At 61.0% G+C, this 57,671-nt stretch carries 47 protein-coding genes, 2 tRNA genes and 1 pseudogene (2 of these 50 only partly in view); 24 read left to right on the forward strand and 26 right to left on the reverse strand.

What is annotated here, in order from left to right; translation table 11 throughout:
* Positions 1-36, reverse strand: partial view of a helix-turn-helix transcriptional regulator gene (locus tag DVU_RS09590; protein WP_014524448.1) — the start only. 807 nt of this gene lie to the left of the window's left edge; only the first 36 of its 843 coding nucleotides appear in the window; its start codon is at positions 34-36; the stop codon falls past the left edge of the window.
* A 480-nt stretch (positions 37-516) separates the two neighbouring features.
* On the opposite strand from DVU_RS09590, the gene DVU_RS09595 reads away from it, so the two are divergent.
* The 3 genes from DVU_RS09595 to DVU_RS09605 all read left to right on the forward strand — a co-directional run bounded on the left by DVU_RS09595 (position 517) and on the right by DVU_RS09605 (position 2,941).
* The gene (locus DVU_RS09595) at positions 517-1,230 is read left to right on the forward strand and encodes an ERF family protein (protein WP_010939312.1); all 714 of its coding nucleotides are present in this window, start codon (positions 517-519) and stop codon (positions 1,228-1,230) included.
* 71 nt (positions 1,231-1,301) lie between these two features.
* Positions 1,302-2,573 carry a hypothetical protein gene (locus tag DVU_RS09600; RefSeq protein WP_010939313.1) on the forward strand — a complete coding sequence of 424 codons (1,272 nt, stop codon included), beginning with the start codon at positions 1,302-1,304 and terminating at the stop codon, positions 2,571-2,573.
* Between the two features lie 2 nt (positions 2,574-2,575).
* Complete coding sequence (locus DVU_RS09605) at positions 2,576-2,941, forward strand: hypothetical protein (protein WP_010939314.1); 366 nt, start codon at positions 2,576-2,578, stop codon at positions 2,939-2,941.
* On the opposite strand, the gene DVU_RS09610 is transcribed toward DVU_RS09605, so the two are convergent.
* On the reverse strand, positions 2,938-3,225 hold the full coding sequence (locus DVU_RS09610; RefSeq protein ID WP_010939315.1) for a type II toxin-antitoxin system RelE/ParE family toxin: 288 nt from the start codon (positions 3,223-3,225) through the stop codon (positions 2,938-2,940). The two genes, DVU_RS09605 and DVU_RS09610, sit on opposite strands and share 4 nt — an antisense overlap.
* Positions 3,215-3,454, reverse strand: coding sequence for a CopG family ribbon-helix-helix protein (locus DVU_RS09615; protein ID WP_010939316.1), 240 nt, complete (start codon positions 3,452-3,454; stop codon positions 3,215-3,217). The genes DVU_RS09610 and DVU_RS09615 overlap by 11 nt, the downstream gene beginning before the upstream one ends.
* 78 nt (positions 3,455-3,532) lie before the next feature.
* Here DVU_RS09615 and DVU_RS09620 point away from each other — a divergent pair, with 78 nt between their 5' ends.
* The 7 genes from DVU_RS09620 to DVU_RS09650 all read left to right on the forward strand — a co-directional run bounded on the left by DVU_RS09620 (position 3,533) and on the right by DVU_RS09650 (position 9,426).
* A complete protein-coding gene (locus DVU_RS09620; RefSeq protein WP_010939317.1) occupies positions 3,533-4,507 on the forward strand; it encodes an AAA family ATPase in 975 nt (324 codons plus the stop codon).
* Between the two features lie 418 nt (positions 4,508-4,925).
* Positions 4,926-5,201 (forward strand): hypothetical protein, encoded by a 276-nt coding sequence (locus DVU_RS09625; RefSeq protein WP_010939319.1) that lies wholly within the window; start codon positions 4,926-4,928, stop codon positions 5,199-5,201.
* A gap of 9 nt (positions 5,202-5,210) precedes the next feature.
* Entirely contained in the window at positions 5,211-5,498 is a 288-nt protein-coding gene (locus tag DVU_RS09630) for a hypothetical protein (protein ID WP_010939320.1), read from the forward strand.
* Between the two features lie 45 nt (positions 5,499-5,543).
* On the forward strand, positions 5,544-6,539 hold the full coding sequence (locus tag DVU_RS09635) for a DUF3150 domain-containing protein (RefSeq protein ID WP_010939321.1): 996 nt from the start codon (positions 5,544-5,546) through the stop codon (positions 6,537-6,539).
* A gap of 61 nt (positions 6,540-6,600) precedes the next feature.
* Complete coding sequence (locus DVU_RS09640) at positions 6,601-7,347, forward strand: Fic family protein (protein ID WP_014524449.1); 747 nt, start codon at positions 6,601-6,603, stop codon at positions 7,345-7,347.
* Between the two features lie 89 nt (positions 7,348-7,436).
* Positions 7,437-9,017 (forward strand): cobaltochelatase CobT-related protein, encoded by a 1,581-nt coding sequence (locus DVU_RS09645; protein WP_223295089.1) that lies wholly within the window; start codon positions 7,437-7,439, stop codon positions 9,015-9,017.
* Positions 9,018-9,243: 226 nt separating this feature from the next.
* Positions 9,244-9,426, forward strand: coding sequence for a hypothetical protein (locus DVU_RS09650; RefSeq protein ID WP_010939325.1), 183 nt, complete (start codon positions 9,244-9,246; stop codon positions 9,424-9,426).
* A 294-nt stretch (positions 9,427-9,720) separates the two neighbouring features.
* On the opposite strand, the gene DVU_RS09655 is transcribed toward DVU_RS09650, so the two are convergent.
* Together DVU_RS09655 and DVU_RS09660 are read right to left on the reverse strand one after the other, a co-directional pair.
* Positions 9,721-11,865, reverse strand: coding sequence for an AAA family ATPase (locus DVU_RS09655; RefSeq protein WP_223295090.1), 2,145 nt, complete (start codon positions 11,863-11,865; stop codon positions 9,721-9,723).
* A 557-nt stretch (positions 11,866-12,422) separates the two neighbouring features.
* Positions 12,423-12,725 (reverse strand): hypothetical protein, encoded by a 303-nt coding sequence (locus tag DVU_RS09660; RefSeq protein ID WP_014524452.1) that lies wholly within the window; start codon positions 12,723-12,725, stop codon positions 12,423-12,425.
* Between the two features lie 243 nt (positions 12,726-12,968).
* Between DVU_RS09660 and DVU_RS09665 the strand changes: the two are divergent.
* Positions 12,969-14,057, forward strand: a pseudogene (locus tag DVU_RS09665) (IS3 family transposase).
* 139 nt (positions 14,058-14,196) lie between these two features.
* Here the strand turns inward: DVU_RS09665 and DVU_RS09670 are convergent.
* Positions 14,197-15,495, reverse strand: a complete 1,299-nt coding sequence (locus DVU_RS09670; protein ID WP_010939329.1) for a hypothetical protein — start codon at positions 15,493-15,495, stop codon at positions 14,197-14,199.
* 220 nt (positions 15,496-15,715) lie between these two features.
* Positions 15,716-15,792 (reverse strand) — tRNA-Met (locus DVU_RS09675).
* Between the two features lie 102 nt (positions 15,793-15,894).
* Here DVU_RS09675 and DVU_RS09680 point away from each other — a divergent pair.
* Positions 15,895-16,617: a glycosyltransferase family 2 protein gene (locus DVU_RS09680; protein WP_010939330.1), complete on the forward strand. Its 723-nt coding sequence runs from the start codon at positions 15,895-15,897 to the stop codon at positions 16,615-16,617.
* Between the two features lie 229 nt (positions 16,618-16,846).
* A complete protein-coding gene (locus DVU_RS09685) occupies positions 16,847-17,527 on the forward strand; it encodes a TVP38/TMEM64 family protein (protein ID WP_010939331.1) in 681 nt (226 codons plus the stop codon).
* 169 nt (positions 17,528-17,696) lie between these two features.
* Here the strand turns inward: DVU_RS09685 and metG are convergent, their stop codons facing one another.
* Together metG and DVU_RS09695 are read right to left on the reverse strand one after the other, a co-directional pair.
* Entirely contained in the window at positions 17,697-19,688 is a 1,992-nt protein-coding gene (gene metG, locus DVU_RS09690; RefSeq protein WP_010939333.1) for a methionine--tRNA ligase, read from the reverse strand.
* 229 nt (positions 19,689-19,917) lie between these two features.
* A complete protein-coding gene (locus DVU_RS09695; protein WP_010939335.1) occupies positions 19,918-21,381 on the reverse strand; it encodes a PSP1 domain-containing protein in 1,464 nt (487 codons plus the stop codon).
* Positions 21,382-21,586: 205 nt separating this feature from the next.
* Here DVU_RS09695 and DVU_RS09700 point away from each other — a divergent pair, with 205 nt between their 5' ends.
* The 6 genes from DVU_RS09700 to DVU_RS09725 all read left to right on the forward strand — a co-directional run bounded on the left by DVU_RS09700 (position 21,587) and on the right by DVU_RS09725 (position 32,432).
* Positions 21,587-22,150, forward strand: coding sequence for an HDIG domain-containing metalloprotein (locus tag DVU_RS09700; protein WP_011792111.1), 564 nt, complete (start codon positions 21,587-21,589; stop codon positions 22,148-22,150).
* Between the two features lie 14 nt (positions 22,151-22,164).
* Positions 22,165-23,157: a glycosyltransferase gene (locus DVU_RS09705; RefSeq protein WP_010939337.1), complete on the forward strand. Its 993-nt coding sequence runs from the start codon at positions 22,165-22,167 to the stop codon at positions 23,155-23,157.
* A 283-nt stretch (positions 23,158-23,440) separates the two neighbouring features.
* Positions 23,441-24,775, forward strand: coding sequence for an ATP-dependent 6-phosphofructokinase (locus DVU_RS09710; protein WP_010939339.1), 1,335 nt, complete (start codon positions 23,441-23,443; stop codon positions 24,773-24,775).
* A 14-nt stretch (positions 24,776-24,789) separates the two neighbouring features.
* Positions 24,790-28,248 (forward strand): UvrD-helicase domain-containing protein, encoded by a 3,459-nt coding sequence (locus DVU_RS09715; RefSeq protein WP_010939340.1) that lies wholly within the window; start codon positions 24,790-24,792, stop codon positions 28,246-28,248.
* Entirely contained in the window at positions 28,245-31,199 is a 2,955-nt protein-coding gene (locus tag DVU_RS09720) for a PD-(D/E)XK nuclease family protein (RefSeq protein WP_010939341.1), read from the forward strand. Before DVU_RS09715 ends, DVU_RS09720 begins: the two co-directional genes overlap by 4 nt.
* A gap of 111 nt (positions 31,200-31,310) precedes the next feature.
* The gene (locus tag DVU_RS09725) at positions 31,311-32,432 is read left to right on the forward strand and encodes an NAD(P)H-dependent flavin oxidoreductase (protein WP_010939342.1); all 1,122 of its coding nucleotides are present in this window, start codon (positions 31,311-31,313) and stop codon (positions 32,430-32,432) included.
* A 313-nt stretch (positions 32,433-32,745) separates the two neighbouring features.
* On the opposite strand, the gene DVU_RS09730 is transcribed toward DVU_RS09725, so the two are convergent.
* The 6 genes from DVU_RS09730 to ybgF are packed head-to-tail and all read right to left on the reverse strand — an operon-like array spanning position 32,746 to position 39,305.
* Positions 32,746-34,170 (reverse strand): tyrosine recombinase XerC, encoded by a 1,425-nt coding sequence (locus DVU_RS09730; RefSeq protein ID WP_010939344.1) that lies wholly within the window; start codon positions 34,168-34,170, stop codon positions 32,746-32,748.
* A complete protein-coding gene (locus DVU_RS09735; RefSeq protein WP_010939345.1) occupies positions 34,163-35,284 on the reverse strand; it encodes a GGDEF domain-containing protein in 1,122 nt (373 codons plus the stop codon). The genes DVU_RS09730 and DVU_RS09735 overlap by 8 nt, the downstream gene beginning before the upstream one ends.
* Complete coding sequence (locus DVU_RS09740) at positions 35,284-36,126, reverse strand: HDOD domain-containing protein (RefSeq protein WP_010939346.1); 843 nt, start codon at positions 36,124-36,126, stop codon at positions 35,284-35,286. Before DVU_RS09740 ends, DVU_RS09735 begins: the two co-directional genes overlap by 1 nt.
* A gap of 53 nt (positions 36,127-36,179) precedes the next feature.
* On the reverse strand, positions 36,180-36,512 hold the full coding sequence (locus tag DVU_RS09745) for a hypothetical protein (RefSeq protein ID WP_010940661.1): 333 nt from the start codon (positions 36,510-36,512) through the stop codon (positions 36,180-36,182).
* A 19-nt stretch (positions 36,513-36,531) separates the two neighbouring features.
* Complete coding sequence (gene dprA, locus DVU_RS09750; RefSeq protein WP_010939347.1) at positions 36,532-38,523, reverse strand: DNA-processing protein DprA; 1,992 nt, start codon at positions 38,521-38,523, stop codon at positions 36,532-36,534.
* Between the two features lie 8 nt (positions 38,524-38,531).
* A complete protein-coding gene (ybgF, locus tag DVU_RS09755) occupies positions 38,532-39,305 on the reverse strand; it encodes a tol-pal system protein YbgF (protein ID WP_010939348.1) in 774 nt (257 codons plus the stop codon).
* Positions 39,306-39,655: 350 nt separating this feature from the next.
* Here ybgF and DVU_RS09760 point away from each other — a divergent pair, with 350 nt between their 5' ends.
* Complete coding sequence (locus DVU_RS09760; protein ID WP_010939349.1) at positions 39,656-40,612, forward strand: hypothetical protein; 957 nt, start codon at positions 39,656-39,658, stop codon at positions 40,610-40,612.
* A gap of 74 nt (positions 40,613-40,686) precedes the next feature.
* Here DVU_RS09760 and DVU_RS09765 read toward each other — a convergent pair whose 3' ends face one another.
* The 7 genes from DVU_RS09765 to DVU_RS09795 form a co-directional block, all read right to left on the reverse strand.
* Positions 40,687-43,956 carry a chemotaxis protein CheA gene (locus tag DVU_RS09765; protein ID WP_010939350.1) on the reverse strand — a complete coding sequence of 1,090 codons (3,270 nt, stop codon included), beginning with the start codon at positions 43,954-43,956 and terminating at the stop codon, positions 40,687-40,689.
* Between the two features lie 95 nt (positions 43,957-44,051).
* Positions 44,052-44,420: a response regulator gene (locus tag DVU_RS09770; RefSeq protein WP_010939351.1), complete on the reverse strand. Its 369-nt coding sequence runs from the start codon at positions 44,418-44,420 to the stop codon at positions 44,052-44,054.
* Between the two features lie 9 nt (positions 44,421-44,429).
* Positions 44,430-45,080 (reverse strand): chemotaxis protein CheW, encoded by a 651-nt coding sequence (locus DVU_RS09775; protein WP_010939352.1) that lies wholly within the window; start codon positions 45,078-45,080, stop codon positions 44,430-44,432.
* Positions 45,074-45,850: a ParA family protein gene (locus DVU_RS09780; RefSeq protein ID WP_010939353.1), complete on the reverse strand. Its 777-nt coding sequence runs from the start codon at positions 45,848-45,850 to the stop codon at positions 45,074-45,076. The genes DVU_RS09775 and DVU_RS09780 overlap by 7 nt, the downstream gene beginning before the upstream one ends.
* 50 nt (positions 45,851-45,900) lie before the next feature.
* A complete protein-coding gene (locus tag DVU_RS09785) occupies positions 45,901-46,776 on the reverse strand; it encodes a CheR family methyltransferase (protein WP_011792101.1) in 876 nt (291 codons plus the stop codon).
* Complete coding sequence (locus DVU_RS09790) at positions 46,776-48,704, reverse strand: HEAT repeat domain-containing protein (protein ID WP_010939355.1); 1,929 nt, start codon at positions 48,702-48,704, stop codon at positions 46,776-46,778. Before DVU_RS09790 ends, DVU_RS09785 begins: the two co-directional genes overlap by 1 nt.
* A 58-nt stretch (positions 48,705-48,762) precedes the next feature.
* The gene (locus DVU_RS09795; protein ID WP_010939356.1) at positions 48,763-49,866 is read right to left on the reverse strand and encodes a protein-glutamate methylesterase/protein-glutamine glutaminase; all 1,104 of its coding nucleotides are present in this window, start codon (positions 49,864-49,866) and stop codon (positions 48,763-48,765) included.
* Positions 49,867-50,050: 184 nt separating this feature from the next.
* On the opposite strand from DVU_RS09795, the gene DVU_RS09800 reads away from it, so the two are divergent.
* Positions 50,051-50,128: transfer RNA gene (locus tag DVU_RS09800), tRNA-Pro, on the forward strand.
* Between the two features lie 74 nt (positions 50,129-50,202).
* Here the strand turns inward: DVU_RS09800 and DVU_RS09805 are convergent.
* On the reverse strand, positions 50,203-52,590 hold the full coding sequence (locus DVU_RS09805; protein ID WP_223295092.1) for an ATP-binding protein: 2,388 nt from the start codon (positions 52,588-52,590) through the stop codon (positions 50,203-50,205).
* A gap of 332 nt (positions 52,591-52,922) precedes the next feature.
* On the opposite strand from DVU_RS09805, the gene DVU_RS09810 reads away from it, so the two are divergent.
* Positions 52,923-53,060: a hypothetical protein gene (locus tag DVU_RS09810; RefSeq protein ID WP_014524456.1), complete on the forward strand. Its 138-nt coding sequence runs from the start codon at positions 52,923-52,925 to the stop codon at positions 53,058-53,060.
* Positions 53,061-53,129: 69 nt separating this feature from the next.
* The gene (locus DVU_RS09815) at positions 53,130-53,468 is read left to right on the forward strand and encodes a hypothetical protein (protein WP_010940668.1); all 339 of its coding nucleotides are present in this window, start codon (positions 53,130-53,132) and stop codon (positions 53,466-53,468) included.
* A 254-nt stretch (positions 53,469-53,722) separates the two neighbouring features.
* Here DVU_RS09815 and DVU_RS09820 read toward each other — a convergent pair whose 3' ends face one another.
* Positions 53,723-53,884: a hypothetical protein gene (locus DVU_RS09820; RefSeq protein ID WP_164928135.1), complete on the reverse strand. Its 162-nt coding sequence runs from the start codon at positions 53,882-53,884 to the stop codon at positions 53,723-53,725.
* 150 nt (positions 53,885-54,034) lie between these two features.
* Here DVU_RS09820 and DVU_RS09825 point away from each other — a divergent pair, with 150 nt between their 5' ends.
* Entirely contained in the window at positions 54,035-54,928 is an 894-nt protein-coding gene (locus DVU_RS09825) for a flagellin N-terminal helical domain-containing protein (RefSeq protein WP_010939359.1), read from the forward strand.
* 198 nt (positions 54,929-55,126) lie between these two features.
* Here DVU_RS09825 and DVU_RS09830 read toward each other — a convergent pair whose 3' ends face one another.
* Together DVU_RS09830 and DVU_RS09835 are read right to left on the reverse strand one after the other, a co-directional pair.
* Positions 55,127-57,280: a RelA/SpoT family protein gene (locus DVU_RS09830; protein ID WP_010939360.1), complete on the reverse strand. Its 2,154-nt coding sequence runs from the start codon at positions 57,278-57,280 to the stop codon at positions 55,127-55,129.
* A gap of 3 nt (positions 57,281-57,283) precedes the next feature.
* Positions 57,284-57,671 carry the 3' end of a peptide-binding protein gene (locus DVU_RS09835; protein ID WP_010939361.1) on the reverse strand. The gene runs 1,310 nt beyond the window's last position, so 388 of the gene's 1,698 nt are visible here — the last part of the coding sequence; its start codon lies beyond the right edge, outside the window; the stop codon is at positions 57,284-57,286.

Raw genomic sequence — 57,671 nt, forward strand, 5'->3', positions numbered from 1 at the left:
CGAAGGGGAGGCCTCTTGGTTGATCTTGCGGGGCATACATGATTCTCCTAGGCGAAAAATCTCATGAGATAATGCCAGATTATGGAATCAATGAGAAGTAATTTTGCGTTTACTGTCTTGGGCGTATCTACCGGATGTGCAACGGGGTGAGGCGGTCAGAGGGAAGTAATGAAAAAGGATTTGTAATTCACGATAGGGTCGATCTGCGTTGAGTAGCCCCTATTTGGCCAGTAGCACATTTTTGGGCACAGCTAACCGCATACTGTGCAGCGACGGCCGCAGGACTTTCAATCCTCTTTGTCATTCCTGTCGCTGCAGCAAGACGGCACGAAGAGTATTGAGCAATGACCACAAGGGACACAGCGCTATAATCAACTGCGAGTCTGTATCCAGCAATAACTATTCGTAATTCATTATTTTTTAGATATATATTACACTTTTGAATCCCCAGCCTTTTACTTAAAAACAGCCCTAATACCCTGTGTATCAGGGCTTTTCTCTTTCCAAGGAGACGCCATGGACAGTCTTCAGTACACCTCCCCAGAGGTCATCGACCTCGCCAAGGCCCTCATTGCCGTTCAGCACACCCTGCAACCGGCCATCAAGGACCGTGAGAATCCGTTCGCCAAATCCCGTTACGCCACACTCAACTCCGTCATGGATTCCTGCCGCGACGCGCTGCTGACCAATGGCATCTGGGTGACCCAGTATCCGGTCCCGGCAGAGGTTGGGCACCTCGGCCTCGTCACCAAACTCACGCACGCGGAATCCGGCCAGTGGCAGTCGTCGCTGCTGGTCATGCCCCTGCCCAGATCCGACCCGCAGGGGTATGGCAGCGCCATGACCTATGCCCGTCGCTACGCGCTTTCGGCCATGCTTGGCATGGTGACGGAGGATGATGACGACGGCGAAGCTGCTTCCAGCGATACGTCTGCCAGACCACGCGCAGCACGTCAGCCCCGGCAAAAGGCGGAAGGGAGCGCCGCAACTGCCCATGTACAGCCAGTTCCCCACACTGAGTCACGCCCCATGCCGCCAGACAAGGCCCTACACCCGGCCTTGGCATCGCTGCCAAAGCTGGATGGGGTAACCTACACGACGGCCACCACGCAGGATGGCCGTCTTTGCGTTATGGCGTCCGGCAACACGTCTGCCAGAAAGCAACTTCTTGGGGCAGCTGGCTTTCGCTGGAACCCGGAGCGAAAGGTCTGGTGGCGTTATGCCGACTGAACACGGTACCAACAGACATGAAGCGGGGAGGGCCATACGGCTCTCCCCGCTTCATTCGTATGGAGCAATGCATGCATACCAAGAGCACGCAACCTCATGATGGGGAACTAACTCCAGCCTCCCCACTCACCCACAACAACCCGCCCTCTGAGGCCCCTCTCGACGTGCTGCATACAGCACTTTACGCGCATAGCCTTCAGGCGACACAAAGCCAGCTGGGCAATCGGAGTGCCTACATCGGCATGTCGGATGTAGGGCATGCGGTCGAGTGTTTGCGATCAGCTGTCGCACGCAAGCTGAGCACTTCCGGCCCCACGACTACGCCTGCGCTCAAACGTCTGCTGACCCTGCAACGTGGCCACTGGCAGGAGCAGGGCATCATGGAGGCACTTTCCGCCACTGGGCATACCTTCATTCCGCAACTGGAGATTGCAGCTGCCTTCCATGGCGTCCCGATCAGAGCGCATCTCGACCTCACGCTTATACGATCGAACCCACACCCCTGCATTCAGGTCTGGGAGCTCAAGAGCAACCAGCGCCTGCCTGAAACCCTCTATACAGCCAACGAGGTACAGCTATACGGCCAGATAGGCTTGTTGCATGCCTGTTGGAATCGACCGTGCTTCAGCGTTCGGGACGCATCCGGCCATCTCGTCCTCAATCGCAAGACCTTTCCGGAAGCTGCATACCAGCTGTTTCAGATTGATCTGCCAGACTCGCCCGAGCAAACTGCCGTCGAAGGCTACGTGCTTTCCGTTGCCATGTCGGATGCCAAGGCCTTCGGGCCTTATCCACCTGATCGGAACATGCTTGGAGTCTGCCTGCGCACAGCCGCTACCCTTTGGCAAACCATGCAGACCGTGGCCACGGGCAGTTTGTCACTTGATGACGTGCCGACATGCCAAGGCTTTCACCCTCTATGCGACTGGTGCGATGCCAACGGCGATTGCCCCAAGTTCAAGCCCGTCTGCCAAGACGGCGAACCTATCACCCTAGACGATGAATACGCCGAGTATCTTGCCCAACTGACACAGCTGAAGGAACGGAAGCGATCTCTGGAAGGGGACATCGCAGAGATGGAGGACACCCTGCGCAGCGCATGGCACTGCCTGACAAGCGCTGCGTCCTCTCAATCACCGGGCTGGATAGTAGCGGGCAACTACCGGTTCAAGACAGCAGCCGTACCGGGCAGAAGTACGCTGGACCAGACGATGCTCAAAGAGGAGGTCACAAAGCTCACACATGACGAGCAGGCGACTGAGGCACTCCTCTCGCATTGCCGCAAGACAGGCGCCCAGCATGAACGGCTGACCATCAGCCCCATCAACACCAAAGGAGCATGACCATGGGATACGTAAGCGATGTGGCGCTGTGCCTCTCAGGAGCAGCGGCCACCAGACTGAATGAAGCTCTCGTAGCGGCCAGACAGACCATGCCAACCACAAGCTATGAGGATATTGAACGCTTTCTGAAGTCGGCTCTGCAAGGCACGGACACGGATAGCGGCTGTGTCCTCTACTTCTGGGAAACCATCAAGTGGTACGATGAGTTCACCGAGGTGGGTTTTCTCAACAGGTTCGTCACCTCTTTAGACGGAGAGGAGTACCTGTTTCTCCGCATCGGAGAAGATCACGACGACAACGTCAGCACGGGCTGGATGTACGACAACCCGTTCGACGTGCGCATCGTGCGGGAAATCCAGTTTGCTTAGGAGGATCGTTGCATACGGTGGTGCAAGACGCGAAGGATGTGAACCTCATCACGCACCACCCGGTAGGCGACGATATACGGAAGAGCAACCATCACAAGTTCCCGCGTACCGGGCACTCGCCCAGCTCGACCTCGTTCAGATGAATGGGAAAGAGTGTTGCACGCCTGCAAGATACGGCTAGCAACCTCATGAGCAGTCGCCGCATCGTCCTTGGCAATGTGCTCCATAATGGCATCCATATCCCTAAGTGCCAGACGGAGCCAGCGCACTCTCCTATTCGACATTTACGCCCCACTTCGCAAAAGAACTGGCGACTTCCTCATCGGAAGCAAAGTCTCCGGCATCAGCCTGGCGCAATCCTTCAGCAATTGCCGCGACCTGCCAGCTCTCCTCTTCAACATACCGCCTGACAGCATCGGCAATAAGCCAAGACCGAGTACGGTCGGTGGCCTTAGCCAACGCCTCCAGTTGAAGCTGAGTTTCAGGATCCAGCCGTGTTGTTACAGCGCTCATAAGCACCTCCGCATGTGTACTCTGTATACATTGCAAACATAGAGGTCAAGTTTCCAACCTATCGCACAAGGAGCCACCATGTCCGAAGTACACACGACCATCATTGACCTCGACGCCGGAGCCGTTTTCAGCGGCACCCCATCAGGGCGTATCATCAAGGGCTTCGACAAGCCCTGTGCCCACACCCCTAACATCGACCCGGACTATGTATTCCATGAGTGCAGCCGGGACATCGTCGTATGGCTCATGGACAGCTCAGACCCGCTGTATGTGTTTGGTCCCACGGGAAGTGGCAAGACCAGCGCCATCAAGCAACTGGCAGCCCGCCTCAACTACCCGGTGTTCGATGTGACCGGGCATGGCAGGCTGGAGTTCCCCGACCTCGTGGGGCACCTGTCGGTCCGGGACGGAAGCATGGAGTTCCAGTACGGCCCTCTGGCTCTGGCTATGCGGCATGGCGGGATTCTGCTCCTCAACGAGATAGACCTGCTGGAACCGGCTACCGCCACGGGTTTCAACGGTATCCTCGACGGAGAACCCCTCTGCATTCCCGAGAATGGTGGAGAGATCATCACCCCCCACCCCATGTTCAGGTTCGCAGCCACTGCCAACACCAATGGCGGCTCCGACGACACGGGACTCTATCAGGGCACCTTACGCCAGAATCTTGCGTTCCTTGATCGATTCTGGCTGTGCGAAATGCCGTACCCAGCCCCGGAAGCCGAGAAGGCGTTGCTGGAACGAAGGGCACCGATGCTGCCGGATGACATCAGGACGAGGATGGTGGACTACGCCAATGAGGTCAGGCGTCTTTTCATGGGGGAAAGCGGAACAACCTATGGTCACAGCATCGAGGTCACCTTCTCGACCAGAACGCTGTTACGCTGGGCTGATCTTACCGTTCGCTTTCAACCTCTCGCTCGCCAAGGCATCCAGCCGCTTACCTATGCCCTTGATCGAGCTTTGGGCTTCAAGGCCAGCAAGGACACCCGGACCACCCTGCACGAGTTGGCGCAGCGTCTCTTTCCGCAGCATGCCGCAACGGGGGAGTAGACGGGAGCGGCCCTACCGCACCACTGGATGCGACCGCTCCCCTTGCGGATTTCTTGGATAACCTGCTGGCAACAGCACGCAAAGACCCAAGCCTTCTTCTTCGACACCCCATCTACGTCCATCTCGACAAGCCGACATCCCATGGGTGGAAGTTCTGGAGCGCTGCCACGACTCAGGACGGCATCACCCTTCGCTGGGCTCGCTATGGTCAAAAGGCACAGGAGCACGTCCTCACAACCGGACGCTGCCGCTGCGCAAGCCCTTTTGAGGAGCTTCGCTATCGGGTTCTGGACAAGCTCCGCAAAGGCTACCAGCCCGACATGAGCAAGTCCAAGCTCCCCTCTGTCTAATTCTATCCGCACAACTCTGAAATCTGGAACGATCGTGTGCCAAAAAGGATCCACGCGAGGAGTTACTCATGACACCACAGACCTTCCCCTTCTCCCACTCCATCGAACTCGTCAGGCCAACACCCCGTGGCAACGACTACCTCTACTGGCGGGCTGAAGCCTGCAAGGACGCTCTCAGAATCTGCACATGGTGCGCTGATGCCTCTGGAGTCCCCGTCGAAGGGCGGGTCATCCAGACCATCGCCTGCGCTCAGTGCCGCTCCGAAGACCCCGTGCTGGAGATGTGGTTCCGGGCGTCCCACAAGATCGACCGCATGGCATTCCACATCACACAAGGCTGTTAGGAGGCAGACATGGACCCTCTGAAGGAGTTACGCATCTACAGCTGTGAGCACGAAATCCACCTAGTCCACCGGGACAGGTTCGACGTGCTCGCCGCCCACTGGAGAGCGCGAGCTGAAACACACCAGTTGGTCATCATGGAATGGAAAGGCTTTCCCGATGACCCCACACCGAGGGGTGAAATACGCACGCAGCACATTGAAGCTCGAGAATGCACCGACTGCGACCCCGTGCAGGAACTCTGGCGACAGGCTGGAGACAGGATACAGCGACACTACCGTTTCAAGGACGGAGAGTAACGAGCCCCTCAAATGAGGGGCTTCTTCATTTGCATGGAGGACATCATGACCACAGACATCACTGTTCTGGAAAGTCTCATGGCCATTCACCTCGACGTGAACATCTGGACGGCCAGAAAGAAACTGAGCCCTGCCGACTTCGGCGGGGCCGAGCTTCCCCCCGAGGATCTGGCATCTCTGGGAAGCAAGAGGGTTTGTGATCCTGAAGACCTGAAGGTCTTTGGCACATTGAAGGCCCGTGCTGTGAGCCTTCTCGACCGTCATGGCATACGTTTTCTGGGCGGATGGGCCATCCCCCACGACCGGGCGGAAGAGATCGGTGCAGAGCTCGCAACGATACGTGACGCGTTCATGGAGGCCAAAGAGACCTTTCTTGCCCGGTATGACGAAGCCGTGCAGGAGTGGATCACCCGCCATACGGGATGGGAGCAGATCATTGCCAGTTCCACCGTTGGCGCGGATTACGTTCGAAGCCGTATGGGCTTCCGCTGGCAGGTGTACCGCATCATGCCGCCTGCACTACCACAGAGCGTAGAAGAGGGGCTGTGCGAAGAGGTTGTCGGTCTGGGGTCACGCCTTTTCGGGGAGGTGGCCAAGGCCGCCACAGAAGCGTGGCACAAATGCTATGCAGGCAAGACAGAGATCACCCGCAAAGCGCTCTCGCCTCTGCGCACCATACACCAGAAGCTATCGGGGTTGACCTTCGTCGAGCCGCGTGTGGCTCCCATCGCCGACCTGTTGCAGGTAGCGTTTGAAAGCCTGCCCAAGCGGGGCAAGATCGAAGGAGCTTCCCTGCTCATGCTACAGGGAATCGTGGCTCTCTTGCGGGATACCGGTGCGCTTGTGGAGCACGGCCAGAAGATCCTTGAAGGAGCATCTCCCCAAGGGCTTCTGGCCATCCTTGGTGGCCCTGCCGCTGCATCTGACAGTGTGGCTGATGACCTCGCTGTCGAGATTGATGATGTGGTTGATGACCTCGCCCCGGCACCTGTATTCCCTGGCACCCCGCAGCCTACGCTACCAAGCTACGGGCTCTGGTGATTCGCTGGACAGCATGCTGGAAGGCGTTTACCTAGCAACAAGATACGCGAGGATAGCTTACATGACTCACGATGCATTCCAGACAGTCGATGCGCTGAAGGCCAAGCTAGATTCGCATCGTCCTTTGCCTGCAGAGGCCGTCCGCCAACTCCGGGCGGACATGGTCTTGCGGTACACCTTTCATTCCAACGCCATTGAGGGGAACACGCTTTCGCTCATGGAGACCAAGGTTGTACTGGAAGATGGCATGACCATAGGTGGCAAGTCTGTTCGTGAGCATCTTGAAGCCATCAACCATGCCGAGGCCATCAGCTTCCTTGAAACCCTCGTTGATGCGGGAGCACCGCTTGACGAGCGCAGCCTCAAGGAGCTGCACCAGTTGGTGTTTCGCGGCATATCCGACAGTGCAGGGCGTTATCGTACAGGGAACGTTATCATTTCCGGTGCCGGGCATACACCGCCAGATCATCTGCATGTGCAGCACCGGATGGACGCCTTCTTTGATTGGTATGGTCAGGAAGAGATGCAACTCCATCCCGTGGAGCGAGCAGCCCGAATGCATGCCGATCTGGTGGTCATCCATCCGTTTACGGACGGTAACGGGCGTACATCGCGCCTTGCCATGAATCTGGAACTGATGCGAGCAGGCTTCCCCACTGTCGTCATTCCCGTCGAGCAGCGAGCTGCCTACTACGAGAACCTTGATGCCGTAGGGACCCGGCAGGATTACGAGCCATTCATCCGGCAGGTTGTCGCCCTTGTCGAGCACAGCTTTGCCCCCTACTGGCCGCTACTTGGCCTAGCCTGAGAACCACAGCCATACGCCAGCAAAGCCCCGGAGCATCCGCTTCGGGGCTTTTGCATGTTGGAGGAACTATGCACGATTCACGAGCTGTCATGCGCTCGCTGCCCCTGGTCGCAAGTATCCTGGGGCGCAGATATGGCATTCAGGTGCAAATCGGCGGAACCGAAGCCTACACCGACGGCAAGACCATTCATCTTCCGTCGCTTCCCGTTGAAGACAACAATCTGCTTCCCCTCGTTCGTGGCTATCTCGACCACGAAGCGGGGCATGTCCGGGAAACGGACTTCGACGTGTTGCGGGAAGCCACGCTTACCCCGCTTGAAATGCACATATGGAACATCATTGAAGACTGGCGCATCGAAAACAAGCTGGCGTCGATCTTTCCCGGGTGTCGTCAGAACTTCGACTGGCTCATCACCCATCTCTTCGGCTCAGCTACCCCCGACGTATCCGCGACTGGGGATGCGTCCTGCATTCTCAACTGGATGCTCCTGACGGTGCGATGCTGGGATGTCCCCGCGCTCAGCACCGAGCGCGATACCATCGCATCCATGGTGGATGCGGGATTCCCCGGCGTCCGACAGCGGATTGCCCCACTGCTGAACAAGGTACGGACGGATTGCGACGCAACAGCTGATGCCATTCGCCATGCACGGATAATCGTTCAAGCGCTTCGAAAGCAGGTGGCTCACTCAAGCCCTTCGGCGAATACCCAGCGCAAAACGACGAAAAAGACCATTGTGCGAGAGCCATCTGATGGCCCAGCAGCGGTGGAAGAGGGCTCTGGGCACTACACCCCGGAGCGCATCCGGGCCATGGAAAGCCTGCTGGAGGCCAACGAAGACACACTCCCCAAAACAATGGGCGCAGTCTTGGCTGAGGCCCTGCAACAAGCACACGGCACATCATGGTCCACAGCTGTTGCCGTAGAGCAGCCACGGCTGGCCTACCCGCTGGATGCGGATGCCATAGCGCAGGCTCGCGCCGCCTCCATGGCCCTTAAAACACGGCTGCATGGGCTGGTACAAAGTGCCGTCGTAACGCGGTGCGCCACGGGTAGGCGTGGAAGGCTGGACCCCAGCCGTCTTCACCGGCTTTCCGTGTCAGATGGGCGTTTGTTCCGCCAACGTGGAGAACGCCACGGCATCAACACGGCGGCACACATCCTGTTGGACAGCTCCGGCTCCATGTCCGGTTGCATGACGCTGGCATCGACTGCGTGTCATGCCACGGCCAGTGCTCTGGCAGCCTGCGGCGTCAACGTGGGGCTGACGGCCTTTCCGGGGCACTATCTCACGGCTCAGGCCAACTGGGCGAGTGTGTCTCCACTCATACGCCATGGGCAACGAGTGCATCCCAAGGTCAACGTGACCTCTGGCGGAGGAACTCCCCTTGCGGAGTCACTCTGGTGGACCATGCAGACCATGTTGCCCCTTCCAGAGTCCCGTAAGCTCATCCTGATCATCACCGATGGCGACCCCGACTCGGGAGTGCAAGCGGAAGAAGCACTCGTCGGTGCAGCACGTGCCGGATTCGAAGTCTACGGAATCGGCATCATCAGCACCGCCATTCTCTCCCTCCTGCCAGGCAATAGCTTGGTCATTTCCAGCATGGGGGAACTGGCTCCTGCCATGTTTACGCTTCTGCAAAAGGCAATGCTGCGCTGCGCCTGACGCCCCTTGAATGGCTCAAGCCTTACACCCTGAACCCGGAGGAGCCATGTTTTGGAGCAAGCCTTGCTCTTACTGGCGTTGCCACTTCTGTTTCCTGATGCCCCCTGAGTGCTTTCTGCTCAGGGCTTGCCCCCGTCAAACCCGCTTGATGAAGGAGGATCTATGAGTTGGGGACCTTTTATCGCGATCGCCATCGCCGTACTGAATGTCGTCAAGGAGAGCATCGATGACTGACCTCGAATCCAAGGACAAGGGGCTGAGCAAGGTGTGGGTGTTTCTTGGTGGCTGCCTGACAGGTGTCGCAGGTGTATTCGTGGCAGCTATGCTTTCGGAGGAAAGCGATACGGAGATGCCTCGCTCTGAAGATGAACTGTTGGCATTGCCAGAAGGACACCCCTTCGAGGAGTAGTCTATGGTGAGGGGGGGAGCATGCCCCTCCTCACGCTTACAATCTCTGTGTCAAAGCGACACGATGCGCCAAAAAGAAGCTAGCACAAGATACTGATATACATATTTTTTTACTTTTTGGACTCATTTTTTTCACCGTAATGCGACGCATACCCACCGAATCACCGGTGCATTTCGCGGCACAACCCCGGCGCATCGCGGTAAAAGCACCGCGCATGGCCGGGCATTTCAGAAAAAGGAAGGGTGCCCCGTATGCTGAGGCACCCGTTCAAGACGGAATCGCTTGCAAGCAGATCTACGCACAACGGTAGTAGGTGGACTTGCCGCGGCCTTCCCTTATGATGATCTCTCGGTCCGAAAGATTTCGGAGTATGCCACCAAGCTTGTCCGCCTTGAGGCCGGTCCGTGTTTCCAATTCAGACCTGGATCTCTTCTTCTCTTTCAGCGCACTGAACACCTTTTCCTCGTCTGGCGACAGGGAGTCCATGTCGACATCCCGGGTGGGAACAACGGGGGGCTCCACGGCCCTCGGCTCGCTGCTCAACCCTTCAGACATAGGCGATTGCCCGACATCTGCGAGAGAGCCCTCGATATGGCGCCACCCACTACCTACCGGAAGGTGGTAGGTACAGGATTTCCTTTCAAGTTGGGGCGCGGCCTTGCACTTGGCAACGGTCATTCGCACGACCGGACCGTCGGCTTGACAAATCTTCTCCAACTGAGGGCTCTTGTCCTCTAGGCTTGCCAACTGCTCGCGCCCATCCAGGCGGATGACGTTCTGGGACAAACTAGCAAGATCACTAGACCCTTTGAAGCTTGTTCCATCCTTGCCGGAGTGATGCACAATGATGACCGCGATCCCGGCTTGTTCTACTTGTCGAACGAAGTTGAACAGCCCATCGGCGTTACTCTTGGCCGCGCTAGGAGCTAGCGACAACAAGTTGTCGATGACAAGCACATCCGCCTTCGCTTGGCGGAGTAGCTCGATGACCTCTCGCGAGCATCCCCCATCCAGAATGTTCAAGCCGGATTGGGGCACGATACTCAAATTCTGATTCACGAGTACTTGGGCATCCGGGTTGTCTTGAAGGAGTTGGTCACAGCGCGCCTTGAAGTCTTCCTTGCCAACCTCGCCATCAAGGTAGCAGACGCGGCGAGGGGCCATCGCAGGCAGTCCGAATGCGTTAAAACCACCAGCCATAGCCAGGGCCAGTTGGATAGCGACCCAGCTTTTGCCTGCATTGGAGCACCCCCAAATCAGTGTCGTGTACCGAGACGTGATCACACCATCCCAGCTCAGCTCAAGCTGAGAGCCATGTTCTCGTCCCCGGATGTCATCCAGACGAATAAGCTCTAACGTGCTCTCGTTTGTGCGTATTTCCTCCGCAGGCTCAGGCACAAGCTCCATGGATCTCATCCATGCCCGATACTCCCCCACCGGGATAGCTTTGCGCAACACATCGCGAGCAAGCTTTGAGGGCAATTCAACACGATCAAGGTACACCGCCCTCCCCCACAGCTCCTTTTGCCACGGTCCATGGGGGCAAGAGGCATCAAGGACCGGCATACTAGGGGCAATAACAGGCCATGGGTAGATACTCACTCTTGCCGCGCCTTCCTTTGCGCAACGCTTCGCCCATTCTTCGGCTCCCTTCAACTTCTCGCGAGTGGAGCCGGGGACGATCACGACAGGATGCCCCGCAAGATCTTTATAGTGCAGGGCGTCAAAAGCCTCCGCCCCTCCAAAGCATCCGGAGACAATGACCCCCACGCGTTCAAAGACTTTGGCTTCCCGTGCCATTTTGCGAAAATGCATGGCTACACGCATATCAAGGCAGAGCAGCACGGGAGCCTCCCGATCGTCTGCCATCCTCGTACGAGAATACAGCCAAGCAGAGGCTGGAGTCGCACCGATACGGAGCACAGGACGCCCTTCGAAATCCGTTCGGCCAGCGACCAGAAAGAACTCCTTGCTCCCGTGCCGATAGCAACACACAGCCTGCTCAATGGCTCCCGCGAAGTCATGGATGTAGTCCTCGTCGGCAAGCGTGTAGGGAGAGTCTTTTACGAAGAGCTGCTTCGGAATCTTCTTCGCAACGCTACTGATGCGCGGCGACAGGGGAGGCCGTGCATTGGCCCCAACCGGAAACGTTCGAAAGCAGTACTCCGGTTTCAAGCCGAGCAGCTCTCCCACGACTAGAGTCGCCTGAAGAGGACTTCGATTCAGGCTTGAAGACGCCAGGGAGATTAAGGACTCTTCCCTCTTGTCAGTCTTGGAGACCCGGCTGCTAGCGACGTCAATGCCCAAATCCATCAATACCTGCTGGCGCCCTCCGGCATCGAGCATTGAGCATTCCCACTCGACCAGCGAGCGAAATACGTCTGTATAGAAAGTCGCCATGAATGCGGACGGAAGATTTGACTTGTCAATCTTGTCCACTATCTGCTCCACCTGCGTGGATCTTCTCGGGGCTCCTTGAGATAGCTCCGCAGGATACAGGCTACATGCACGAAGAGACGCTCCTGCGGGTCGACCTCTCTCCCATGAGGCGCTCCGTTTCATCCTAACCTGCGCATCTGGCTGGGGGAACGAAGTGGTTCTTGTAGGAGTGATGTCAATGACAGCAGGCTCACCAAGCAAAGATTCCTTCCTGAGCGTGCAGGAACTGGTTACCGGTTGCCCGGTTGTGCTAGCACGTTCTATCATGTCTTCAATGCGCGGCTCTTCCATACAAACTCCTTTGCATAGGCTGGAGTGGTGTCCCCAAGCCTATGACATCTATCGCTTTGGGATAATTGTGACGTCCAAACGTGTCAGCGAAATATGGACCTCTTCGACCTTCGCAAGAGACTCTGGCGATGTCTCGACGACTTCCTTGATGCGCGCTGCAAGGGCATTGAGATCGTCCGGCGGGAATATGGGATCGCAAACATCTTTCTTCTGATGCACAACTACCTCTCATGCGTTAGAGATTGCTCAATAATAGCCCTGAGTAGCTAATGAGCCTCAAAACTATCAGCGAGATAAGCCAGTACTTCAGCACTTCGAGTCTTTGGTACTTGGCCATTGCTTTTGGGATCCTTGCGTTCAGGCAACTGCACCCGACTAGCAAACCATTCAATGAACGAGTCCCGCTCGTAGAAAACTCTCTGTCCGACGCGCCAACGTTTGCTCGGCCCTTTTCCGGCACTGTCAAGATTCGCCAAGGTCTTGGGATGAAGAATACCACCTGTAAGACGCCCGACAGCCGATCTGGGGAAGAGTGCGGGGAAATTCATACTGTTCAGCAAATCAATCATAATTTACTCCCGGTGGGTAATTATCGATATAGATGCAAACTACCCCAAGCAAACCAACCTATCCCGATGTTTCTTCTTGAACAGCAGGCAATAACAATGCGAAATAAATAAGATTGCATACGCACAGCAATTCTTTCTTGGCATTCCCTTGACCTTTCCCCCTCTAGGTATCCCAGCTATTAATTCGGGACGCAGGGCATGGAGCCCATCGTCATGAGAAAGAGCAGGTTCACCTAGGAGCAGATCATTGGGATTCTCAAGCAGGCCGAAGTCGGGATGACGGTAGCGTCTCTGTGCCGACAGCATGGGATGTCCACGCAACGTTTTACAAGTGGCGTAGCAAGTACGGCGGAATGGACGTGTCCGAGGCGCGTCGCTTGAGGGGGCTTGAAGAGGAGAACCAGCGGCTGAAACGGCTAGTGGCCGAACAGGCTCTGGACATTCAGGTGCTTAAGGAAGTCCCAGAAAAAACGGGTAAAGCCCGCCGAACGCCGCTTGGCCGTGCGTTATGCCATCGATGTGCATGGTTGTTCCGAGCGGCGGGCCTGTCAGCTAATGACGGACCTTCAGACGGCCACCAGCCTAGATCGCGACGGCGAATTGCGCATCCGTCTGCGTGGTCTGGCCGAGGAACGTCGGCGCTTCGGCAGCCCACGGTTGCAGATCCTATTGTGCCGTGAAGGCATCGTCGTGAACCACAAGCGCGTCGAGCGAGTGTATCGGGAGGAAGGGCTGTCGCTCAGACTCAAGCACCGCCGCAAGCGGGCAAGCCATCTGCGAGAGGTGCCGCATGGCTCCACGGAGCCGAATCAGCATTGGGTCATGGACTTCGTGAGCGACTGCCTGATAAACGGCCGCAGGCTTCGCATGCTGACCGTGGTGGACCTCTATGATCGTTGCTGTCCGGTGATCGAGGTGGATCATTCGCTGACTGCGAGCGTGTCGCGCGGTCGTGGAGCGGCTGAACGCTCTGGGACAGTGTCCGGTAGTCATCCGAACCGACAACGGTCCGGAGTTCACAGGTAAGGCCTTGGACCTGTGGGCGCATGGACAGGGAGTAAGGCTGGAGTTCATCCGTCCGGGCAAGCCGACAGAAAACGGCCACATCGAAAGCTTCAATGGCCGGTTTCGGGAAGAGAGCCTGACTGCCCAGGCTTTCTTCTCACTCGCCGAGGCAAGACGGGTTGTCGAGGCGTGGAGGCAGGATTACAACACGTGCGCCTGCACACTCCCCTCGCCGGTATGAGCCCAGAGGAATACCAAAGAGCCGTGAAGGGTGGAAACACTGAAGTCGCGACTACGAACTTATCCCTGGCATACTTGGCGGGGTAAGGTCACTACTCCAAAAGCCTTCCCGAAGGGCAGCCGAAAGAAGACACCGAAGGGCACTACGCAGCCTGATCAGCGTCCCAGCCGGGTACGGCAAGTGTCAGGTGAATACTATCTCTGTACAACCTAGGCTTTCTTCTCACTATAGTTTATTTTTCCTATTCTTTTTATCTAATACTGGACGTGGAAACAAATTCTTATCAGCAAAATCGCGAACAAGATTACTTTTTAGAAAATTAGTTATTTTTTGGCTTTCATTTTCTGTTGCTGCAAAATGCAATATTTTGTGTTTAAGTCTTATTTCTCTATCCAATTCGAATGCCATTTCGCGAATTTTTGCATATATTGACTTATTACTTACACCTTCATATTTCAACGATACTGCCTCTATAATGAGTCTTTCAAGGGCATCACCTCTGCCTCTAGATCCGCGCCAAATGATATTACTAAATCGTTCATTAGTACGACCATCATGGATTGAAGTAGAATCAAACCACTGTAACAAACCTCTCTGCCAATTGCGCTTACCCCATCGAAACAATCTTGTAGCACTCTTAAAATATTTGGTTCTGAAGTAAATATTTTTTAAATTTTCAACAGCATCATTAACACAATACTTTAAAAATTGGCTCATCTTCGTATCTGGGAAAAAAGCCATCCCTATCGTAGCATTTACGAATGCATGCGCACATATCGAAACCTTTTTAATTTCACTTCCAGTGAATTTATCCGACACCCTAAATACCTCTCTAAAGAAATCAAAAGCGACTTCATTAACACTAAAAAAATAGTCATTACAACAACTACTAAACCCGTAGTAAAAAGAATTTTCTCCATCATCACAACTAAAAATGTCAATGACATCTTGCCTAAGTCCATCACGCGTCGCGATATCAACGCTAAAGGCAAAATGCTTTCTTCTCGCTTTCGATTCATAAAAATGAATATCTATAACACGCCTTGAGTTATCTATAGCCACAGTAAAATCATCTGGATAAGGTTGAGCCCTAACACTACATTCACCACCGAAATGCGTAGTATTGATTAGCAGCCTAAGACGTCCTCCTTGAACACGGCTAGGATCTAGGTATAAAAACCAAAGGTATTTTTTAAAAACAAATCCTTCATTAGAGAAAAGCCACATTACATCTGTAAAAACAGCACCGTATCGATCCACCAATACATTAAGAGAAATAGCCTCCTCAAATAATGCTTTGTCGAGCGGAAGAGGAAGAGGACGCTGCGGCTTAACGTCACGACGCAAGCATCCCCGAAAATATTTTCGGATTTTTTTACGCAACGATGCTTTTACACGGTACTTACTTATCCCAGTTTCGCACGCAATCTGAGGGACATCAACAATATATCCAGACCATTCTCGATTGCTACCCTTAATACAATATTGATAATTATTGTAAAAAAACCCTACATACTCTTTCATACACACCTCCATAGCCCTCACGACACGAGAGCACCTCTTATACTTACACCCAAGAGGTCTCTAAAGGCACGCACGAAGAAAAACTACGTAGCCTCCCCCCTGCACTCAATCTTTTATCATCTCTGACAGCCGACTGGCAAAAGGTGGGGCTATAGTGGGGCTAAACATCAAAAACAAAAAGAGGCTTGCAAGGGAACACCTTGCAAGCCTCTGATTTTACTGGTTGCGGGGGCAGGATTTGAACCTACGACCTTCGGGTTATGAGCCCGACGAGCTACCGTGCTGCTCCACCCCGCGACATCTGCACACCTGATGTGCAAGAGGGATATGTACCCCCGTTCGACAACGGAGTCAACACGTCATTTACAACAGACTGCGTTTGCCGTATGTAACCGACCCATGAACACGGTCGCTTCTTTCTCCATCATCGTGCCGGTCTTCAACGAGGAAGACAACCTCCCCGTCCTTTTCGCCGAGATTCACAAGGCCGTATCCGGGCTTGGCAAAACGTGGGAAGTGCTCTTCGTCGACGACGGCAGCACCGACCGCAGCCTCGACGTCATCAAGCGTCTCGCTGCCGAACACCCCGAAGCGCGTTACGTCTCGTTCTGCTGCAACTGCGGGCAGTCCGCGGCCTTCGGCGCCGGTTTCCGCTACGCCAAGGGTGATGTGGTCATCACCATAGACGCCGACCTTCAGAACGACCCCGCGGACATTCCCGCCATGCTGCGCGAATACGAACGCGGCTTCGATATGGTCATCGGCTGGCGTGCGCGGCGGCAGGACACCTTCACCAAGCGTATCGCCTCGAAGATAGCCAATGCCATCCGCAACCGTCTCAGCCATGAGACCGTCAAGGATACCGGCTGTTCGCTGAAGGTCATGCGCACGGAACTCGCGCGCAGGCTGCCCATGTTCACCGGGATGCACCGCTTTCTTCCCACTCTGATGAAGATGGAAGGCGCCAGCGTGTCGGAGATGAAGGTCAACCACCGTCCGCGTCTGCACGGCACCTCGAAATATGGCACCTTCAGCCGGGCAAAGACCGCCTTCTTCGACCTGCTGGCCATTCGCTGGATGCAACGTCGGCATGTATGCGTCGACGTACGGGAGCACAACTGACCCCTCCGGAGCATCACATCTGGAGTGACGCCCTGCTGCTCTCTGCCGGGGTTGCACTACAGGTTGCGGCATTCCGTGTTCCCCGGGGGCAGTGCCTCGCCCCGACCCTTCACATCGTCGGAGCCTGCTGCATCGCACTTTTCGCCCTGAATGACAGGGATGCCCTCTCCCTCGTGGGACAGGGAATCCTCACCGTCTGCCTTCTTCCCCTTCTGTACGGGAAATCAGCATGATAACACGCACCATCCGCGGAATCCTGAAGGGCGCCGCCGTGTTTCTCGGCCTCGCAGGCGCCATCGCGCTATTGCACGCCTTCGGTCTGGACAGCACACTGGACACGGCGTGGATAGACTCGCACATCCGTGACCACGGTCTTCAGGGGCACCTTCTCTACATCGGCATCGCCGGTGTGCTCACGGCTTTGGCAGTCCCGCGCCAATTCGTCAGTTTCCTTGGCGGCTATGCCTTCGGTGCGGCATTCGGCACACTCTGGGCAACCGTTGGGGCAACCCTCGGCTGCATGCTCACCTTCTTCTACGCACGGTTCGCCGGGCAGTCACTCGTGAACAGACGTTTCAGCCACAGGGTGGCGCGCGTCAACGCGTTTCTCTCGCGCAACCCGTTCACCATGACCTTCATCATCCGCTGCCTTCCGGTCGGTAACAACGTGCTGACCAACCTCATAGCCGGAGTGAGCAGCATCCCCGCCGTACAATTCTTCGCGGGGTCGTTCATCGGCTACATCCCGCAGCATTTCATCTTCGCACTCCTCGGCAGCGGGGTGCATGTCTCCCCTGTCCTGCGCACGGTGACGAGCGCCCTGCTTTTCGTGCTCTCCAGCGTGTTCGGCTACATGCTCTACCGCCGCTACCGCATCGACCGCGACCTCGAAGAACCAGACGATCAATAGAAAAACAGACGCGATAGCCAGACGGCGTCGCCGACGCTCGCCCCTGTGGCGTAAGGCATCTTCTCGGGGAAGCTGCAGAAGCGACAATCCACCACGCGAAAGATAGACGAAGCCCCCTATCTTCATCGGCAGGGGGCTTCATTGCGTATTCTATGCGCCGATGGACGGGCTACGACACTTTGCTGCCGGGGGAGACCGGGCCGGAAACAGACACGAGTTCCATCCCCTCACCCTGACGGACGGCAAGGATCATCCCCTGCGATTCCAGCCCGCGCAGCTTGCGCGGAGCGAGGTTGGCAACCACAGCGACCTGACGCCCCTGCAACTGTTCAGGAGAGAAGTAGGCGGCAAGCCCCGCCACAATCTGCCGTGGCTTCTCCTCGCCGAGGTCGACTTCGACCCGCAGCAACTTGTCGGCGTTGGGATGACGCTCGACTGCCACCACGGTTCCCATGCGGATGTCGACCTTCTGGAAGTCTTCGAAGTCGATCACTCCGGCATCCTCCGCGGGAGAAGCAGCAGGCGCAGGCGCAACAGCGGCAGGCTTGGCGTTCTTCGCCGTGCCGGCACCGTCGGCGGACTTGCCCTTTGAGGAAGCCACCTCGGCAGGCTCATCCTTCTCCCGCACGAGTTCAACCCTCGGGAACAGGTTCGATGCCCCGGCGACCGTGGTGCCGGGCTGCAAGCCGCCCCATGTTTCGGCCTCGTTGCCAAGGTCGACTGCGTCGACGTTCACCTCGAGACCAAGCTGCGCCAGCATCGATGTCGCAGCCTCGGGCATGACGGGAAGCAGGTGCACCGCCACCTTGCGCATGGATTCGAGCAAGGTGTACATGACCGTGCCAAGTCGCTTGGTGTCGCCCTGCTTGAAGAGCGTCCAGGGTGCGGCGCTGTCTACGTACTTGTTGAGGGCACGCACGAGTTCCCACAGCGATTCAAGGGCATTGGAGAAGCGCACACGACCGAAGAGGTTGCAGAAATTACGCTGGGCCTCGGCAGCGAGTGCCCGCAGGGTCTCGTCCTCTTCGGTATAGGCGCCGGGTGCGGGTACGACCCCGCCGAAGTACTTCGCCGTCATGGACAGCACCCGGCTGTAGAGATTGCCAAGGTCGTTGGCGAGGTCGGCGTTGAGGCGTCCCACGAGTGCCTCCTCGGAGAAACTCGCGTCGCTGCCGAAGTGCATCTCGCGCAGGAGAAAATACCTGAAGGCGTTGAGGCCGTAACGGTCGATCATCTCCAGCGGACTTACGACGTTGCCAAGCGACTTGGACATCTTGGTGTCGCGCACCAGCCAGTAACCGTGGACATTGAGATTGTTGTACGGTTCAAGCCCCGCCGCCTTCAGCATCGTAGGCCAGAACACGGCGTGCGGCTTGAGGATGTCCTTGGCCACGAGATGCTGCACTCCGGGCCAGTAGTTGGCGAAACGGTCACCGTCGGGCCACCCCAGTGCCGACACGTAGTTGAGAAGCGCGTCGAACCACACGTAGCACACATAATCGGTGTCGAACGGAAGTTCGATGCCCCATGTGAGGCGCGACTTGGGGCGTGATATGCAGAGGTCCTCGAGCGCCCCGCTGTCCAGCATGGAGAGCACTTCGTTACGATAGCGTTCGGGCCGGATGAAATCGGGGTTGTCCAGGATGTGCTGCTTCAGCCACCCCTGATACTTGGACATGCGGAAGAAGTAGTTCTTCTCGGCGATGTACTCCGGCTTCACCTGATGCTGCGGGCACAGGCCGTTCTCGAGCTCCTTTTCGGTGTAGAAGCGTTCGCAGCCGTAGCAGTAGTGCCCGCCGTACTCGCCGAAATAGATGTCGCCGCTATCGTACACCCGCTGCAGGAACGCCTGCACGACCTTCTTGTGTTCCGGGTCGGTGGTGCGGATGAACTGGTCATATTCGACACCAAGATGCGGCCACAGGTCACGAAACTGCCCGCTCACGCCGTCGACGAAATCCTTGGGTGAAACTCCGGCCTTTTCGGCTGCCTGCACTATCTTGTCGCCGTGTTCGTCCGTCCCGGTGAGGAAATAGGTGTCCTTGCCAAGAAGGCGCTGGAACCGGCGCATACTGTCGGCGACGATGGTCGTATAGGCATGCCCGAGGTGGGGCTTGGCGTTCACATAGTAGATGGGTGTCGTTACATAGAAGCGGTCCACGATGGTATCTCCTGATGCCGTCCCGCAGGACGCCTACATTCTGGCTACGGGGATGCGGAACGGTCGTGGCGCTGACCACATCCGCCCGCATCCCGCGCTGGAACTCATTTGCACATCACGCTGACGATGAAGGGAATACACTTGAAGAGCCATGCTCCCCGCCCGTACGCCCCCCCCCGAAGGGGAGACATAGAGGCATCATATTCCCACATTCGTCGAGCGGGGTAGCCTATTCTTCCGAAGAGCCGCCGTCGCGCGGGCGGCGCTTGCGTTTGCGCCGTCCACGACTCGACCGCAAGGCCGAGGCATCCGTACTCTTGATCTGACGATGCGGCAACGCGATGGCGGCAGGTGCCTGCTTCGCCAGCGGGCCTTCAAGCCCCCCCGCTGTCGGGGCAGCGACCGCAGCAGTGGTGTCCGCCAGCGCTGCGTCGGTCGGGACAGGCGCAGCCGTTGCCGTTGCAGGCTCGGCCTGAGGTACGCTCTCTACCGGCGCTTCGACCTGCTCCATCCCCATCACGGCACCACCATCGGGTGACGTGTCGAACGGGGCCGGCTGCTCTGTCGCGAATTCGACACCAGCGGCATGGAGGGACGGAGCGTCGGCCTCTGCCTCGCCTCCGGCTGGCGGGGTCTCGCCGGAACCCGGAACATCACCATGAGGCATGCCGCGCCGGTCAGCGCGCTCGGCACGGTCGGGGCGGCCTCCGCGGTCGGAGCGCTCGCCAGCCCTGCCGCCGCCATGCCGCGCAGCTTCTCCGCCCGTGGCACCGGCAGCCCTGTCGGACGAAGGCGCGGGCGCCCTGTCGCCGTTTCCGTCACGGGCCGAGCCGCCTTCAGGCCTGTCACGCCGTGGCGGACGCGCCTGCTGCGGCTGCTGGTCGGGACGACGCGGGTCGAGCTGTTGCCATTCATCGAGGCTGATCTCGATCTCTTCGCCCGTATCCGTGAACGCCATGAGGCTGTTGCGGAACATGTTGGCGCGCAGCACCTTCACCGGACCACGATTGGTCATGTACTTCTTGCCAAGGCGCGGGCAACTGCGATGGAACTCCTCGTAGTTCTCCTGCTCATAGCTGAGGCAGCAGAGCAGGCGTCCGCATATGCCGGATATTTTCGCGGGATTGAGAAAAAGATTCTGCTCTTTGGCCATCTTGATGGTCACTGGAGCGAATTTGCGCAGGTAACGGCGGCAGCAGCATACCATGCCGCAGTTGCCCACCGCACCGATCATCTGCGTCTCATGGCGTACGCCTATCTGCCGCAGTTCGATACGTGTGCGGTAGTGCTTGACGAGGTCTTTGACAAGCTCACGGAAGTCGATGCGCGACGGGGCCGTGAAATAGAATATCAGCTTGCTGAGGTCGAAGAAGACTTCGACATCGACAAGCTTCATGTCGAGGTTGCGCGCCCGTATGCACTCACGGCAATACGCCGCAGCTTCGGCACCCATGGCCTCGTTCGTCTCCGCGCGTTCGAGGTCTTCGCCCTCGGCAACGCGCAGGATGGGTTGCAACTCCTCGTCGCCAGCGTCTGAAGGCCTGTCGTCACGCACGGCGATGACCTCGCCTATGCCTTGCCCCTGGTCGGTCTCCACGATGACGCGGTCACCGAGGGAGACCTCGGCCTCACCTGCCAGAAAATAATATACCTGTCCGTAATCACGGAACTTGATGCCGAGTATCTTGTCCATTCCGTACCGGGACGTACCGGGATGTTGAAGCCGCCGTGAGGCGGACGTTGCGGAGAAGGCAAGATTGCGCCTCTCGAAATAACCTCTTCTTTTCGGCTATTGCCGCGATGCTGTCAATAAACGGACGTGACACCGGGAGGTTGTCAAGGTGCTTGTGGTGTTTTACACAAAGTCCACGCACAGCATCATCAAGAGGAAGAACATTATGATAACCAGAACCGAGGCCATGGAAATAGTCATGGCCCAGAACCCGGAACAGCACCTCGTGCACCATGCCCTCGCCACCGAGGCCGTGATGCGCACGCTTGCAGCCCGTTTCGGCGAAGATGCGGAACTCTGGGGACTCACCGGACTTCTGCACGACGTCGACTTTCCCGCCACGCGCGACCTGCCCGAACGCCACGGCATCGAGGCCATGACGATCATCGGCGCGGGTCTGCCCGAAGAGGGACTGGCAGCCATCCGCGCCCATAACGCCGAATGCAACGGCAACGCCCCTTCCACACGGCTGGATACGGCCCTGCGTTGTGCCGAGACCGTGACCGGCCTCGTCAGCGCTGCGGCACTCGTGCGCCCCACCGGCATGGAAGGCATGCAGGCATCAAGTCTCAAGAAGAAGATGAAGGACAAGGCATTCGCCGCCAGCGTCAGCCGCGACCGCATCAAGGAATGTGCGAACATCGGCCTCGAACTCGGCGACTTCCTCGGGCTGGCCATCGAAGCCATGACCCCTGCGGCCACCGAACTGGGGCTCACGCGCCCCGCCTAAGCGAAGGACTCCCCATGAAGCTCTCATGCGTCATCGTCTCGCATAACATGAAGAACTACATCGGCCGGTGCATCGATTCCGTCCGTACCGCTCTCGCCGACATCCGCTCCCTCGTGGGCGAGGCCGAGATCATCGTCGTCGACCGCGGGTCGACGGACGGGACAGCCAACGCAGCCCGCACCGCCTACGCCGACGTGACCATCGTCGACGTGCCGTTCGACGCCGGCTGGGCCACCGCCGCCAACAAGGGGGCGTGTGCCGCCACCGGCGAGACCCTGCTCTTCGTCTCGCCCGAGGTCGAACTGCTCTCCGGCGGTCTGCCCCGCCTTCTCGAACATCTCGAGACCAACCCCGCCTGTGCCATCGCAGGGGGTGCGGTTGTCTCCACCTCGGGCGCACTGCTGCACGGCCCGGCGCGCTTCCCCGGCCTGCTGGGCAAGCTTGCGGCCCTCACCGGGCTGGGTTCGCGCTTTCCCCGCACCATGCTCGACTGGACACGCTACGGCGGGCGCAACCTCGACCTGCCGCTTGAAGTGGACAGCGTATCGTTCGACTACGCCGTGGTGAAGGCCGCCGCCTTCTGCAAGCTGGGTCGCTTCGACGCCCGCTTCCATACCGCCTTCGCCGACACCGACCTCTGCCGCCGGGCCAGCCGCACCATGCTGCCCCGCCCCACGGTCGCCTTCGTGCCGCAGGCCCGCGCCCGCGCACAGGACAACTTCGTCCTGCGCGACGAAGTGCAGGCCTTCGACCTGCACGGCACCGCCGTCGTGCGTGGCCGTGTCCGCTGCGAGATGCTGTATGTCTGGAAGAACTACTGCATCCTCACCTCGCTGGCCAACACCACCCTCGAACTCGTGGGACAGGCCTGTCGCTACGCCATGGGGCTGCTGCCCGTCATCGGCTGCGACAAGACCGCGCGACACAGTGCCGCAGTCCTGAAAGAGACGGCGCAGGCGGCACTCGACACGCAACTTGGTTCCCAGTATCCCACCACGCCCTGGTAGGTTCGTATGCCGAGAGGCCGGTGCGTGCGCATCGGCCTCTTTCATTGTCCCTCCGGTTGCTGGAACGTGGCAGCCAACGGAGTAGATGGACTGACGGGCGACTCCGGCTAGGACGGTTGCCATCATGCGCGTCCGTCCGGGGCGAAAGCGCCGGAGACGAAGCAACCCCGCGAGGCCGCAGCTTGCCATCACCCTGACGACGCGCCCGCGCCACTCGCATGAGTGGCGGCGACGACGTTCACATGCTACACTCGGCGGAATGAGCCACAACAAGGAGGCCCCCATGCCCGGAACGCGTTTCGAGAAGGATGGCCTTGTCATCGACACCACCATCCCTCATCTCGGCCCCGCCAAGATACCCTCCCCTCTGGTCTACTGCCATCACACCAACGACACTGGTGTACCGCTGTACCTCGACTCCGAGTTCATCGAAGAACTGGCCGGTGAGAGCACTGCCCTCAACTTCGAAGCGGCCGGGCCGCGCCGTAATCTCTACTTCGACCCGTCAAAGGCCAAGTGCGCCATCGTCACCTGCGGTGGCCTGTGCCCCGGCATCAACGACGTCATCCGGGCCATCGTCATGGAGGCCCGCCACGCCTACGACGTGCCCGCCGTGCTGGGCATCCGGTACGGGCTTGAAGGTTTCATCCCCAAGTACCGCCATGACGTGGTCGAACTGACGCCCGATGTCGTGTCGGACATCCATCAATTCGGTGGGACCATCCTCGGTTCGTCACGCGGCCCGCAGTCGCCGGAAGAGATCGTCGACGCCCTCGAACGCATGAACATCAGCGCACTCTTCATGATCGGCGGCGACGGAACCCTCAAGGCAGCCTCCAACATCGTGCAGGAGGTGATGCGCCGCAATCTCAAGATTTCGGTCATCGGCGTCCCCAAGACCATCGACAACGACATCAACTTCATCAGCCAGTCGTTCGGCTTCGAAACAGCGGTGTACAAGGCCACCGAAGCCATCCAGTGCGCCCATACCGAGGCCATCGGCGCCATGAACGGCATCGGTCTCGTCAAACTCATGGGGCGCGAGTCGGGCTTCATCGCCGCACACGCCACGCTTTCGCTCAAAGAGGTCAACTTCGTCCTCATCCCCGAAGCCCCCTTCACCCTGCATGGCGAGGGCGGCCTGCTACCGACGCTCGAACGCCGTCTGCGCGCCCGGGCCCACGCCGTCATCGTGGTCGCCGAAGGTGCGGGGCAGAATCTGCTGGCTGACACGGGCAAGAAGGACGCCTCGGGCAACCCCATCCTCGGCGACATAGCCCAGCTGCTGCGCGCCGAAATCAAGGCATACTGCGACGAACGCGGCCTGCCGCACACGCTCAAGTACATCGACCCCAGCTACATCATCCGCTCCGTGCCCGCCAACGCCAACGACCGCGTCTACTGCGGCTTCCTCGGCCAGCATGCGGTACACGCGGCCATGGCCGGACGCACCGGCATGGTCGTGGCGAAGCTCATGGACAGGTACGTGCATCTGCCCCTTGAACTTGTCACGCTGCGCAGGCGCAAGCTCAACATCCGCTCCGACTACTGGCGCGCCGTGCTTGAATCGACCGGACAGGCCGAACTTGCCGGCATGGTGCCCGGTCTCGACGAATAAGGGCACACGCAGGCATGATCGAGAATCCGCAACTGCTTCAGATAAAGGCATCCGCCGGGTCGGGGAAGACATACACCCTCACCCGGCGGTTCCTCGAATTGCTAGGCACAGCCCAACAGGACGGTTCCACCGGCCCTGCCTGCACCCTCTCCGCCGATGGTCGGCATTGCTGGCCAGAGATACTTGCCGCCACCTTCACCAACCGCGCCGCCACGGAGATGAAGGAACGGGTGGTGCGGCGACTCAAGGAGATGGCACTGCGAACCGGCGAGTCGCCCGAAGCCCCGTGGACGCCAGCCCTTGCGGACCGATGGGTGGGGACGATACTGCGACAGTACGGTGCGCTGAACATACGTACCATCGACAGCCTTCTCACCCTGCTGGTGCGTCTCTCGGCCCTCGACCTGCGCCTGCCGCCCGACTTCGAACCGGCCTTCGCAGGCCCGGACTTCTTCGAACCGCTTCTCGACGATGTGCTGGAAACGGCCCGCCACGACGACCCCGCCCTGCGCGACATGCTTCGCCGTGCCTGCGAGACCCTCATCCACCATACGGACCATAAGGGCTTCGCCACCGGCGAGAAGCTGCGGGCACGGCTTCTTGAGCTTCTGGAATGGCATCTTTGCAACGGCGACCTGCCGACGACGGATGCAGACGCGGTACGCGCTCGCCTTGTCACGCTGCATGAACGGGCACGGCAGGGTGCGACGACCCTCACGCGCGTGACGGCCGACGAGAACCTCGCCGTGGCGGCGAACTTCCTGAAGTTCCTCGTCAAAGTCGAAGAATCGTCACCGTTCGCCAAAGTCCCCGAATCGGCCTATCTCCATAAGACGAACCTCGACGAGTGCCTCAACAAGGCTTCGCGCGGCAACGCCTCCGCACAAGCGGAGAGTGCCTTCTCGGCGTTCATGGCCGCCCTCGCCGCCTTCCGCACACGCGGAAGGCTTCTGCAACGCGCCCTCGCCATCATGCCCCTTGTGGGCATTGCCGAAACGCTGGCCCGCAGGCTGCCCGACTATCAACTGCGCGAGGGAAAGGTCCCCGCGCAATTGCTGCCCCAGATGGCACGCCGGGTGCTCGATGGCGAATACGGGGTCTCCGAGGCGTTCTGCCGCATGGGCACACGGCTGGCGCACATCCTCGTCGACGAATTCCAGGATACCAGCAAGGACCAGTGGGCAGCCATCCAGCCCCTTGCCGTCGAGTGCCTGTCGCGCGGGGGCAGTCTCACATGGGTAGGAGACGTCAAACAGGCCATCTACGGCTGGCGCGGTGGAGATTCCGCCCTGTTCGACGCCGTCCTGCGGGATGGCGAACTTCTGGCCATCGCCGGAGACGGCATCTCCGGCACACTGCCGCGCAACTGGCGCAGCCGCCCCGAAATCGTCCACTTCAACAACGACGTCTTCGCCCTTCTGGGCGACGAAGCCCACGCTACGGCTGTGCTGCGCGCCATGCTGCCGGAGGGCACCCCGCCCGACGTCTTCAGTGAAGCCGTCGATGAGCTTGCGCGGGCCTTCACCGGGGCCGCGCAGGAGACGCCCCCCCGTGGGGACGACGAGACACAAGAAGAAGGCTTCGTGCGCCTCACGCACGTCGCGGCATTCGACAGTGAAGAACTCGATGCCGAGGTCAAGACGGCCCTTCGGTCGCTCTTCATGGGCGACCTCGCCCTCCGCCGCCGCTGGCGCGACGTGGCTGTGCTGGTGCGTACCAACGGAGAGGCGGGCCGCGTCGCCACGTGGCTCATGGAGTGGGACATCCCCGTCGTCACCGAGAACAGCCTGCGACTGGCCGACCATCCGCTGATTTCGCAGACTGTGGCGCTTCTGGGCTTTCTCGACTACCCGCGTGACGACCTCGCCTTCTGGGAATTCGCCGCAGGGCCCGAACTCCTGGGCGATGCAGCGGGGCTTGACGCCCCCGCCATGGACGACTGGCTGGCAGAGGGCGGGCGCGGCCCGCTGTTCACACGCTTTCGTGACGCCTTTCCCGCCGTCTGGCGGCGCTGGATAGCCCCGTTCTACAGCCGTGCCGGACTCATGAGCGTGTATGACACGGTACGCGAAGTCTACACCCGCTTCCGGGTCTTCGACCGCTACCCGGAGGACGCCGGATTCCTCCGCCGTTTCCTCGAAGTCGTGCATGCCGCCGAAGGACAAGGCCTTGTCTCGCTTTCGACCTTTCTCGACTTCTGGAAACGCACCGGCGGGGACGAGAAGGTGCCCATGCCGGAAGGGATGGACGCCGTGCGCGTCATGACCATGCACAAGGCCAAGGGGCTGGAGTTTCCCGTGGTGGTCATCCCCTTCCACCATCAGGCGGACAGGGCCGACGACACTCCCGTCCGGATGGAAGTCGAAGGACTCGACCTGCTCGTGCCTCGCTGCCCGGAGATGGGAAAGCCCTACTACGAGGCCTTCGCAGCTTCGGTACGTGAGCAGCTGCACGTGCTCTATGTGGCATGGACGCGCCCCGTCGAAGAACTGCACGCCTTCATCACCGAAAGGAAGACAGGAAAGGGCAGGTCTGCCCTGCTTGAAGGGCTCAAGGTACTGCTCGGTCTTTGCGGCGTGCCCGAAACGTGGGGCACATGGGAACGGGGCACGATTCCGGCATCTGCCCTCGCCGACTCGGCGGCAGAGCCCGCGCCTGAACGGAGACCAGACCAGCCTGAATCGACGCCACATACCACGGCATCCCCGGCACGGGCTGATTCTGCCCCTGCGGACACCACCCCTGTCGTGCAGGAACCGGCAGTGCAAACGGTACCGCCCCCGCAACCTGCTGCGTCTGCCTGCGCTTCGGAGACCGCCCCGCAAGCCACAGGGCATGACACCCCGTCGCTCATGGTGGACGCTGCGGCATCCATCCCCGCCCCGGCATCGACACCGGATGACGACTGGCGCCCCATGCAATGGCTGCCCCGTCTGAAGATCTTCCGCAACCAGCTAGAAGAGTTCACCTTCACCGAACGCAGGCGCGGCATGCTCGTCCATGCGTGTCTTGAGGCGCTGCACCCCACAGGCGCCCCGCGAGAGGACGCCGCCCGCGCCGTGCGCCATGGCATAAGGGCCTTTCCGTTGCCCGTCCCCGATGAGGACGCCGTGGCGGCGGAATTGACCACCATGCTGGAATGGTATGCCGCGCAGCCTGAAACGGCGCACTGGCTACGCCACGGCACGCCAGAACAGGGCATCCTCGACGCTCAGGGCAGGCTGCACCGCACCGACCTCTTTGTCGATGACGGCAACGTGCGCGTCGTCGTCGAATACAAGACCGGAGCCCCTTCGCCCGACCACATCGAGCAGGTGCACCGCTATCTCTCGCTGCTTCTGGATGCCGACCCCCGCCCCGTCCACGGCGTACTCGTCTACCTCGACCGCCGCACAACGCAGCGCATCGACCCCGCCGAGTCCGGTGACACCAGCAACACCATCGCCCACCCCGCCGAGGCCCGCCGACCATGACCCGAGCAAAGAACAGAGGGCATTCCGCCCGGCAGCCCTTCCATATCGTCCCGTGGGACTGCGACTTTCTCGAGGCGGTACTGCAGCTTGCCCTTCGCCTCACTCGCAACCGCCCCGGCGACGCGGTGCTCGTCTTCCCGCACGGACGCCCCCGCCGCCACCTCATCGACAGACTCCGCAACGCCCCCGGTGTTCCCAAGCCCTGCCTGCTGCCGCAGATGTACACGGTGCAGGAGTTGTTCACCCGCATCCGGGCCGAACGCGAACAGCGCCCGCCCCAGACCGTGGGACTGCTGGACAGGGTGGGGCTGCTGCTCGAATGCGTGACCGACCTCGCCTCTCCGGGCACACCGCTGTGCGAGGCCCTCACAGCGGGCGGGCAACGCCACTTCTTTCCGTGGGGGGCACGCCTCTCGGCCCTTCTCGAAGACTGCTTCTCTCAGGGGCTGCGCCCCGACGACCTCACGCACATGGAAGGGCAGGTCGCCCCCTTCGCGGCATCATTGCTCGAGAACCTCGGGCGCATCCACGAACGCTACACCCTCGCCCTCATGGAACGGGGCTGGAGCACACCGGGCTTCGATGCCTTCCGTGCCGTGGACGGGCTCGAAGGAACCCCGTCATGTCTCGAAGGACGTACCGTCATCATCGCCGGATTCGCCGCGCTCAACGGTACCGAGGAACGACTGTTCGAGCATCTGTGGCGTCACTGCGGCGCCGACATATGCCTGCACACCGACGCAGCCGTGGCACGCATGGGGCAGGAACGCGTGCACTGGACGTGCGAGGATCATGTAAGGTGGCTCACCTCATGGCGGGCAGAAGCCGAACTCCTGCACGCCCCCCGGGCCTTCAAGCCCCGCGTCTCCTTCTGCGAAGGATACGACCTGCATTCGCAGCTGCACGAACTCGGAACGCTGCTCCAGAACACCGAAGACCTCTCGTCCACGGCGGTGGTGTTGCCCGATACCGGGCTGCTCATGCCCGTACTGCACCACCTGCCCACCAAGGCCGTCAATATCTCCATGGGCTACCCGCTGGTACGCTCCACCCTGTTCCGGCTTCTCGAAACGCTGATGCGCCTGCAGGAGACCCGCGGGTCCAACGGGCTGTACCACTGGCGCGAGTGCATCGACCTCATCCGGCACCCGTACCTCAAGATGCTCGAAGTCGAAGGCACCCGCCCGCTGCCGGAGGTCTTCCACATGGTGGAGGACAGGCTGAGGGGCGGCACACGCTTCGCCGACCTCGCAACCGTGATGGAAGAGGCGCTTGCCGAGACGGACGTGGCCCCCGGAACCCAGGACCTGTGCCGCACACTTCTCGACCTCTGCCTCTCCCGATGGGAGAGGGCCTCAACCCCCGCTGCCCTCGCCGAAGCGGTGGGCTTTCTGTGCGCCGTGCTGCTGGAACGGGGCGGTGACCTCTGGGAACGCTTTCCCATCGATGCCGAATGCCTGTTCCGGCTCATGCAGCGCGTCATTCCCGCCCTGCGCGAAAGCGAACTTGCCGCGACGGCGTTCCCGCAGGACGTGCTCTTCACCATCCTGCGCGAGACGGTACGCGCCGAAAGAGTGCCCTTCGAGGCCGACCCCATCGGTGGCCTTCAGGTACTGGGCATGCTCGAATCACGCCTGCTCACCTTCCGTCGTGTCATCGTGCTGGACGCCACCGACGACAGGCTGCCCGGTGCCCCCCCCAACGACCCGTTGCTCCCTGACAGCCTCCGGCCGCAGGTGGGGTTGCCCGATGCCCGCAGGCGCGAACGCATCACGGCGCACAACTTCCACCGGCTTCTGGCAGGGGCCGAAGAGGTGAACCTGCTGTGGCAGGCGGGTGTTGAACGTTCCGGCCTGCTGGACGACAAGAAGGCCCGCAGCCGCTTCGTGGAGGAGATGCTCTGGCACGAGGAACGTGCGGCAGGCAGGCTGTTCCGCCCCGGAGAGGGGCCCCTCGGCACAGTCACCTGCACCGTCCGGCCCTTCGAGAGCACACCACGGCATATCCTGAAGACCGACGCGGTGCGCGACGCCCTTGCACGGTTCTTCGAGCGTCCGGTCTCGCCTTCGCGCCTCGACGCCTATCTCACCTGTCCGTTCCGCTTCTACCATGAGCACCTGTGCCGCCTTGCGCCGCCCGACGAGGTCATCGAGGGAGAAGACCCCGCCGCCGTCGGCACTCTGCTGCACGAAGCCCTCAACCGTTTCTATGCCCCGTGGCGTGGCATAGAGGTCACGCGAGACAGACTCGACCCCGAGATGCTCGAACGCCACTTCCGACAAAGCCTGCATGAAAGCGGCCTTGCCGACAGGTTCCCGGCAGACGCCCTCGCCATGCTCGAAACGGCAGGGCCGGAACGGTTGCGCCGCTTTCTCGCCCGTCAACCCGACCGTACCGTGGTGCTGCACCTCGAAGAGGCGTTCACCGCCGACGTGGAGGTCGACGGCCGCACACGCCGCCTCGGGGGACGGCTGGACAGGGTGGACAGACGCGGCGAAGGGGCCGTGGTACTCGACTACAAGACCGGCAGCCTGCGCACCGTCCGCCCTGACGTGTGGGAAGACCACGGCCTGTGGGAACGTGTGCGGACATGGGAACCCGCCGCCGACAGGCCCCTGACCGGCCAAGATGAAGGGTCCCGCGAAGACCTGCTTGATGAACTGGCCCGCCGTATGCCCAGCGTACAGCTACCCTGCTACATCCACCTCTACGGACAGGCCACGGGTGAGGATGTGCACGACGCCGCATGGGTGGAATTGCGGGACAGCGGCGACGAACGTCCGCTCTTCGGCGACAGGTGCGACGATGCTGTCCGGGACGAGGCCATCAGCCGTCACATCCCCGACCTGATGCGCTTCCTGCTGCGGCATATGGAGTTGGCACCCGCCTTCGTGCCCCGCCACGGCAGACATTGCGACTGGTGCTCCTGTCGAAAACTGTGTAGGGTCTGACGCGAGGGATACAATGGGGCCGCCAACACCGACGGCACCCTTTCACGCACCGGCCCTAGGGGAAATAGGGGTCGGTCTTCTGGCATATCTGCCACACCGGAGGAATGAAGCATGCCGTTTCCTACCTTGCAAATCGGCGACCTCGTCGCCAGGGTTCCCATCATTCAGGGAGGCATGGGAGTGGGCATTTCGCTCTCCCGCCTCGCGTCCGCCGTCGCCAATGAGGGCGGTATCGGCGTCATCGCCGGAGCGATGATCGGCATGAAAGAGCCCGACGTCGCCAAGAATCCCATAGAAGCCAACCTGCGCGCACTGCGCCGCGAAATCGAAAAAGCCCACGAAGCCACCAAGGGCATCGTGGGCGTCAACATCATGGTCGCGCTCACCACCTTCTCTGAGATGGTGCGCACCTCCATCGAAAGCCGTGCCGACATCATCTTCTCCGGAGCAGGACTGCCGCTCGACCTGCCCAGACATCTGCACGATGCTTGCGAACAGAAGAAGGAAGAGTTCCGCACCAAGCTGGTGCCCATCGTCTCTTCTGCACGAGCCGCATCGGTCATCGCCAAGAAGTGGCTCAGCCGCTTCGACTATCTGCCCGATGCCTTCGTGGTCGAAGGGCCCAAGGCTGGCGGACATCTCGGCTTCAAGCCCGAAGAGATCGACGACCCCGGTCATTCGCTGGAGCATGTCGTACCCGAGGTCATCGAAGCCGTGAAGCCCTTCGAAGACGCCAAGGGACGTGCCGTGCCCGTCATCGCTGCCGGAGGCGTGTATTCCGGTGACGACATCCGTCGCTTCATCGAGATGGGCGCAGCAGGCGTGCAGATGGGCACACGTTTCGTCGCCACCCACGAGTGCGACGCTGACGAACGCTTCAAGCAGGCGTATGTCGCGGCGCGCGAAGAGGATGTGACCATCATCAAGAGCCCGGTGGGCATGCCCGGTCGCGCCATCGGCAACGGTTTCATCGAAGCCATGCGCGAAGGTGCCAAGAAGCCGTTCAAGTGCGTCTTCAAGTGCATCAGCACCTGCGAACAGGAGCAGACGCCCTACTGCATCGCCGCTGCGCTGATCAACGCCATGAAGGGTAATCTGGAAAAGGGCTTCGCCTTCTCCGGTTCCAACGTCTTCCGCATCGACTCCATCCTCTCCGTGCGCGACCTCATCGGGTCGCTGCAACGCGAGTTCGAAGAGGCTGTGGCACGCAGAATGGTGCTGCAAGGTTCGTAAGACCCGACATGTCCGGCCCTGTGGCTGGTCATTCCGAGAACATGAAGGCCGGGGAGACCCGGCCTTTTGCATTCATCAAACCACAAGGGCTTATCGGTGAAACGACGCGAGGCAGGCGCGGCCCGCCATTCAGCTGCCACAGCGACTGCGGTACGGAAACGAGTCTGCCGGCACATCCACGAATCATACATCTGGGGCTGGAGACCGAAACCAGCAGGGGCGATGCCCGGACTTCCACAGGTTTGATGGCGAACAGGGCGAACAGGGCGAACAGGGCGAACTCTTCAGCCAGCGTACGAGGGATGACTGAAACCTATCCGTGGCTCTTTTTCCGGGCACGGGAACGGGATGGCTGTCGCCTCTCGGAGTCTTCCCGGGAAGAAGCAGACGACGTAGGGCCTGACAGGGGCTCAGATGCGAGAATCGGCACAGACTCAGGCTTAGGCGCCGCATATTGCGACACACCGAGTGAAGCACGAGGGTGCGCCTTGTCGTAGACTTCGATGAGGTGCGCCAGCGTCAGGTGGGTATAGCGTTGTGTGGTCGCCAGCCGGGCGTGCCCGAGCAACTCCTGCACACTTCTGAGGTCGGCCCCCGCTTCAAGCAGATGGGTCGCGAACGAATGGCGCAGACCATGCGGCGAGACGCTCTGGGGAAGTCCTGCCCTGCGGCACAGCGCGTCGATGATGCGCGTAGCCTGACGTCTGTCGAGTCGGTCACCACGAGCCCCCACGAAGAGCGCCCGTTCCCCTTCGGACGCCAGATGATGCCGGAAATGCAGCCATTCACGCAACGCGTCCACGCTGGTGTCGCTCAGCGGCGACATACGCTCTTTCGAACCCTTGCCCAGCACCCGCACAACTCCGGCGGAAGGGTCGGCGTCAAGGACATCCAGCCCCAGCGCCTCCGAGATACGCAGCCCGGACCCGTACAGCAACTCGGCCAGCGCGAGGTCTCGACGCCGGATGGCCTCCGCATGGAGGGTGTCGCCGGACATGGACTCCACGGCAGTGGAAAGGGGCTTGCGAGACGTGCTCCCGGCAGGAAGGGTGGGGACTGCGGCTGCGCCCGCATCGGCCCCGGCACCAGATACGGTACCTCGCGGGGCATCATGATGCCCGGACACAAGACTCCCGCTGCCATGCCCGCAGACCGCGTCATCGACGGTATTGCCCATACTCTTACGGGTGGCCACGCCCGCGTCACAATCGCCGTCCGGGGCACCTGTCGCGGGGCCATGCCCCGTATCAAGCAGGGCGAACACCTGATCGACATTCAGCGTACGTGGCTGCCGCTTCTCTTGCCGGGGATTATGGACAGCGGCCACCGGGTCGGCAGTCACACGGCGCAGACGCAGCATATAACGAAAGAAGGCACGCAATGCTGAAAGCTTGCGAGCAACGGAGCTCCGCGCGGTACGAAGCCGATGCAGTTCGGCGAGGTACCGTTGCACATGGCGCCGGGTGACGTCCTCTGGCGCGTCAAGCCCGAAGCCCTCTGCCGTGAGCACCCCGTGAAACTGCATGAGGTCGGTTCCGTAGGCCGTCACCGTCGCCGGGGAATAGCCCTTTTCAAGCTCGACATGGGCGAGAAACAGTTCAAGGGTCTCGGGTACGGCAGCATCGCCGCCGGTTGCCGAGTCACCGTCAGACTGCGAAAACGACGCACCGCCTCGTCCGCGTGCCGCGCTGCGGGGCCCACGGGCTGTTGCGCGTCCCCTGTCCGTCAGTTTAGCCATGCGCACCGCCGTGGCGATTGCCGCCTCCGTCGACCCCATCGACCTCATCGCCCATCCCGTCACTGTCGTCGTACATGTCGCGTTGTGCGGGTATGGTCGGCGGCACACCTTTCGCCGTGCCGTCAGCGGATGGGGCGTCGCCATAGCAACGCCTGTCGAGAGCATAGCTGCTGCCGGGCATGGCTTTGGCCTTCTTCTTCATCTGACCGGCACGATGCGAGGCTTCGCCCGCATGCTGCAGGCAGCCTTCATGATTGAACACCACGGCGATGGAGATGGCCATGAGAGGGAAGGTGCGCACGTCGCCCTGCCTATCCGTGGAGACGATACAACCTCGTGCGCGGTCGTCATTATCGTAGAAGCTGGGGACGATGGCGTCGAAGCGTGACACGATGGTGCGGCAGGCGGACTCCATCAACGCCGCGGGCAGCATGAAGACGAAGTCGTCACCGCCCACATGCCCCACAAACGAAGAACTGCCCGATGCCACGGCACGGACGGTGTTGACGATGATACGCGCCGTCATCATCAGCGCCTCGTCGCCGCGCGAAAAGCCGTACTTGTCGTTGAACGCCTTGAAGTTGTCCAAATCGGCGTAGCCGAGGCCGAAGTCTTCGCCCCTGTCGATGCGCGTCTGGATGTCGAGCAGGATGGACGTGTTGCCCGGAAGATGCGTGAGCGGATTGGCGTCGAGCGTTCGCGTGGCGCGCAACATGGCCAATTCCAGCCGGGCCCGCAGTTCCACCACGGTGGCAGGCAGCAGCACGAAGTCGTCGGCCTCGGTGGTCGCCCAGTCCATGCCGCCATGCAATGTCGCCTCATCCATGCACAGCACCGCGCATATCTGACGGTACACGTTCTCGCTCTTGAGAATGCGCAGCACGGCATCCCCCGGCAGGTCGGCAAGACGCATGTCCACGACCAGCAGGTCGGGAGGGGTGACGAACATGATGTCCAGCGCGGCACGCCCCGAACGCAGCACCTGCCAATGCATGACATCCTCGGGCCACAGGGAGGTCACGGTCTCGACGAAGGCTTCATCCGACGAAAGGAGCATCCCTTCGCGGGGCGGGCGGGACTGGTGCGGCACACCTGAAGCGTTCATGGCGTCCATCAGGCGAAACCGAGGCCGGAGACCTCGACGAACTTGCCATCGAGACCGTCGAGGACCGTCTCAAGGACCTTCTGCCCCATTCCAAGATGCTTGAGCGCATGGGGGTCGAGAAGTGGCACGTTGTCGTCGCCACCGGAACCGAATTCATACAGTCGCACGAGAAAATCACCGATATGGACGACACACGCCATGGTGCGGAAGTTGGGTGCGCCCATGGGCCTGTGGTGCCACGCCATGCCCTCGCGCAAGGCGGCAGGCAGGTTCCAGCGTTCGCCAACCCATGCGTTGATACGGTCATGGGCGAACCCGAGTACCCGTTTCTCAGCCTCGCGGTAGGTGATGTCCTCTGCCGAGACGAGCGCGTCGAGTTCCTTGCGGGCGTCCGGCAACTGTACCGCTGTCACGACCTTGCCAAGGTCGTGCAGAAGGCCCGCAACGGCATATTCTTCGGGGTCCTTGAGTGCGAGGGTGCGCGCCAGTTCACCGCAGGCGAGCGAACAGCCCACGCTGTGGTCCCACAGCCCTGTCATGGCGCGGCTCATGTCGTCGAAGACCGCCGTGGAGACGATGAGCCCGCGCACCACGTTGTAGCCGAGCAGTACCAGCGCATGCTGCACCGAACCGATGCGCCCCGGAAAACCGTAGATGGGCGAGTTCACCATCTTCAGCACCTTGGCGGAGAGCACCTGATCATAGGCGATGACCTTGGCAATCTGTTCCGTGGACGAACCGGGGTCCTCCACAAGGCGCGTCACCTCATCAAGTACGGCAGGAAGCGTAGGAAGACTCTGGGCAGCGAGGATGCGCCCCCGGTATTCCGTCCGCAACGAATCATCGACCATGCGATGCCTCCCACCCCCGGGACGAACGCGTTACAGAACCTGCTTTCATGGCGTCACATCCCCTGCCCGGCGGTCTCTCGGGCCTTGGACGAGAAACGGCGCATCAGGAACTGATGCATGGTCGCCATGAACCTGTCTTCGCCATGCTTGCGGAAAAGGTGCTCAAGCCGTCCGGCAATGCGCGCGAAATCGACACCGGAGCCATCATCCACGGGCACGGGGTTGCCCTCCACATATATCTCGGCCACCCCGGCGGTGGCAAACCGTTCAAGCATGATGTCGGTGAGTTCTACGCCCTCGCCCACCAAGGGGACACCGTCGGGGCGTTGTACAGGGCGGGCCAGACGCATGCCCGGCGCGGCCTGCTCAAGAGTCAGTTTCTGCATGGTGCCTCCGTCATGGGGACTACATACTCGCGTAGCGCATCCCCGGCAACCGCCGCACAACACCCTGCACTTCCAGCAGAAGCAGAGTTCCGCTGACGTCGCCCGGCGCCATGGCAAGAGCGCGGCACAGGTCGTCTACATGGGCCTCTCCCATGTCACGCAGAAGAGCAAGCAAACGACTTTCCGGGTCGCCATGCTCCTTGGGCATGTCAGGGTTTACGGCGTGCACTCCGCGCGCAGTGGCACGAAGGGAGGCGCTGGACACCGCGGTCGCCCCCTCCTCGCCGGATATGACGGGGGCCGACGCGACAGGGGGGCAAGCATCAGACGGTGCGGTCTGCCCCAAGGGCGCGAAAGGGAATCGCGACGGGCTTGCCGTTGCGCAAGATTGACCGCCGCAAGCAGCTTCAGCAACGGGCGGGCCGTTCCTTTGCGTGGCGATGCACGCCGGGGGTATTCCCTGCCCCCCACGCCCGTCACGCACGGGAGGTACGTGACGTCTATCGTGCAAGGACGGTCGATGCGTCTCTTCGGGACTCTCGAGTTTGGCGCGCTCGTCTTCGGCATACGTGTCTTGTCTGCGCTTGTCGTCGCGCCACGTGTCGTCTCCGGGCACATCATGACGGGCGAGGTGCTGGCGCAGCCTGTCCATCAGGCGCCCCACCCCGGCGTCCTGTTTCGCACGTCCGATGCCACCGGGCGGCCCATCCACGGGCACGGCAGCGCCATTTCCTGCGGCATCTCCGTCCAGAGTGTGGCCGCCCCACATGGCTGCGTCCTGCGCTTCCGTATCCGGCATGTCTGCGCCCGACGCTCCTATGCTCACAGTATGCGAGTCCGACGCATGTGGGCCCGACGCATCTGGGCCCGGCCCACCCCTGTGCCCCGGTGCGCCCCCCTCCTCTCCGGCACCAGACGGCACGACCTTCGCCCTCACGGGGGCACGTCCACCGGACAACGGAACGTCCGTGGAAATGCTGTCATCGCCCCGAGGGGCAGCGGGCGGCACACCCCCCGCAGCCTCCGCCCGGGCACGCAGTGCTCCAAGCAATTGTGGTGCGAGGTCGACGAGGATGTCTTCCGCCGAACCCACGGCATGCGCCCCTTCTTCGAGCAGGTCATGACACCCTCGCGACGTCTGGGCCGAAACGGGGCCGGGCATGGCGTACACCTCACGGCCCTGTTCCAGTGCGAGACGGGCCGTGATGAGGCTGCCACTGCGTGTCGCGGCCTCGACCACCAGCACGCCCAGTGAGAGACCGCTGATGACACGGTTGCGGATGGGGAAGTGGCGTGGTTCGGGGCGCGCGCCAGGGGCGAACTCGGTCACGAGCAGCCCTTCAGATGCCATGCGTTCGAAGAGGTCTTCGTTATCATAGGGATAACGGATGTCTATCCCCGTACCGAGCACACCGACAGTACCACCGACGCCCTGCAACCCGGCAAGATGCGCTTCACGGTCGATACCGCGCGCCATGCCGGAGACGATGGTCACACCTGCACAGGCAAGGTCGCGGGCGAGTTGCGCCGCCATGCGCATCCCCTGCCGGGAACACAACCGCGACCCGACCACCCCCAGCGCCGGATTGTCCAGCAATGCCACATCCCCCGTGCAGTAGAGCAAAGCGGGAGCATCGGGGAGAGAGCGCAACCTCTCGGGATAACGTGGGTCGTTCCATAGCAGGATGCCACAGTCGCAGGCGTGCAATGCGTCCCACTCGGCCTTGGCAGTCGCCCGCCAGCGCCCGGAGGCGAGGGCAAGTGCAGCCTGCTGCCGCACGCCGCTACCGGCAAGATGCGGGGCACGCTGCACGGCCGCGAATGCCGACCCGAAATGCCGGATGAGCCGGATGTGTGAACGCGCACCTAGACCTTCAGTGTGCCGCAATGCGAGAACGGCCCACAATTCTGCTCTTGCGGCCTCGTCGAGTTCATCGAAACGGGGGGGACGCTTCTGACATCTGCCGTCAGCTACCGGGTCGGCACAACCGGGGTCGGCACCTCGTGTCATCGTCTTTTTCAGGGCAGCATACCCCGCTTGCGTGCCAGCACCGCAGCAGGCGTAGCCGGATACTGTTCCTGCAAGGCCTTGAACTGAAGCCGGGCGTTCTCCTCGTCATTGAGACGCTGGTAGGCCATGCCTGCCTTGAGGAGAGAGTCGGAGGCCTTCTGGTGCTTGGGGTAGGAAGCGACGACGTCCTTGAAATCGATGATGGCATCGGCGTAACGGCGCTGCGCATAGAGTGCCTCACCACGCCAGTAGTGGGCATTGGGTTGCAACGCATCGGAAGGATAGGCTTCGATGAAGGCGTCGAAACGCTGGCGCGCCTCTTCGGGTCTTCCCCTCTCAAGCAGCGCGAGGGCTTCCTTGTAGGCGGCGGATGCCCCACCGGCAGCCGTTGCCACCGGTTTGGCGGCAGGCCTGGTGGCGGATACGGCACGTGCGACGGGCTTGGTCGACGAGGCCTTCGAAGAAGGTCTGGAAGTGGCAGGGTACACCTTGCGTCCGCCCATGGTGCCTGCGGCTTCGCGTTCAGAAACGACAGTGGCGCGACCTTCCGCTTCGAGGCGTCCGACACGTTCACGCAGGTCGTCCACAGTGGCGTCGGTGGCTGATGTGCGTTCATCCAGCGAGGTCACTTGCGCGTCACGAACGGCGACGGAACGTTCCAGCGCCGCGGTACGTTCCTCAAGCCCCCGCAGGCGTACATCCGTGGCACTCTGCCCTGCGCACCCTGCACAGGCGCAGACGAGCAACAGCCCCAACGCCCCAACATACCTTCCCTGCGTCATGTGTGACCTCCCGACGTACTGGTGTCCTGCGTGCCTATACTCAATAGGTGACGGTGCGTTTTTTTTCAAGCACGCATGGCGGTTATGCAACCAGCTACAGCAGGATACCGGACGTCCCCCATCGGCGGGCACCGCATAGCGCACCACCGCGCCATGGCAACCTCACCGGGCAGGACATGGCACAGCCAGACGCCAGACAGCGCCCGCCCCTCGCCGACACGAAAGCGGACACTTGCGCAAAACCCGCCATAAGAGGCCAGAGACCGCCCCCCTCCACGGGTTGCGCCACAACGGGTTTTGGGGCACAAGACCCCTGCACGACATCGACCAGACCCTCATCCGGAGGCCCCATGCATTCCCTTCTTCCCGACGCGACAACATGGGCGCTCGCCCTCTCCGGCGGCCTGCTGCTGACGCTGATGGCGGCGGCAACCGGGCTGCCTTTCATGGCCCTCGCAGGACAGACGCTCGCCACCGCAAGACGCCGTGTCTTCTATGACAAATGCGCCCGCCAGCTTGCCATGCTGGTGGCTGTCCTCTCCCCCCTGTCCCTGCTCCTGACCGGCATTTCGGTACTGCGGGCCGTGCAGATGGAACCGGACATGCTCGCCGGGCCCTACCGCATGCCCGTCGTGGCCTTGCTGGCACTGCATGCCGGCACCACACTCTGCGCCGTACTCTACTTCGTCACATGGAAAGGTCTCGCTTCGCGCCTTCCGCTGCTGCACAGGCTCTTCGGCCTTTCCGCTGGCATCGGCGGTGCCAAGACCCTCTTCGTGGCACTTGCCATCGTCCGTGCGCTCTTCGTCGCGGGGCACCCTCTGCCTGCCACCGGTTCCGCCCTCGAGGTGATGCTCGCCCTGCTTCTTCCCGCCGGGAACGCCCTGCTGTGGCCAGCCTTCGGCCTCGCTCTCTGTGCCGCAGCCGCGTTCGGCGGCGTATATGGCACCCAATGGCTGGTGCTGCGCCGCCAGCAGGACGACTTCGGTCGCGACCACTACAACTTCACGCTCCCATGGTGCGCCGCATGGGGCATGTACGGCACTGTGGTCATGCTGGCTCCCCTCGGCTATGTGCTGTGGCGCGCCCTCTCGCAGGTCAGCCCCACGTTCGGCGTGCTGCCCCCGCTCGTGCCCTTCGCCTTGTGCATCATCGCCCCGCTGCTATGCCTGACATGCTCCATGGCAGTCACCCGCAGCGCCACACCCATGCGACTCAAGCCCGCCATCACCGTCGCCGTACTCGCGGCCATTGCCGGTACGGCAGGTGTGCTCTCGACATTGCTGTCGCTCTCCCGCATCGGCTGACACCTTCCCCTCGACACGAAAAAGGGCCACCTTCGGGTGGCCCTTCTCTTTTGCGATGCAGCCCTGCAAGGGCGTCATATGGCCTTGGAAGTGGCCATCATGTAGATTTCGTGCGGGTCGAGGATGAGTATCACGCTACCGTCGCCCATGATGGTGGCACCGGAGATGCCTTTCAGGTCGCCCAGATAGGCTCCGAGGGGCTTGATGACGATCTCCTGCCGTTCAAGCAGCCTGTCCACCACGAGGCCCAGGCGTCTGTCGTTGTCGTGGATGACCACGACCGACAGCACGTCCTGCGCGTCACTCCTTGGCAGGGCAAGCAACTCGGAGAGGTCGACGATGCCAAGCACCTCGCCACGCAAGGTGACCGCCTTGCGGCCCTTCACATCGGTGAGGCGCCGCGCCTCTATCTTGGTGGTCTCCGAGACGGCATCGAGCGGGATGGCATACATCTGCCCGGCGACATTGACCATGAGTGCGTCGATGATGGCAAGGGTGAGGGGCAGGGAGAGCGTGAACCGAGTCCCTTTGCCCACCTCTGAATGGATGCTGACGCTGCCCTTGAGGTTCTTGATGTTGGTACGCACCACGTCCATGCCGACGCCGCGTCCGGAGATGTCGGTAATCTTCTCAGCCGACGAGAAACCGGGAGCGAAGATGAGTTCCATCGCCTCGCGGTCGTCCATGGCCTTGGCTTCTTCAGGCGTGACGATGCCTTTGCGGACAGCCACTTCGCGCATCTTTTCAGGGTCGATGCCCTTGCCGTCGTCCTCGATTTCGATGGCGACCGAGTTGCCCTTGTGGAATGCGCGCAAGGTGACGACGCCCTTCGGCTTCTTGCCCTTGGCGATACGTTCCTCTTCGGGTTCGACGCCATGGTCCACCGAGTTACGGATGAGGTGCACCAGCGGGTCGCCGATGACTTCTACGACGCTCTTGTCGAGTTCAGTCTCCTCGCCTTCAAGGACGAGGTCGACCTCCTTGCCGCTCTTGCGGGAAAGGTCGCGTACAAGGCGCGGGAAGCGGGAGAACACCGAAGAGACAGGCACCATGCGGACCTTCATGATGGTGTCCTGAAGATCGTCGGATATGCGCGCCATGGCATACGTCGTCTCGGAGAGGTTCTGTGCCACCTCCGCCACATTGACCGACGCACCACCCTCTTCAAGGTGCCGCGCAAGCATGGAATAGCGGTTGCGGTTGATGATGAGCTCTCCGATGAGATTCATCAGGTGGTCGAGCTTCTCGTGGTCGACGCGAATGGTGGAAGACGCCTTGCTGCCACCTGCGGGCGGGCCGCCTGCAGGAGCGGCTGCCGGGGCCGACGCCGCTGCGGGGGCCGGGGCGGCGGGACGGGGCGGAGTCGCTACGGCCTTGGCAGGCGCGGCAGATGACGCAGCAGCCGCTTTGGGCGGAGTTGTCGCCGCCGCTACGGGCTTCGCTTCTGTCCCGGATGTGGCAGGGGCTGCGGGTTTTGCCGATGCGGCGGCCGCAGCCTGCCCGGCAGGAGCCGAAGCGGCGGCCTGAGCACCAGAAGATGCCGCGCTCTGGAATGCCGGCGCAGCCGGGACGGGCTCCGGCTTCTGGGCCGGTTTTTCCGATGAAGGTGCCCCCTGCGCGACGCTGCCGCTCTCGGGAGCCGATGCAGAAGTCGTCGCTGCCGAAGACGGTGTACCGACTGTAGCCGCAGCAGGGGCCTCGCCCTGCTCGGATTCGGCGTCTCCACCGTTGAGGCAGTCCTCCATGCGGGCTATCTCTTTGCCGAGCATATCGCCGATGATCGAGGTCTCCTGCCGGAGCAGGTCGACCATCAGCCCGAAATCAAGATCCGCATTGCGCGCCTGATCGACGAGTCCGGCTGTCCGTTCCGCATAGAGGCGAACATCCTCGGCCCCCATGTAGGCGCACGAGTTCTGCACGGTGACCAGAAAACGGTAGAGCGCGTCGACATATTCCTTCTGGCTGGCATCACGTGCCAGTTCATCCAGACCGACCCGGATATTGTCCATCTGCTGGGCGACGGTCGCCTTGAAGACATCGAGGTCTTCAGCATCGTAGGTCGCCGAGGGGTCGCAGGCCGCTGCCTTCTGCTGCTCGCCCTTGGCGGGGGCGGCGGACTCATCGGCTGAATCGGCACCACCCTGCATGCTGCCTTCAGTGGTGGCGGTGCTTTCAGCCGCTGGTTGTGATGCGGCCTGCTTCGCCATCCCCACAATACCCACGGGCAGGCGGGCCTCGCCGCCAGCCACGGCCTGCTGAAGCGGTTCGAGCACTTCGGAGATATCGAATCCGTGCACCATGCCCGATGCCGTCTCGATGCGATTCACGAGCGCGTCGATGACATCGACCACGAACAGGAGCAGGTCGACGAGTTCTGCCGAAGACTGCATCTCGCCGCGCCGGATGTTGTTCAGGAGCGTCTCTGCCTCATGGGTGAGGCCGTTCAGCTCGCGGAAGCCGATGATGCCGCTGTTTCCCTTGAGGTTATGGAAAAAGCGGAACAGGTCGTTGACGCGGTCATCCTTCTCGTCGGGGTGCCGTTCGAGTTCGAGAAGCCCGGTACCGAGTTGCTCCGTCATCTCGCGGGCTTCATCGATGAAGTCCTTGAGATGCGCCTCACCGAAGGCAGTGAGGGCATACGACTCCGTGTCGGGCAGGGCGGCAATCCATGCCGCGATACTCTCACCTTCGGTCATTCCCGACTCGTTTCCGCTGTCTCCGGAAGCGACGGGTACGGCGGCATCCTGCACGGACGGCCCCTGCACGTTGTCGCCGACGCCTCCCGCTGCATCCGACGCCGACATACCGTCTGAAGGCTCATCGACAGTCGTGGCGACGATGCCGTCAGGCTCGACCGCCGCTTCATCGGCAGCCGGAGTGACCGCCGCCACCGGCTCGACAGGAGCAACAGGTGAAGCGGGGGCTGCGGGGGCAGCAGGGACCGCGCCGCCACCGGCCATGATGGCATCAATGGTGGTGATGAGCGACTCGATGGCAACGTCGCCTTCCTGCCCGGAGCTTTCGAGGTTGTCGATCATCTGGCGCAAGGCGTCTGTCACGGCAAGGATGACGTCCATGATCTCGGATGTGACGACCATGGCACCCTTGCGGAGTTCATCGAGGATGTTCTCCGCCCTGTGGGCCAGCTGATTCATGCGGTTGAGGCCCAGAAAGCCCGATGCCCCCTTGAGCGAGTGCATCGGCCTGAAGATCTCGTTCAGCAGCGCGAGGTTGTCAGGAGCCTTCTCGAGTTCGAGCAGGTTCGGCTCGATGGTTTCGAGATGCTCTTTGGCTTCGACGATGAAATCGGCGAATATTTCCGGATCCATATATTCCTGAGTCATATCCTCACCTCTGCTCTCCGTGGAACCCCGAAACCGGCAGGGAAGCTACGCCGCATATCTGGCCTGCGCAAGTGCCCTGCATCGTTCCTTATCGGCTAGCCGAGCAACATCTTTATGTTCTTGACCATCTTTTCAGGTTGAGCGGGCTTGACCATGTAGAGGTTGGCCCCGAGGCTCATGCCCATCTGGATGTCCTTCTCCTGCCCTTCGGTGGAGAGTACCACGATGGGAAGGTTACGATAGGTATCCTGCTCACGCACGGTCTTGATGAACGTGAAGCCGTCCATGCGGGGCATGTTGACGTCGGAGATGATGAGGTCGACGCCCTCGGACGAATAGAGCTTTTCGAGACCGTCAAGTCCGTCTTCCGCCGTGGTCACCTTGAAGCCTTCCTTCTTCATGATGAAGGCGACGAGGTTACGGACGGTCTTCGAATCGTCGACGATGAGTATATGCTTGCTCATGTGTGCCTCCTAGCGTTTCAGGACGCTTTCCACGATACGATCGACTGAGATGATGCCCACCAGCCGTTCACCGGCCTTGAGCAGCCCGGACACGAAGTCGACATTGATACCGAGATGCGATTCCACAGCCCAGTCTATGTCATTTTGCGACACCCTGTACATGGTGTGTACGCGTTCTATCATCAGTCCCACCTGCAACCCGTGCCTGCGGCAGACCACGATGAACCTGTCATCGTCGGCCCCGGTGGCCTGCACTTCGAGCAGGTCGCGCAAACGTACCAGCGGAGTGACCCGCCCGCGCAGGTTGATGATTCCGGCAAGATACGCAGGGGCGGCAGGCAACCTCGTAGGCGTCTGGAACCTGATGACCTCCTGGACGGCGACGCTGGGAACGGTGTATTCCTGCTCCCCCAGAAAGAAGGCCACCATCTGCAGTTCCGCCTCCTGGCGGATGATGACATCCAGCGGTGGTTCGCCGTCGGTCGCCGTCTCTACGGCGGCACCTGCGTCGATACCGATACGCTTGAGGATGTCGCCCTCCTCCACGCCGAGGTACTTCTGCATGAACGCCCTCTCCGCCGCGGAAAAACCCTCGCCGCGACCGGTGGCCCCCAGTTCGAAGTCCTGCTGCTGGAAATATTCCTCCGGTGATTTCACCATAATGCCGTCACTTCATCGGCCAGTTGCTCGTAGCCTTTAGCGCCACGGCTGGCCGGGTCGATGTCATATATGACGCGCCCTTGCGCGCTTGCTTCACGAAACCGCGTGTCCACACCGATGACCGAGGCGAACATGCGAGGCCCCAGCTTCCGTCCCAGCAATTCCAGCACCCGCGTGCAGGCCTTGGCGCGCCGGTCGTACATGGTAGCCAGCGCCATGTAGCGCACGGGCTGCGGCAAGACCTTGTTGAGCACCCGTATGGTATCGAACAGCAACTTCAGGCCATGCAGGGCGAGAAAGTCCGTCTGAATGGGGATGACCAGCAAGTCTGCGGCAACCAGCGCATTCACCAGCAGAATGCCCACATGCGGCGGACAGTCGAGCAGGATGTAGTCGTAACGGTCGCGGACGAGCGATACGGCATCCTGCAGGATGGCCCCCTTGCCCTTGCGGTTCTTGAGGTCGACCTCCAGTTCCGAAAGCCTGATGCTGGCGGCGACGACATCCCAGTCCTGCCCTTCGTTGCGGCGGACGATACGCTTCCAGAGTTCGCCATACGCAGCGGGTTCCGCCATGAACAGGTCGTGAACCGTGGCGTCCAGTTCCTCCGGATAGAAGCGCAGGTGCACCGACGCACAGGCATGCGGGTCGAGGTCGATGATGAGCACACGCAACCCCTTGCGCGCCAGGGCCGCGCCAAGGCTCAGCGTGGTGGTCGTCTTGCCGACGCCGCCCTTCTGGTTGGCTATGGCGATGACCTTTGCACCCATCAGCAGACACTCTCCTCCGGCACACGTTGCACGCTCCGTTCCCTCATGGCCTAGGCCAGCTTCCTGTAGATGATGGCCCCGGTGTGATGCTCGGGCTTGAAGGCGCGGCTGATGTTGTGCAGCGACTCCGAATGGCCGATGAGCAGATAGCCCCCCGGCAGCAGGTTGTCGTAGAACGAACCTATCACCTGCTTCTTCATCTCATCGTCGAAGTAGATGATGACGTTGCGGCAGAAGACGATCTGCGACCGCTCGACCCGCTTGAGCTGCGTTCTGTCGCTGAGGTTGATCTGTCCGAACTGCACCAGCTGCTGCACCTTGGGGTCGATACGGTACTGCGTACCTTCCTTGATGAAGTAGCGGCTGATGATATCCGGCGGCGTAGTACGCAGCGCGTAGTCCGAGTACATCCCCTTTCGCGCCGAGGCGAGCACCGCTTCCGAGAGGTCGTTGGCCGTGATGCGGATATCCCAGCTTGCGATTTCGGAACGCAGCACCTCATGCAGGATGATGCCCAGCGTATAGGGCTCTTCACCCGTCGAGCACCCGGCTGACCAGATGCGCAGGCGCTTCTGCCCTTTGGCGCGCAACTCGGCGATCACCGCGCCCAGCACCTTCTCCTGAAAGACCTGCAGCTGTGGCGGGTTACGATAGAAACTCGTCTCGTTGGTGGTGACCACCTCGAAGAGCTTGTTCAGTTCCGTACGTTTGTTGGCGTCATAGCGCAGGTACTGGTAGTACTCGCCGAAGCTCTTCAGGTTGAGATCCTTCAACCTGTTGGAGAGCCTGTTCTCAACGAGGTACTTGCGGTTCTCGGCGATATAGATGCCGCATTGCTGGTAGATGAAGTCGCGCAGCTGAACGAACTCCTCATCGGAGATCTTCAGTTCCGTCCTCAACGTGATGGATTTGGCAAACAGTGACATCACTCACCCTCGCTGTCTTGTTCGCCCAGACGAGCGACAGCATCTTCGGCAGCCTGCTGGATCTCGGGGTCTTCATGCTCCATGAGCGCGAGAAGTGCCCGGAACGCCATGTTGCCGCCAATGGAACCAAGGGCTTCGATGATCTTGAGCAACACGAGGTTGCCTGCGCCATCCACCCGTTCGATGAGCGGCGTCACGCATTCCTTCCGCCCCAGACGACCGAGGGCTTCGATGGCACGCACCCGGACCCAGTCATCCTCGTCATCCAGCGCCTCCAGCAGGTGGCCGATGACCGATTCCTCAGGGCACGCCCCGAAAAGGTCGACGAGGGCGAGCCGCACTTCACGTACGGGGTCGTGCATGAGCGGCACGACGAGTTCCAGATGCTCGGGCGTGATGGGACACGTTCCGGCAAGAGCCTCAAGCGCCACCTTGCGCACGTCAGGCACATCATCCACCAGCGCCTCACGCAGCACGTCGAGGTTGCCGTCGACGTCAAGCCGCCCCATGGCATAGGTCGCCATCATGCGCTGCAACGGGTCTCCGGAATGGAAACGCTCCCTGAAGCTCGCGCAGAGTGAGACATCCTGTAGCGCGATGCAGGCTTCGAGCGCGGCCTCTTTGACATCGTCGTAGGGATGGTCGAGCAGGGCGAGCATGCGTTCGCCCACGCCCGCTGGCCTCGCGCGGTGTCCGAGGAAGTGCAGTGCGGCCTTGATGACATGGGCGTCTTCGGCCCGTTCGAGCAGGTCGAGGAAGAAGTCCACGTCCTCAAGGCTTGCGATGCGCGCCAGTTGCGTGGCGATGGCCCGCTGCGCGTCGCGCCCCTTGTCCCAGAATATCCGTTTCAGGGCCGGGACGATCTCGGCGGGATTCATATCCGCAGCCGCTTCAACCACCATGAGGATGGTGGATTCGTTCTCGTCGCTGAGGGCCTCTTCCACCGCTTCGTTGAACCCGATGCCACCGATGCAGCGAATGGCGGCTTCGAGGCGCTCATGGTCACGGTCGGGGTCGAGTCGTGCCGCAAGCCGCAGCACGGCCACGGTCGCCTCTGCCTGCCCGAGGCTGGCAAGCCCGACCATGGCGGCGTCCTGCACTTCCTCGTCTTCGTCATCAAGTGCGGCAAGCAGGTAGGCGCCAAGACGCTGCTGTTCCCTTTCGCCCAGAAGCGAGAGCGACTTCTTGCCGAGGATGGAGACGATGGCCCGCACGATCTTGTTCCGCAGCGGCGTCGGTGACTTCTCGATACGCTTGAGCAGAAGCGGCACGGCCTTGAGGTTGCCCATCTCGCCGAGCGCGTCGACGATCATGGACGCCACGAGGTCGGATGTGGTGTCGAGGGCCTTCACGAGGGCGTTGACCGAAGATTCTGCGCGAATCTTGATGAGGGCCTCGATGACGGAGAACTGCACCCATTCCTCGTCCTGCATGGCCTTGTTGAGGCAGTCGGCCGCCTCGGGGAAGGCCAGCGTGCCAAGGCTCACCGCCGCCTGATAGCGTACGTTCACCTCGGGGTCGCGCAGGAGCGCCTCGCACAGTGCGGGCACGGCGAGGATACTGCCGGAGGTGCCGAGGATGTCAGAGGCGAAGATGCGGATGTCCGGGTCTTCGTCATGAAGCAATTGCTTGAGCGCATCGAACTCGTCACGCCCGATGTCACGCAGGATATCCATGGATATGTTGCGGATGGGCGCATCGTCCGAGCGCAGAAGGGGTATGACCCCCGCCACGGCAGCCGCGCCGCCGATCTTGCGAAGGGCGTTGTCCACAGCTTCTTGCACCCCGATGTTCTGACTTTGCAAATGGCGCACAAGATGGGGGACGGCTGCCTCCAGGCGCAGTTCTCCTGCCGAGTAGGCCGCCTCGCGGACCTGCTCGGCGTCGTCGCTCTGCAAGACCTCTAGGATATGCTGTTCTTCCGACATATGGCCTTCCTTGCTGTTTGAAGCCCCCCGCCACCCCCCTTTGCAGCGGGAGACGGCACTACTTGTACAACCCGTTCATTATGGCAGCAGCCATATCGTCTATGTCAACGATTTCATCTGCGAGACCGGCATCGACGATGGCCTTGGGCATGCCGTACACCACACAGGTGGCGTCACTCTGGGCGATGGAACGCCCCCCCTTCTGCTTGAGAACCTTCATGCCTTCCATGCCGTCACTCCCCATACCGGTGAGAATAACGCCAAGGGCCCGCCGCCCCATCGACTGCCCGACCGACTCCATCAGCACGTTGGCAGATGGCTTGTAGAGGGCATCGGCAGGGTCGGTAGTCACCACCACCTCCATGTGGCTCACGCGCTGTTCGACTCGCAGGTGTTTGCCGCCGGGTGCGATGTAGGCCGTGCCGGGTTTGAGCTTCTCACCCGATTCAGCCTCCTTGACGGAGATGGCGCACACTCCGTCAAGTCTTTTGGCGAACGGCCCGGTGAAGGCGGCTGGCATATGCTGCGCAATGAGGATGCTCGCCGGGAAATCGGCGGGCAGTTGTGAAAGGACCTTCTGCACCGCTGGCGGCCCGCCCGTGGAGACACCGATGGCGACCACATCGCGCACGGGGCGTGAAGCACGGGTGGCAGGCATGGCGGGGCGTGAAGGGGCGGTCGCGGGTGCTGCCGATGCGACCTGTGCGGTCTGGGCCGGTGCGGACGCTGTCGGCGCAGGGCGCACGGGGCGCGGAGTGCGCAACATGCGCCGCTTCGAGACCTCTTTGACCTTCTCGCGCAGGTCGTTCTCGATACGCACGATATCGAGCGACACCTTTGAAAGCTGCTTGGGGATGAAGTCCACCGCACCCAGTTCAAGCGCCTTGAGGGTGGCTTCTGCGCCCTCGGTGGTAAGCGAACTCACCATCAGTACGGGGCGTGGCATCTCCATCATGATATGCCGCAACGTGGTGAGCCCATCCATACGGGGCATTTCGATGTCCAGCGTCACCACATCGGGATTATGCTGGCGGATGACCTGAAGGCCCTCTTCACCATCGCGTGCCGTGGCAACGACGCGTATCTCAGGGTCCTTTTCGAGCATCGTGCTCAAAGCCTTCCGCATGAAGGCCGAATCGTCGACAACAACAACGCTGATCACGTGATTCTCCTTGAGAAGACGACGACAGGCGGGATACCCGTGCCCATCGGACATGCTCTTGATGCCGGCAGCGTCAACGACCTGCCGACTCTTGAATATCATAAAGAGAAAACACCATCTTTGACAACTCCCGATAAAAAGACTTGCCATTGTCGCAAGCGCGTTGTATTCACGCTCTCCGCAACGGGATGTGGCTCAGTTTGGCTAGAGCGCAGCGTTCGGGACGCTGAGGCCGGAGGTTCGAATCCTCTCATCCCGACCAGAACATAAGAGGTCTACGAAATTTCGTAGACCTCTTTCGTTTGGTGCACCCGAGGAAAATCCGCACATACGGCGTCATACCGGCTCACAACCGACTTCGGCTGGCGTGTCGCGACAGGGGTCTGACAAGGGCAGCCGGATGCGGAAGCACGCCCCCTCTCCCGGTGCGCTTGTGCACTCGATGGTCCCCCCGAGGGTTCTTGTCACCGTGTTGTAGACGAGATGCAGACCCAGACCGGTGGCCCCCGCCTGCCGCCGGGTGGTGAAGAACGGCTCGAAGATGTGCGAAAGCACGTCGGTCCCCATGCCCACTCCGTCATCGGAGAACGTCAATTCCACGCCCCCTTCCGGACAGGATACCTTGAGCTGCATCCGCCCTGCCCCCCCGGTGGGGAACGCATGGTCAAGGCTGTTGCGCACGAGGTGTCCCACCACCTGCGCCAGCGCTGGCGGCGCCACATGCATCTGCACCCCGCAGGCATCGCATTCATAATCAAGCCTGTGTCCGGCCTGTTCGCAGATAGGCCTCAGCCCGCCGAGGATGTCGTCGATGAACGGGCACAATTCAATGGTACGGGCGTTGGTTCCGGCCTCATCCACCGCCAGTTGCTTGAAGGCGCGCACAAGTTCTGCCGTGCGCCCGAGATTTGCGACAAGGGTCTGCGACGCCTCTTCTGCACGCGACATGAAGTCGAGAAGTTCCGAACGCCGTATGCTGCCGCCTTCCACCTCGCTGCGAAGACCGCGCACCTTGTCGGCGAGGAACGATGCGCTGGTGATGCAAACCCCCACCGGGGTGTTCATCTCATGCGCCACCCCCGCCACAAGCCCCCCCAGTGCCGCGAACTTTTCCTGTTCCACAATGCGCGCCTGCATCGCACGCAGTTCGTCCATCGACTTCTGCAAGGCATCGTTGGCCCTTGCCAGTTCAGCAGTGCGTTCGCTCACCCGGGCTTCGAGACTGACGTTCATGGCCTGCAGTGCCAACTCGGCCTCCTTGCGGGCAGTCGTGTCGGCCATGATGCCTTCGATTATCGTCGTCCCATCCTCTTCATCGACCACAAGCCGGGACGAGATGCTCACCCACACGTCCTCCCCGGTACGAGCGGCCATCCGGGCCTCGAAATCACGCACCACTCCGTACTGCATCAGCCTTGCGACATAACGCTCACGCCAACCAGCATCACGGTACAACACATGCGCCCCGGCATCCGTGACGCGAATGAGGTCTTCCACCGAATCGTAACGGAGGATGCGTGCCATGGCAGGGTTGACCATCAGGATTCGGCCTTCAAGTGTCACCCTGAAGATGCCTTCTCCTGCGTTCTCGAATATGCCGCGAAGCCGCGCCTCGCTCACACGCAAGGCGGCTTCTGCCCTTTTGCGGGCCACGACATTGACCAGCAGCGAGACGGTGAAGCCCGAAAGCAGGACAAAGGCCCCTACGACGGTATGCACCAGCGGCCGATTCTGTTCATAGAACCCCACAGGACGGTTCACGACGATGCTGTCTTTCGGCAACCTGTCCGGCCGGATACCGAAACGCTGCAACTGCCTGTAGTCGAACATGAACTTGTTGGGGCTTCGGCTTATGAGAGGCAGCCCCGTCGTCCCTCCCCGCTTCAGCACTTCCAGCACCAACTCTGCTGCGGTTTTTCCCTGCGCCTCTCCACTGGTGAGAACACCTCCCACGATTCCATCGCCCAGATAGAAGTCCCATGCACCATAGACCGGTGACCGGCTGGCTTCCGACAGCAGCCGGGGGACTTCGTCGTATTCATAGAATCGCCCTGCGTCATCACGGTTGAAGATGGTGAGAAAGATGAGCGTATCCGCCCCAGTGGTACGGGCGACATCCAGCACCGCCCCAAGGGAGGAGGTCGGCGAGAAATGCAGCGACACACCGGGGGGAAGAGAACGACGCACGCCTTCAAGGCGTTCCCGTACGAGGCGTCCCGTGGAGGTGTCGTCCACCACCACAAGAATCTGCCGCACCCCCGGATGCAGACGCAAGGCGAGGGCAAGTCCCCCTTCGTAGTCCACCGTCTCCGTCACCCCGACCACTCCGCTTTCGCCCCTGAGACGGTCTGGCGTGATGTCGTTGGTGCCGCAGAAGACCACAGGCGCGTCTCCGAAAAGCCCACGGTGGCGCAACACGAAATCGAAGGCGGGGTCGTCGGATGCCGCGACGACGGAAAGCCGTAATCCTGTATACTTGCGGCGCAGCAGGTCTGCGTACTGGTCAAGGTAGTCCGGCGATTCGATACGCTTGGCGTCCATGTATTCCACATGGATTTCCACAGGCGATGCGGAGGCTAGCGTACCGCGCACGGCCTGCACGACTTCGTCGGTCCAGCGGAATCCCTGATGATACGAATTCAGGAGCAGCACATGGGGGCGCGCCTGCACTTGCGCCAGTGCCACCGCCGCGACGAAGCACAGCATGATGGTCCATGCCAGCACAAGACTCCGCAGGACAGATATCCGGAATGGTGACACCAACCATGACATTACAGGCTTCCACATGCCTGACATGTACCATGAAGTTCGAAGCAAAACCGTTATAATGCCAATCATGCCGGAAGAAACGCATGATTCTGGAGCACCCGGACGATTCGAGGTGCTTCCCACCGCATACGGAGACAGGGTCAGGTCATATTGCGTGAGGGGGGCGGAGATGGGGGACAAGGAGTGAAGCTGAAGCCATCAAGGGTCGGCCGTGACCGGCAAACGGCCCACTCCCCCTCCGGGGTTGCGTTCAGAGGCGGTTTCGGTAGTCTACGGCAGGAGGCGTCATGAAACACATATGTTCCCCCCGCGCACGATTGCATGTGCTGATACTCGTCCTTGTTCTTGCGCTTCTGGCTGGCGGTTGCATCGTCAAGGCGAAAGGACAGCACGAGGTCGGCGTGGAGAAGGTCTCTCGCAGCTAGCCCGCCGTGCCCCTGTGCACGCCCCGCCGCCACCGCTTCCGCGTCACGTCATTCAGGAGCATCGAGGTCATGGAAGAATCCGTTTGCGAAGAGATACCCGAGGCCATACGCATCAACGAGGCACAACTCATCCTCGCCGAGAAGCGCACCTCGCTCGCTGTTCTGCGAACCGGTATAGCCGTGTGCGCGCTTCCCCTGTCGCTGACGACATTCCTCATCGCCACGTCCCGCTACTGGCAGACGAGTGACGTGTTACACCTGCTTCTTCCGCTCAGCATACTCAACATCGGCGTATTCGCCTTCGGAGCCTATCTCGCGATACGGGCGATGAAGCGTATCCGCCACGAAGATGCCGTACTGGCCGAACTCAAGGCCGCGCATCCGGCCCTTTCCCGTTTCATCGGGTAGGCGCCACATCCCCTGCCCTTTCGGGAGGCGCCACGACGATGTCGCCATCACGCCTCCGGGTGTGCGGTGAGGTATCGGCAACGTGTTGCACAGGATGGGCACGCACACCTTTCCCCTGCCCGCCGCCCTGCATGGACGCAAGGCTCACCACCCCATGCGTCGCAGCGCCCTGCGGTCAGTATCATGACCGCACAAACTCGCAGTCCGTCATAACCTCTGCCTGCAGGGCTGAACGTCTCCTCTCCGGATGCAGTTCATGCCATGCCCGTCTTGCGTGGTGAAGACGCCTCTTCCTTGTCGTCTCCTGCCATCCGAATTCTCCCCTCTCCTTCGCAATGCGTCCCGAAGCCCACGCCAGACTCCGCGATCATAAAAAATAACATCTGCATTTTCAGGCAGTAAAAAACAAATTTCATCTTTTTCTCGTGCGAGCCCTAAAGTCCCTACACCAGCCGCCGATACGACAAGCGAGTGGGGATGGGAGAACGTATGGTCGGAAGGGTCGGAGGAACCCAAGGCCGCTCCCGAAGGCAAGGAAGTCGTGACGTCTTCAAGGAGGAAACGTCATGTCACTCGTGATCAATCACAACCTCATGGCCCAGAACGCGTCGCGCAACCTCGGCGACTCGTACACCAAGCTGAGCACCTCGGTCCGCAGGCTGTCATCGGGCCTGCGCGTCGGCAACGCAGCCGACGACGCCGCCGGCCTTGCGGTACGCGAACTCATGCGTGCCGACATCGCAGCCCTCAGCCAGGGTGTGCGGAACGCCAACGACGCCATCTCGATGATCCAGACCGCCGACGGGGCGCTGGGCGTCATCGACGAGAAGCTCATCCGCATGAAGGAGCTTGCGGAACAGGCTGCCACGGGTACGTACACTTCTGACCAGCGGCTCATCATCGACTCGGAATACCAGGCCATGGCCTCGGAAATCACCCGAATCGCCAAGATGACCGACTTCAACGGCGTGTACCTGCTCAACGGCAACCTGTCGGGAGATACCCACAGCGGCTCTGGCCTGCAGTCCACCGGCAAGATGAAGGTGCACTTCGGCACCGCCAACGACTCGTCCGAGGACTACTACTACGTGCAGATCAACGCAGCCACCTCGTCGGCTCTCGGCGTAGGCACCGAAGCGGGTTCCACCGCGAAGGCGTACTCGATCTCCACGCAGTCTGCGGCACAGGCAGCCCTTGAAGGTCTGACCAACGCCATCGTGTCCAAGGACAAGATCCGCGCCTCCCTCGGCGCACTCCAGAACAGGCTGGAGAACACCATCAGCAACCTGCAGATACAGGCCGAGAACCTTCAGGCGGCGGAATCACGTATTTCTGACGTGGACGTTTCCATGGAGATGACCGAATTTGTGCGCCAGCAGATTCTGTCACAGTCCGCGGTCGCCATGCTCTCGCAGGCCAACTCGCTTCCCCGGCTCGCCCTCAATCTGTTGGGGGGGTAGCGGCCGCTGGCAGCACCAGCGGAAGCAGGTGAATTAACAACCAGGCTTCCATCGACGCCCGGAGACAAGCCCCGACGACCTTTCAGGGAAAGACCATACCGCTCCACTCAAGCGCCAGCAGGGAGGGTACCGCAAGGTGCCCTCCCTTCGTCTCGGGCATCGCCCCGTCTGCGGGGCGGCCCGGCCATCTGCGGAGCATCACTCCATATGGGCCGCGGCGCGGATGACCTCGAGCACGGCAGGCAGTTTACGCAGCCTGTCCATGGTGTGGTAGAGGTGGGCCACGTCGCGCACTTCCACCATGAGTTCTACCTCGGAATGGCCGTCCACCAGCGAATGCATCGTGCCGGAGTCGATGTTGATGTTCGCCTCGGCAAGCAAGGCGGATATCTGGGCCAGTACGCCCTTCTCGTTGCGACACAGAAGATGGATGCGTGCCGGGAAGGGCTTGTCCTCGTGCCCGTCCCAGAAGACGGAGATGAGACGCTCCGGTTCCATGCCTTGCACGTTGGGGCAGTCGGAGGTGTGCACGGTCACGCCGCGCCCGCGGCTTATGTAGCCCACGATGGCGTCACCGGGCACGGGGTTGCAGCACCGGGCGAACCGGACAAGGACATCATCGACCCCGCGAATGCTCACGCTTTCCGACTTGCGGTCGGGCGGCGCCGTGGGCGCGGGCTCCTGCGCCTTGACCTCTTCAGGGGCCGGAGGCGAGATGTGCGCCTGCAAGCGACGGAGTATCCGCTTCGGCGTATGGCGCGCATAGCCTACCGATGAAAGCAGGTCGTCCACGCTGCCAAGGGAGAATTCCTTCACGACAGCATCGAAATCACCTTCACGGATGGCCTTGGACACGTTGATGCCCATGCGGCGGCCTTCCTTCTCCAGCATCTCGCGGCCGAGCGAGATGGAGCGGGCGCGCTCCTCGGTGCGGATGAAGTGCTGGATGCGGCTACGTGCCTTGGCCGTCTTGACGATCTTGAGCCAGTCGCGACTGGGATGCCGGTTGGGGTCGGTGATGACTTCGATGGTGTCGCCGCTGACGAGGGGCGTCCCCAGCGGAACGAGCTTGCCGTTGACCTTGGCTCCCGCACAGTGGTCGCCCACCTGCGAGTGAATGAGGTAGGCGAAGTCGATGGGAGTAGCCCCTTCGGGCAGTTCCTTCACATCGCCGCGGGGCGTGAATACGTAGACCTCGTCCTTGAACAGGTCGAGGCGCAGCGAGTGCATGAACTCCTTGGAGTCGGCCTCGTGCTTCTGCCTGTCGAGGATTTCGCGCAACCATGTGAACTGTGCGACGTCCCGCGGATTGACCCGCCCTGCGTCCTTGTACAGCCAGTGCGACGCGACCCCGTGTTCCGCCATGCGGTGCATCTCGCGGGTGCGTATCTGTATCTCGATGCGCTCACCCTCCGGCCCGATGACCGTGGTGTGCAGGCTCTGGTAGCCGTTGGCCTTGGGCATCGAGATGTAGTCCTTGAAGCGCCCGTGCACCGGCTTCCATTGTGCGTGCATGAGGCCCAGCACGGCGTAGCAGTCGCGCAGGTCGGCGACGATGACGCGAAAGGCGATGATGTCGTGCATCTCGTCAAGGGCGAGCCCCTGCTGCGTCATCTTCTTGTAGATGCTCGACTTGTGCTTGATGCGCCCGCGCACCTCGCCTTCGATGCCGTTGGCGTCGAGCACCTCGCGGATGCGCGCTATCACCTTGTCGATGAGGTTGCGCTCCACCATCTGGTTCTCGTCGAGCCAGTCGGTTATCTGCGCGAAGACATCGGGCTTGGTGTAGCGAAGACCGAGGTCTTCCAGTTCGAGTTTGATGCGATGCAGGCCCAGACGGTTGGCCAGCGGCGCGTAGATGTCGAGGGTCTCCTGCGCGATGGACTGCTGCTTGTGCGACTTCTGGAAGTCGAGCGTGCGCATGTTGTGCAGCCTGTCAGCCAGCTTGACCATCAGCACCCGGATGTCGTGCGACATGGCGAGGATCATCTTGCGGATGTTCTCGGCCTGCGCCTCCTCCTTGCTGTCGAAGGTCATCTGGCTGATCTTGGTCACGCCATCGACGATGTCGGCCACTTCTTCACCGAACTCGCGGTCGATGTCCTCGATGCCCGCGTCGGTATCCTCGACGGTGTCATGCAGGAGCCCCGCCGCCACCGTCGCCTCGTCGAAGTGCATTTCGGCAAGCAGGTCGGCCACTGCCAGCGGATGCGAAAGATAGGGCTCACCCGAAAGGCGTGTCTGCCCGGCGTGCCCTGCCGCCGCGTAGACGTAGGCCCGCTGTATGAGGGAGATGTCGGCGTCCTTGTGCGAGGCCGCGACCTTGTCGACGATTTCCTGAATGCGGATCATACGTTACTGCTGCACCGTTGAGCGCTGCTGGTCGACGGGAACCCACCAGCGGTTGAAGTTGTGCATGAGGCCCGCCGGGGCGGGGTCGATGCCTCGAAAACGCGCTGCCACCACCGGCAGGGCATACGGCACGTACAGAAAGCAGTAGGGCTGGTCGCGGTGGACGATCTCTTGGAAACGGTCGTAGTACTGCTTGCGCTCGTCCTGGTCGAAAGTGCGACGGGCCTTTTCTAGTACGGCGTCCACCTCTGCATTGCGATAGCCCACGAAATTGAGCCCGCCGGGTTCAGCCTTGGAGGAATGCCACACATCATAGGCATCCGGGTCCTGCGTGATGTTCCAGCCGAGGATGACGGCATCGAACCTGCCCGTGTTCACGAACTCCTTGATG

This window comes from Nitratidesulfovibrio vulgaris str. Hildenborough (assembly GCF_000195755.1).
Lineage (GTDB): Bacteria > Desulfobacterota > Desulfovibrionia > Desulfovibrionales > Desulfovibrionaceae > Nitratidesulfovibrio > Nitratidesulfovibrio vulgaris.

Excerpts from the sequence above, each read along its gene's own strand:
- DVU_RS09760 (WP_010939349.1), top strand. The coding sequence starts at position 39,656 with ATGCATTCCCTTCTTCCCGACGCGACAACATGGGCGCTCGCCCTCTCC.
- DVU_RS09620 (WP_010939317.1), top strand. The coding sequence starts at position 3,533 with ATGTCCGAAGTACACACGACCATCATTGACCTCGACGCCGGAGCCGTT.
- DVU_RS09635 (WP_010939321.1), top strand. The coding sequence starts at position 5,544 with ATGACCACAGACATCACTGTTCTGGAAAGTCTCATGGCCATTCACCTC.
- DVU_RS09710 (WP_010939339.1), top strand. The coding sequence starts at position 23,441 with ATGCCCGGAACGCGTTTCGAGAAGGATGGCCTTGTCATCGACACCACC.
- DVU_RS09595 (WP_010939312.1), top strand. The coding sequence starts at position 517 with ATGGACAGTCTTCAGTACACCTCCCCAGAGGTCATCGACCTCGCCAAG.
- DVU_RS09810 (WP_014524456.1), top strand. The coding sequence starts at position 52,923 with ATGAAACACATATGTTCCCCCCGCGCACGATTGCATGTGCTGATACTC.
- DVU_RS09680 (WP_010939330.1), top strand. The coding sequence starts at position 15,895 with ATGAACACGGTCGCTTCTTTCTCCATCATCGTGCCGGTCTTCAACGAG.
- DVU_RS09700 (WP_011792111.1), top strand. The coding sequence starts at position 21,587 with ATGATAACCAGAACCGAGGCCATGGAAATAGTCATGGCCCAGAACCCG.
- DVU_RS09745 (WP_010940661.1), bottom strand. The coding sequence starts at position 36,512 with ATGCAGAAACTGACTCTTGAGCAGGCCGCGCCGGGCATGCGTCTGGCC.
- DVU_RS09780 (WP_010939353.1), bottom strand. The coding sequence starts at position 45,850 with ATGGGTGCAAAGGTCATCGCCATAGCCAACCAGAAGGGCGGCGTCGGC.
- DVU_RS09735 (WP_010939345.1), bottom strand. The coding sequence starts at position 35,284 with ATGGACGCCATGAACGCTTCAGGTGTGCCGCACCAGTCCCGCCCGCCC.
- ybgF (WP_010939348.1), bottom strand. The coding sequence starts at position 39,305 with ATGACGCAGGGAAGGTATGTTGGGGCGTTGGGGCTGTTGCTCGTCTGC.
- DVU_RS09830 (WP_010939360.1), bottom strand. The coding sequence starts at position 57,280 with ATGATCCGCATTCAGGAAATCGTCGACAAGGTCGCGGCCTCGCACAAG.
- DVU_RS09650 (WP_010939325.1), top strand. The coding sequence starts at position 9,244 with ATGACTGACCTCGAATCCAAGGACAAGGGGCTGAGCAAGGTGTGGGTG.
- DVU_RS09695 (WP_010939335.1), bottom strand. The coding sequence starts at position 21,381 with ATGGACAAGATACTCGGCATCAAGTTCCGTGATTACGGACAGGTATAT.
- DVU_RS09630 (WP_010939320.1), top strand. The coding sequence starts at position 5,211 with ATGGACCCTCTGAAGGAGTTACGCATCTACAGCTGTGAGCACGAAATC.
- DVU_RS09820 (WP_164928135.1), bottom strand. The coding sequence starts at position 53,884 with ATGAAATTTGTTTTTTACTGCCTGAAAATGCAGATGTTATTTTTTATG.
- DVU_RS09640 (WP_014524449.1), top strand. The coding sequence starts at position 6,601 with ATGACTCACGATGCATTCCAGACAGTCGATGCGCTGAAGGCCAAGCTA.
- DVU_RS09705 (WP_010939337.1), top strand. The coding sequence starts at position 22,165 with ATGAAGCTCTCATGCGTCATCGTCTCGCATAACATGAAGAACTACATC.
- DVU_RS09600 (WP_010939313.1), top strand. The coding sequence starts at position 1,302 with ATGCATACCAAGAGCACGCAACCTCATGATGGGGAACTAACTCCAGCC.
- DVU_RS09785 (WP_011792101.1), bottom strand. The coding sequence starts at position 46,776 with ATGTCACTGTTTGCCAAATCCATCACGTTGAGGACGGAACTGAAGATC.
- DVU_RS09775 (WP_010939352.1), bottom strand. The coding sequence starts at position 45,080 with ATGGTGAAATCACCGGAGGAATATTTCCAGCAGCAGGACTTCGAACTG.
- dprA (WP_010939347.1), bottom strand. The coding sequence starts at position 38,523 with ATGACACGAGGTGCCGACCCCGGTTGTGCCGACCCGGTAGCTGACGGC.
- DVU_RS09610 (WP_010939315.1), bottom strand. The coding sequence starts at position 3,225 with ATGTCGAATAGGAGAGTGCGCTGGCTCCGTCTGGCACTTAGGGATATG.
- DVU_RS09615 (WP_010939316.1), bottom strand. The coding sequence starts at position 3,454 with ATGAGCGCTGTAACAACACGGCTGGATCCTGAAACTCAGCTTCAACTG.
- DVU_RS09815 (WP_010940668.1), top strand. The coding sequence starts at position 53,130 with ATGGAAGAATCCGTTTGCGAAGAGATACCCGAGGCCATACGCATCAAC.
- DVU_RS09685 (WP_010939331.1), top strand. The coding sequence starts at position 16,847 with ATGATAACACGCACCATCCGCGGAATCCTGAAGGGCGCCGCCGTGTTT.
- DVU_RS09790 (WP_010939355.1), bottom strand. The coding sequence starts at position 48,704 with ATGTCGGAAGAACAGCATATCCTAGAGGTCTTGCAGAGCGACGACGCC.
- DVU_RS09825 (WP_010939359.1), top strand. The coding sequence starts at position 54,035 with ATGTCACTCGTGATCAATCACAACCTCATGGCCCAGAACGCGTCGCGC.
- DVU_RS09730 (WP_010939344.1), bottom strand. The coding sequence starts at position 34,170 with ATGGCTAAACTGACGGACAGGGGACGCGCAACAGCCCGTGGGCCCCGC.
- DVU_RS09660 (WP_014524452.1), bottom strand. The coding sequence starts at position 12,725 with ATGATTGATTTGCTGAACAGTATGAATTTCCCCGCACTCTTCCCCAGA.
- DVU_RS09765 (WP_010939350.1), bottom strand. The coding sequence starts at position 43,956 with ATGACTCAGGAATATATGGATCCGGAAATATTCGCCGATTTCATCGTC.
- DVU_RS09740 (WP_010939346.1), bottom strand. The coding sequence starts at position 36,126 with ATGGTCGATGATTCGTTGCGGACGGAATACCGGGGGCGCATCCTCGCT.
- DVU_RS09670 (WP_010939329.1), bottom strand. The coding sequence starts at position 15,495 with ATGAAAGAGTATGTAGGGTTTTTTTACAATAATTATCAATATTGTATT.
- DVU_RS09645 (WP_223295089.1), top strand. The coding sequence starts at position 7,437 with ATGCGCTCGCTGCCCCTGGTCGCAAGTATCCTGGGGCGCAGATATGGC.
- DVU_RS09720 (WP_010939341.1), top strand. The coding sequence starts at position 28,245 with ATGACCCGAGCAAAGAACAGAGGGCATTCCGCCCGGCAGCCCTTCCAT.
- DVU_RS09770 (WP_010939351.1), bottom strand. The coding sequence starts at position 44,420 with ATGAGCAAGCATATACTCATCGTCGACGATTCGAAGACCGTCCGTAAC.
- DVU_RS09715 (WP_010939340.1), top strand. The coding sequence starts at position 24,790 with ATGATCGAGAATCCGCAACTGCTTCAGATAAAGGCATCCGCCGGGTCG.
- DVU_RS09625 (WP_010939319.1), top strand. The coding sequence starts at position 4,926 with ATGACACCACAGACCTTCCCCTTCTCCCACTCCATCGAACTCGTCAGG.
- DVU_RS09605 (WP_010939314.1), top strand. The coding sequence starts at position 2,576 with ATGGGATACGTAAGCGATGTGGCGCTGTGCCTCTCAGGAGCAGCGGCC.
- DVU_RS09725 (WP_010939342.1), top strand. The coding sequence starts at position 31,311 with ATGCCGTTTCCTACCTTGCAAATCGGCGACCTCGTCGCCAGGGTTCCC.